This window comes from Acinetobacter sp. SK-43, assembly GCF_015351505.1.
GTDB lineage: Bacteria > Pseudomonadota > Gammaproteobacteria > Pseudomonadales > Moraxellaceae > Acinetobacter > Acinetobacter junii.
In genome coordinates this window covers 1-46,372 of the sequence record NZ_JADKPY010000048.1, presented here as the reverse complement: position 1 = coordinate 46,372, position 46,372 = coordinate 1, and the positions used below count along the sequence as shown (strand labels likewise).

The following is a 46,372-nucleotide window of genomic DNA, read 5'->3' as shown; positions in this document are numbered from 1 at the left end:
ATATATAAAAATTAAAAAAAAGAAATATATGCAATAATTTGATTATTATAAATATTTCCATATTTTCAACTCCTTATTTTTATCATATATTTACAGTTGTTAATTAAAAAAACAGTTAAATAAATAAAGCCATTTTTCCCTATGATAATTGACCAATACCATGTAAAATTCCTGCCAAAATTGCATAACAGGATGCAAAAACAATGCTCTGTGTGGCAATGAGCAAACTTGAGGCTATGTATGTCAAAAAAAGAAGATATTATTAACACTGCTTTAAAACTCTTTAATTCGCATAGCTATAATTCGATTGGGGTTGATCGTATTATTAGTGAATCTGGCGTAGCCAAAATGACATTCTATAAATACTTCCCATCAAAGGAAAAATTAATCGAAGAATGCCTACAGCAACGTAATATCAATTTGCAAACATCATTAAATGCCTCACTATCCGCTTGTGATCCAAATGATTACATGAGTCAACTCAAAACTATTTTTAAATGGTATGAAGCTTGGTTCAACAGTGAAGATTTTAATGGCTGTATGTTTCAGAAAGCTTTGGAAGAAGTGATTAAGATTTACCCATCAACATTAGAACCGGCAACAAAATACAAAATTTGGTTAACCACACTTATTCAAGGTTTGCTGACCAATATTGGTATCCGAAACCCATCTCATCTTGCGACATTAATCGTAAGTATCTTGGATGGGATGACCATTCAAGCACAAATTAATAGACATTCTGTTGATATGGATGAATATTGGATGCGAGTTGAGCATTTAATTGCTTTCGAAAAAGCGTTGCCTTAAGTCAGCGCTTTTTATAAAAATGAGTAAAAGAGAAGAAAAAAGTAAAGCGTGATTTATAGTTATTAGAATATCTCACGCTTGCGTCTGAGTCGGAAAGAATAATAAATATTATTACCCTCTGGCGGTCGTACAAATTGCACATCCCGATCCTTTTTATGCAGACAGATCATTCTGTCTTGTTTAAAAGTATACACCTATAAGTAACTTTCGCAATCTTTTTTTTAAATTTTTTATATTCTTTATTTAAATTAATTACATATTTTTATTGTTTAGTTTATTTAAAAGAAAATCAGTTTTTCCAATCACAATCAAAAAACAAGAAAAGTAAACTAAATCTCTTTTTCCGTAAAATTACCAACTCGCGATTAAAATTGAGTTCACTTATCATTTTTTCTTATATACATCTTCACTAAAAACCATTGCATTTATCCACTTTTACTACATTTTTACCTTTTAGCCATTTTATACTAAACTTTAGTGCAGTTAGATGAGGTGAATATGCAAACAAGTCTTGAGATTGAAGCAATGAGAGAATCAGCAAGTTCAATAGTAAATGTGCTTAAATCTCTAGCTAACACAGATCGTCTAATTATTTTGTGCCATTTAGCTAAACAAGAGTTAAATGTATCTCAGATTGAAGAACAAACTCAGATTTTCCAGCCGACCTTATCTCAGCAGCTGATGATGCTAAGAAAAAGCAAAGTTGTCTCAACACGTCGTGAAGGAAAGCAAATTTTCTACTCCATTAGTGATCCTAAGTTACAAGTTGTGTTAACAACATTGTATGAGAACTACTGTCCAAATATTTAACGTTCATAAAGTTAGATTTAAATTTTAAGCTATTGGCTTTTCCTGCATAATATCGTTATAACGATATAAACTTTGATATGCATGAAAAAAATAGATTTGAGTATAAGCACTCTTTTTCCAGCTTTTAAATGGCTAAAAACGTATCAAATATCGAGCTTTAAATCCGATTTGATTGCTGCTTTTATCGTTCTCGCAATGTTAGTACCACAAGGTATGGCTTATGCGATGCTTGCTGGTTTGCCACCTGTTATGGGTATTTATGCAAGCATATTGCCGATGATTGTTTATGCTTTCACTGGCAGCAGCACTACGCTATCGATTGGTCCTGTTGCAATCATTTCGATGATGGTCTTTGCAACACTAAATCCATTATTCCCTGTCGGTAGTCAGCAATACATCGAAGCGGTTTATCTATTGAGCATGATGGTAGGAGTAATCTCGCTAGTTCTAGGATTATTGCGCTTTGGTTTTTTAATACAATTGATTAGCCATCCAGTTATTCAAAGTTTTATCATTGCTTCTGCATTACTGATTGCTCTCGGGCAACTTAAGTTTTTATTAGACATACCTCTTCAGTCAAATAATATTCCTGAATTTATTTCTAGCTTAGTCAAACATATACAAGAACTTAGCTTAATCAGTTTGATTTTCAGTTGTGCCGCCATATTAATTTTAGTGTTTTTACCAAAATTTGTGCACTCAGTTTTCCTGGCTCGAATTATCCCATTAATCGTTGTTATCTCATCGATCATTATCGTTGCAATATTTGATCTGGAACAAAATAGTTTAAAAACCGTCGGCACTATCCCGAGTGGTTTACCACATTTTTATTTTCCGTCATGGGGTTCTGAGCTTGCTTTTAAGCTCTTACCTAGCGCGTTTATGATTGCCATGATCAGCTTTGTAGAATCTCTTGCAATCGCTCAGGCCACTGCTCTACAGAAACGTGATGACTTAAATAGTAGTCAAGAACTCATTGCTTTAGGATTCGCAAACATCGCAGCAAGTATTAATAATGGCTTTGCGGTTTCAGGTAGCTTGTCACGCACTGTGGTAAATAGTGATGCAGGTGCAAAAACACCGATTTCAGGCATCCTCTCCTCTCTCACTATGATTTTAGTCTGCTTGTATTTTACAGGTATCTTTGAAACTCTTCCCCTAACAGTATTAGCCGCTACCATTTTAGTCTCCATTTGGAAACTCATCACTATCGCTCCCTTTATCGAAACATGGAAATATTCAAAGGCAGATGGTTTTGCGATGTTAATAACCTTCCTCGGTGTAACATTTATTGATATTTCTACAGGTCTGATTATTGGTATTGGTCTTACTTTTATCATGTTGCTATGGCGTGTCAGCCGTCCACATATAGCTGTGATCGGTCTGATAGAAGGAACTCAACACTTTAGAAATGTATCACGCTATGATGTCATTACTGTTCCGACTATTGCCTCTTTTCGTATTGATGAAAACCTAAGCTTCTTAAATGCACACGTATTAAAAGGCTATGTGATTACTGAACTTAGTCAAAATGCAGAAATCCGACATGTGATTATAAATTGCTCAAGCATCAGCAACATCGATCTTAGTGCATTAGAAATGTTGGAAGAGTTAAATAAGGAACTCGCGCGTCTTAATATTAAACTACACCTGTCTGAAGTGAAGAGTCCTGTGATGGATCGTTTAAGAAGATCAAAGCTTGTGGATGAACTAACAGGTGAAATTTTTCTTTCGCATTATCAGGCAGTTCAAAGCATATCTCCTATTGAAAAAAATTAAGAGGACAGTAATAAATGCTGTTTTTTTATGCAAAAAGATAAAATGCTTTCTGATAAAACATTTGCAAAAACATTATGTTAATTTTTACGCAATTTTTTAAGTAATTCATCATCAAAAAAAATTTTATTATTCAGGGTGCTTAGGTATAGAATACGGCGCTTGTTTAACCTTAAACCGCACATGGGTTTGTAAGGCCTTTATATGTTTAGTGTACTGTCTCGCTTAAGTTTAGTTACCAAAATTATTATCGCTATTTTTTTAGGAATTGGCGTGGCAATGCTGTTTCCTAACGTTACACCTTATTTAAGTTTATTGGGTGAATTGTTTATTAAAGCTTTGAAGTCTGTTGCACCCATTTTAGTTTTCGTGCTTGTGTTATCTTCAATTGCGAATTTTAAAGTTGGACAGCATTCAAACTTAAAACCTGTCATGACCCTCTATGTAGTCGGTATGCTACTCGCTGCATTTAGTGCAGTGATTGCAAGTATTGTTTTCCCGAGTCAGTTGTTTCTTCATCTAACTACACAATCAGAACTACAAGCACCTGGTAGTTTAGCTGAAATCTTAAAAAATCTTCTTTTAAGCTTTATTGCAAACCCAGTACAAGCAATTAGTGAAGCAAACTTCATTGGAATTTTAGCTTGGGCAATTGGTTTAGGCATCGCATTGCGTCATAGTTCTGATACAACCAAAAAAGTACTTACAGATGTTGCAGATGCGGTCAATAAAATCATTCATGTTGTTATTGGATTCGCTCCAATCGGTATTTTCGGTTTAGTCGCTGTTACTTTTGCTGATGCAGGTTTGGCTACTCTTTCAAGTTATGCCCATTTACTTATGGTACTTCTTGGTACGATGTTCTTCGTTGCTCTTGTAATTAATCCAATTCTTGTTGGAATTACAATGCGCTCGAATCCTTATCCATTAGTTTTCAAATGTTTGAAAGAAAGTGGTATTACTGCTTTTTTCACGCGCAGCTCAGCAGCGAATATTCCTGTGAATTTAGATTTAGCTCATCGTTTGGGTGTCAATGAAGCAACTGCGAGTGTTTCGATTCCTTTAGGCGCTACTGTAAATATGGCGGGTGCAGCTGTAACCATCACTGTATTAACATTAGCTGCAGTACATACGTTGGGTATTCACGTTGATTTAAGCACAATGCTTATTTTATCAGTTGTTGCCACAGTATCTGCTTGTGGTGCATCTGGTGTTGCTGGTGGTTCTTTATTGCTAATCCCTGTTGCATGTAGTCTATTTGGTATATCATCAGAAGTCGCAATGCAAGTGGTTGCTATTGGTATGATTATTAGTGTTTTGCAGGACTCAACTGAAACTGCATTAAACTCATCGACTGATGTTTTATTCACTGCTGCAGTAGATTTTCGTAACCGTCAATAATCGTAGGTTATTATGCCTTTACAACGTTTACCAAACTGGATTCAAATCGGTGCTTTTTTATTGGCATTGAATGCAGGAATGGTAAACGTTTTAGGTTTATTTACCGTTCTTCATCAATCTGTTTCTCATATGACTGGAAATGTCAGTATGCTTGCAATGAGCTTACTGGACTGGCAACCTGACCACTTTATTTACTTAGCTTTAGTCGTTATTTGTTTCGTTATTGGTTCCTTTTATAGTGGACTGATTTTAGGAAATAGTAATGTGACTTTTGGTCACCATTATGGATTTCCGCTCAGTCTTGTTGCTATATTTTTATTCCTCACATGGCTGCTCCTCCCTTACTTTCCTCGTTATGGTCTTCTTTGGGCTTGCGTTGCAATGGGTGTTCAAAATGCAATGGTTAGCCATTACAAAGGAGCAATCATTCGCACCACACATCTGTCTGGAGTTTTGACAGATATTGGTTTGACAATTGGCTACAAAGTTCGAGGTTTAAAAATTGAAAATAGGCGTATTTTTTTACATTTTCTAATTTTTACGGGTTTTTTAGTGGGTGGATTGATTGCCAGTTTGCTTTATCCTTATTTAAAATTACAAACTTTTCTCATACCTGCAGGACTGAGTCTTGTATTAAGTATGACTTATTGGATCGTTTATTTTCGCTCTTCATCACACTCAGATTTGGATTGAATTATGGTAAAAAATGCATTACAAGCTCAATTGCTTAAAGCGGGCTTAGTTGATAATAAAAAAGCGAAGAAACTAACCAAACAAGCTCAGCACGAACAGCGCACTGGACAAAATGATGATGCTGAATTAAAAGCTGAAATTGATCGTGCAAAACAAGAGAAATTAGCAAAAGATCAGGCATTAAATTTAGAAAAGCAAAAAATTCTTGAAGAAAAAGCGTTGAAAGCCTCGATCATTCAAATGATCAAACAACATAAAGTTGAAAATACAGAGGGTGATATTGCTTATCAATTTATTGATGAGAACAAGATCAAAAAAGTTTACATCAATCAACAAATTTATAATGCGCTGGTATCAGGTTCTCTTGTTGTCGCAAAAAATCAGGAACAATACGCTTATCTACCAAAGGCTTTAGCCGAGAAAATTGATCAAAAAATGCAAGGCTTCATTTTGGTTAATAATAAAGATGAGAAAAATGACCAAACTACAGATGAAGAAGATCCTTACGCAGCATATGTGATACCTGATGATCTGATGTGGTAATTGAATGTAATAACACCTTACAGTTCGTATATAAACTGTCAGCAAATTATCAGAATTCGATTCAACACCTTACAATTCTCGCATTAAAGAATTTTAAGGTGTTTTTATTTTGAATTATTTTAATTTTATTAGCGATATTCGAACTGAATTGAGCCAATACCCTTGGCTAGAAATGTTAGTCGCATTATCTATTCTGATTTTCTTTGCCGCTTTGGCAAACTTTATTGCTAAAAGAATTATCGTTCGTGGTATTAGACATTTAATCACCAAATTAAAATCACCAAATCAATCAATCTTTGCGCAACACAGTATTACTCGTCGCTTTGCAAATATCGTCCCTGCTATTGTGATTATGAATGGTATTACGACCATTCCGCATCTCCCAGCCAAAGTGATTACATTTGTACAAATGGGTGCTCAGGCATTTATTTTCCTGACTCTAGCCTTAACGGTTAGTGAAGCACTCAATATTTTTAACTTACTTTATCAACGTAACCCAAAATCCAGAAACAAACCCATCAAAGGTTATCTTCAACTCATCAAGTTAATCCTATTTGTCGTTTGTGGTCTGATGATCCTAGGCACCTTCCTCAAAAAAGATGTATTTACTTTATTGGCTGGATTTGGTGCGATGGCAGCGGTGTTAATGTTAGTTTTCCAAAACACGATTCTGTCATTAGTTGCTAGTATTCAAATATCTTCTTATGACATGGTGCGCATTGGTGACTGGATTGAAATGCCATCACTAAACGCTGATGGTGACGTAATTGATATGTCATTACATACTGTGACGGTACAAAACTTTGATAAAACGTTTACTACCATCCCAACCAACAAACTTGTGACTGATACATTTAGAAACTGGCGCGGGATGAGTAACTCAGGTTGCCGCCGCATAAAACGTTCAATTTTTCTTGATCAAAGCACTGTTCACTTTATGACAGATACAGAACAACAGAAGTTAAAAGAGTTTTTATTATTAGATCAATATTTAGATGCAAAACAGTCTGAAATTGATGAGTTTAACAAACAACTCAGCAATCAATCGCAATACAACAAGCGACGTTTGACAAATGTTGGTACATTTAGAGCATATGTTGAATTTTACTTACGTCAACATCAAGGTATCGCACAGCATCAAACTATTCTGGTGCGTCAGTTACAACCTACAAGCGAAGGACTACCTTTAGAAATTTATGCATTCACCAATACAATTGCATGGGCTTCTTATGAGGCAATCCAATCTGATATTTTTGATCACTTAATTGCAATTATCCCAGAGTTTGGACTGAGAATTTATCAAGCTCCATCAGGACATGATTTTCAAGCTTTGAATCATCAAAATACAAATAACGTTGAGCAAATAGTTTAAGGTACCCATATAAAAATAACCTGAAAGGTGTAGTAACTATACCTCTCGGGCTATTAAGTATTTTAAAGTCAGTTTAAGCTCTTTTAAACTAAGACAAATTTAACTCTTCATCTTTAGTAAGCGTAATTGCTGTGAGCATAGGTATACCTAAAATTACAGGAACGACAATAATCCATAAATCCGTAACGATTTTCTCGGAAAAGAAAAAGTGAATTGAAAGTGCTGTAATAATTAAGACTGAAAATAAAACAGCGACAAATCGAACCGTAAACTTTAACAACATATTCTTTATCCTATTCAGTTTTTGTATTTCACTCTCAGTATATACCCCTCTGATGAATCAATTTTGGTTTTTTATCGCATAGTTTTAATAAAACAAAAGTTAGATTCAATAAAATCTTGATTTTGAGTTGATCCATCTACTTGGCTGCCTATTTTTATCATTAGACACTAGGAAATGATGCTTATTCGTCCTCAAAGCACATGGAATGCAACTTGATGCAATGCTAAAAATGATGCATCAAAATAATTCGTAATTTCATTTGGGTGACATATATGATTTTAGAAAGCCACCAAATCAAAGCAAGAAAAGTGCATTTCGACTTCTCAGAATCTTCAGTGTGCTGGATGAAAAACGATCCACTTTGTTCTCATGTGGCAAATGGAATCAACATGCTTTTACCTGCTGGTGAATTTTGGTTTTGTCGCGTATTTAATAAAACCATCCCTCTCATAACAGATGAAAAATTAAAAGAAGATGTTATTGGATTTATTCGCCAAGAAGCTACTCATGCTCGCGCTCATGAAAATGTACAAGATTTTTTAAGGGAAAATGGCTACGACGTTCAAGATCAACTAAATCGTGCCCACTTCTTATTTAATATACTTTTAGGTGATAAGCATTTGGGACTTCCAATACTTAGAAATAAAGCACTTGAAGAATATTGGTTATTATTCCGTGTTGGTATTATCGCTGCGATTGAACATTTCACTGGAACTATTGGTCAATGGACACTAGAAAGTAAGTCTTGGGATTCAGCAGACCCAGCGATGGCTGATTTGTTTCGTTGGCATCTAGCTGAAGAAGTAGAACATCGTTGTGTAGCCTATGATTTATTTGAGCATCTTGTAAAAAATAAATTTGGCTTCTATCTATCTCGTCAAGCGATCATGATGGTGATCTTTCCTCTGTTCATTTATCTACTTGCTGATTTTGCCCGTGGTTTAGCAACTCAAGATTTAGAGAATGAGAAAATGCAAAAGCTCGTTCGCCAAAGTTTCTTTAATTTCATTCGCGAGTTTGAAAAAACTGCGACTCAAACAGACCATCTTCCTACGATTAAATATTTGTGGAAAGCAACGCTACGCTGGGTTTCTCCGAAGTTTAATCCTGTCGATGAAGGCAATACAGAACAAGCATTGGCATATATGGCTCAATCTCCTGCCGTCAAGTTCTTTGAGCAACAAGACCATCGCTCAAAAGTCAGTTAAGGTTTAAGTTTAGATCAAAACAAAAAAGATAATTTAAAGTAGACTTTAAATTATCTTTCCTCCCTTGCAATGGTAAATTTAGTTTCACTTAATTACGGGCTATAACTTTATCAATTTTACCATTCGTTATCATTTTTGCCTTTTGTGATTTTCTATACATTTTTTCTGATATGCTACAGGTTGAAGTTGAGTTAGTACTTTGGGTCAAGGGGAAAGTTTAGATGTTGCAATGGTTTGAGAAATTAGTTGATCCTTATCCAACAAAAGACTTAAACAAACCATTACCAACCACTTTTTTTGCCTTTGTTTGGCAAGCCACTGAGGGCGTTCGACCTTTTTTATTTTTACTGATTTTATGTGCTGCAGCTGCTGCTTGTTTTGAAGCTTTATTTTTTTCATATATCGGAAAACTGGTTGATTGGCTCAGTAAAAGCCAACCAGATACCTTTCTAGCAACAAATCAACAGAATCTGACTATCCTTATTAGCATTTTATTTGCGAATATATTTTTTGTAAGTATTCAATCAATTATTAAACATCAGGTTTTATTTAGTAATTTCCCAATGCGTATGCGTTGGCGCTTTCACAATTTACTCTTACAACAAAGTTTAGATTTCTTCCATACGGATTTTGCAGGTCGACTCTCTGCCAAAGTTATGCAAACAGCTTTAGCTGTGCGTGAATTTTGGATGATTTTAGGCGACATGTTGGTCTATGTACTTATCTATTTCATTACGATTAGTCTTGTACTTGGCTCAATTTCGCCTGTACTTATTGTTCCATTACTTTTATGGTTGGCATTGTTTATCGGTATCGCGAGCTACTTTATTCCTCGACTAGGTCGCGTCTCTCAAGAGCAAGCCGATGCACGAGCTGTGATGACAGGACGTGTTACTGATGCATACACCAATATTCAAACAGTGAAATTGTTTGCACATGCTGGTCGTGAAAGCCAATATGCAAAAGAATCCATGAAAGAATTCATGGTGACTGTTTATAAGCAAATGCGATTGGCTGTCAAATATCAAATCTGTATTCGTCTTCTTAGCGCATTTCTCTTTATTAGTGTTATTGGTACATCAGTTTGGCTTTGGACCGAAGGCCAAGCTGCACTAGGCGTAATCGCGGCCACAACCGCAATGGTACTTAAACTTGATAGCTTAGCTGAGTTTATCATGTGGCATGTCACCATGCTTTTTGAGAACGTAGGTACGATTCAAGATGGTATGAAAACATTAGGTAAGCCAATCGAGATTCAAGATAAACCAGATGCGACTGAACTCAAAGTCCCTCATGGTGAAATTAGTTTTGAAAATGTCAGTTTTGCTTATAACGAGAAAAACGTTATTGATCACTTTAATCTAACCATCAAACCTGGTGAGAAAATTGGCATTGTAGGTCGATCAGGAGCAGGAAAATCAACGTTAATCCAACTGCTTCTACATTTTTATTCGATTCATCAGGGTCGTATTCTTATCGATAGTCAAGATATCCATCAAGTGACTCAAGATAGTCTCCGTGCAAATATTGCACTGGTCACCCAAGACACCTCTCTACTACATCGCACTGTTGCGGAAAATATTAAATATGGTCGACCAAACGCTACCCTTGATGAAGTATATCAAGCAGTTAAAAAAGCAAAGGCTGATGAGTTTATTCCTCAACTAAGTGATCAAAAAGGTCGTGTAGGCTTCGATGCATATGTGGGTGAACGTGGTGTCAAACTATCAGGTGGACAACGCCAACGTATTGCAATATCGAGAGTTTTCCTCAAAGACGCCCCTATTTTGATACTTGATGAAGCAACCAGTGCTTTAGATTCTGAAGTTGAAGCCGCAATTCAAAGCAGTTTAAATGACTTGATGGTAGGCAAAACGGTTATTGCAATTGCACACCGATTATCTACTATTGCACAAATGGATCGTCTCATTGTTCTTGATCAAGGCAAAATTGTCGAGCAAGGCACACATGAGCAACTCATTGCAAATGATGGCTTGTATGCCCAACTATGGAAACGTCAAACAGGCGGTTTTCTTGTTGAGCAACGAGTAACTCAGCAGGATAAAGAATAATGTTGTATTTAGAAGATTTGAAAATTGGAGATCGTTTCATCAGTCGTGAGTATGAAATGACACTTGAAGAAGTTAAACAGTTTGCAAGTCAATACGACCCTCAACCCTTTCATCTCGATGAACAAGCAGCAGCTCAACATCCAATTTTTCAAGGCTTAGCTGCAAGTGGTTGGCATACATCAGCCGTAACGATGCGTCTTTGGACTGAGTGTTTCCCTATTGCAGGCGGTTTACTGGGTTCAGAGTCAAGTTTACGTTGGCCAAGGCCAACACGGGTTGGCGATAAAATCCATGTGGAAGTTGAAATTACTGCAATTGTGCCATCAAAAACCAAAAATGATCGTGGTATCGTCAGCTACGTAACACAGGCTTTGAACCAACACGGTGATGTGTTATTAATATCTACTACCAAAATTATGGTTTTTAGAAAACCTTCTTGATTTTTGAACATTTGGTGACTCTCTTGTCCAACAATTTTTATGATTCAATCTTTTATTTCATGCAAATATGTTCGAGACCTAGATGTTTAAAAGATATGGGCAAAAATTGATGAGCGCCACGGAAAGCACATGAAAACAACCTCAACTCGTCAAGATCAAGGAATACCAGGCGTTTACGGCTTATTGCTATTAGATGTCGTTTCACGTTGGGGATACAACGATGAAACTTTATTTGCTCCATTTCATTTGACTAGCGAACTTCTAGCAGATCCTAACTATAGAATTCCAACACCTGTAGCAAACGAATTAGTAAAACATGCATTACGCCTGACAGGTGAAAGTACACTTGGCTTTCACTTAGGCACACAGATGCGTATTTCAATTCACGGTTTTATTGGCTATGCCATTATGACCGCACATGAAATTACTGATGCGATAGCCCTTGCGAGTCGTTTCATCCAATTACGCTTACCTTTTTTACAACTTTATTTCTCGACTTTTGGTCCCAAAGCCACCCTACAACTGCAATGTGATATTGATTTAGAGCCACTCAGAACGGAGATTATTCTAGGGCTGACGATTGGCATCATGACCATGGCAAAGGCATTAACTGGTATTGAAGATCTTCAAAGTGAAGTGGATCTAGATTTTCCAGAACCCGAAGGTTTTGATAAATATAAAGACAAGTTGAATAGTACGATCCGTTTTAACCAGCCACATTTAATATCGAGTTTTGATAAAAAATATCTTGGTTTAAAAATGGTGAATGCTGATCCAATCGCAAGCCAAATCGCAATTAACCAATGTGAATCTGAATTATCAGCATTGGGTGAGCGTCGTCGTCTAGCGATGCGTGTTCGTGATATTTTAACCAATTCTGAGCAACACTATTTAAGTATTGAGAGTGTTGCAGAACGCCTTCATATGTCTGACCGTACCCTCAAACGACAATTAGCTGCTGAAGGAACATCTTTTTCAACACTAGTCGATGAAGTTCGATATCGTCATGCGACTTCTCTGCTCTCCCGAACAGATTACAGTTTGGAACAAATTGCAGATGAATTAGGTTATTCTGATGTCGCTAACTTCAGTCGTGCATTCAAACGCTGGAGTGGTCGTAGTCCGAGTAACTGGCGCAAAGACCCATATTTGTAATATTTTCAGTGCATCATTTATTGATGCTTTTGTTTTTATTGAAAAACCTGTATAAAGCCAAACAAAAATGATGAGACAGATTTTTAAGGAGTTGTCATGAATCATCCAGAAGATTTGAAATATGCGCGCACGCATGAATGGGTAAGAATCGAGGGTGACCTTGTTGTTACAGGTATTACTGATCACGCTCAAGATGAGTTAGGTGATTTAGTATATGTAGAAACTCCAGAAGTTGGCAGCCAAGTTACGGCTACTGAACAAGCTGGAATTGTTGAATCTGTAAAAACAGCTTCTGACATCCATGCTCCTATTTCAGGAACTGTGGTTGAAGTAAATACTGCACTTGAAGATGATCCTGACTTTGTCAATGAAGAACCATATGGAAAAGGTTGGATTTACAAAATCAAACCAGACAATATGGCTGATGTTGAAAAATTACTTTCAAATACAGAGTATGAATCAGGTTTGTAATTTTCGATTATATTTAAAAAAACCCAGTGTTTGATCACTGGGTTTTTTATTAGATAGTTATAAAAAGTTTGATGAGGTTAAGCCCATTTACTAAAGCTAACAACTGGTGAACAAGTATTGTTCTAAAACAACTATAAATAGCCGAGTTATCGCAAGCAAAACCATGATGTTTAGCATCTAAAACTTTATAAAAACTTTTGCATAAGCATTTTGATTATCTTAAAAACTCAGAATATTAGTCATAAACTTTAATTTATAGTTCAAAATATAAGCATTTTGAGATAATAAACTGCAAAACTTCGACTTAAATCAGCTACTCAAGCCGATGCTTCTCGTATATTTTTTTAATTTTAAAAGTAAATGTTTCAACTTTGTAACAGATGTGAATACTTTGAATATTTTTCAGCCAAATAAAATACATTTGTTATGATAAAAAAGTCTAATTTATTTAATAAAGAAATTAAAATTCATACACTTAATTTAAATTACACAAACAATACAGTTCATATACACAATTATAACAGTTTTTTAAAAATCATTCGTGATTGAATCTGTGACCTTATCAGTCTTATTAGAATAGTAAATCATTTTTGGCTATTCAGATGTGATTGCAAAATTATGGATATGTAAGGACAAGCATCCATTATGAATTTTTCTAATCCCACCGTTGTTGTGTTCGTGGTATATATTCTTGCCATGCTCGGTATAGGTTTATACGCCTATTTCTCCACCAAAAACCTAGATGATTATATTCTCGGAGGACGTAGTCTAGGTAGTTTTGTCACCGCTTTATCTGCTGGTGCATCGGATATGAGTGGTTGGTTACTCATGGGTTTACCTGGTGCCATTTACTTGACTGGATTATCAGAATCATGGATTGCGATCGGGCTAATCATCGGTGCATGGCTTAACTGGTATTTGGTTGCTGGACGTCTACGCGTTCATACCGAAGTACAGAATAATGCACTAACATTACCAGATTATTTCACTGGTCGTTTTGATGATCAGAAGAAAATTTTGCGTGTCACATCTGCGTTGATCATTCTGGTTTTCTTTGCAATTTACTGTGCTTCAGGCATGGTTGCTGGTGCTCGATTGTTTGAAACACTATTCCATATGCCTTATGAAACTGCCTTATGGTTAGGTGCTTTTGCAACAATTGGCTATGTGTGTGTTGGTGGCTTCTTAGCAATCAGCTGGACGGATACTTTCCAAGCAGGTTTAATGATCTTCGCTTTATTGCTTCTTCCAATTGTGACATACATGTCATTAGGAATTGGCGCAGAAGAATTTACTGCTTTGGTAGAAACTGCTCGCCCACATGCTTACGACTTTGTCTCGAATCTAAGTTTTGTTGCGATCCTCTCAGCAGCAGCATGGGGCTTAGGCTATTTTGGTCAACCTCACATTCTGGTACGCTTCATGGCAGCTGACTCAGTAAAATCTATTCCAGCAGCTCGTCGCATCGGTATGACTTGGATGATTCTATGTTTAGCTGGTGCTGTTGGTTCAGGTTTCGTTGGTATCGCTTACTTCCAGCAACACCCAGAACTTGCTGCCGCGGTAGCAGGTAACCATGAAACAGTATTCATGGAACTCACAAAAATCTTATTCAACCCTTGGGTTGTAGGTGTAATCTTAGCTGCAATTCTATCTGCAATTATGAGTACGCTAAGCTGTCAGTTACTGGTATGTTCAAGTGCTTTGACTGAAGATTTGTACAAAGGCTTTATCCGTAAAAATGCGTCTCAAAAAGAACTCGTTTGGATTGGTCGTGCAATGGTACTTGCAGTTGCATTACTTGCGCTGGTGTTAGCTCAAAACCCTGACAGTAAAGTTTTAGGTTTGGTTGCTTATGCTTGGGCTGGTTTCGGTGCAGCATTCGGTCCTTTGATTATTCTTTCATTGTTCTGGAAGCGTATGACATTGAACGGTGCACTTGTGGGTATGGTTGTCGGTGCAGTTACCGTGATTGTTTGGAAAAACTTCTTCGGTGAAACAGGCATCTACGAGATTATTCCAGGTTTCGCATTCGCATTTGTCAGCATCGTGGTTGTAAGTTTGCTTGGTAAAGCACCAAATGCAAATGTTACTAGCCGCTTTGAACAAGCTGAAGAAATCTATGCTAGAGACATGAAATAATTCTTCAAAAAATTTAAGGGGCTTTAAAGCCCCTTTTTTTGATTCAAAATTTTGTCCTCGATTTGATTTTTATCTTCGAGCTATCCTTCACAACCTGCATCACGGGATAACTCCGTGTTTCTTTGACACCAGGTAACTGCCACAAAATCTGCCCTGCAATGCGGCGAAACTCCTCCATCCCGGCACTGCGCAATTTGATTAGAAAATCAAAGCCTCCACTCACCATATGGCATTCCACGATTTCAGAGTATTGCGTTACTGCATCAATAAAATCATCAAGTACGTTTGGGGTCGTTTTATCTAACAGTACCTCAACAAATACTAAAAAATTCGCATTAAGCTTCGCTGGATTAAGCTTTGCTTCATAGCCTAGAATAAATTCATCCTTTGTAAGCTTCTGCACACGAGCCATGACGGCTGTAGGAGATAGGTTCACTAATTCAGCTAATTTGCTGTTAGAAATTCTTCCATCTGTTTGAAGAATATCCAGAATTTTTAGATCTGTTCGATCTAATGTAGAAATAGGGCCATTCAACTGAATTTTCCTCTAAAAAATGGACTAAATATAGTGAGTTACTCGGGTTTTATTCTGTAATCATAAATTATCTAAACCTCTCTACTCAATATGTTCTAGAGATTGTTATTGGAATTTAGTATGAATACTTTGGATACTCCCGCACAAATGGACACAGCTCACAACGACGGTGGTTATATCACCGAATTTAAAGAAAAAAGTGAGTTTGAGCAACGCATTAATACAGCTTGGCGACGTGCTGAACCTGAAGCTGTCGCTGAACTTGCTGAAGCCGCAAATATCTCACCAGATCCCGATCAAAAAATTTATGAACTTGCATTTGATCTAGCGAATAATCTACGTGAACGCAAAAGTTCTGCTGGTAAAGCAGGTATCGTGCAAGGTTTACTTCAGGAGTTCTCACTTTCTTCTCAAGAAGGTGTGGCACTCATGTGTTTAGCAGAAGCATTGCTTCGTATTCCAGATACTGCGACACGTGATCTTTTGATTCGTGACAAAATCAACCAAGGCAACTGGAAAGAGCACGTAGGTCAAAGTAGCCTCATGTTCGTAAACGCTGCTGCTTGGGGTTTGATGTTAACTGGTAAGTTAATGGAAACTCCAAAACAAACAAGTTTATCGAGTGTATTAACGGGCTTATTGGCACGTAGTGGTCGCGGTATTATTCGTAAAGCGGTTGACGTCGCTATGCGTATGATGGGTGAACAGTTTGTTACTGGTGAAACTATTGAAGAAGCACTTGAACATGCTAAGCCACTTGAACATAAAGGTTTCCGTTACTCTTATGACATGTTAGGTGAAGCTGCACTCACAGATCACGATGCTGAACGCTATTACAACGACTATACCCAAGCGATTCATGCGATTGGTAAAGCATCTAATGGTCGTGGCGTCTATGATGGTCCTGGTATTTCTATCAAGCTTTCAGCATTGCATCCTCGTTACCAACGCTCGCAAATCAGTCGTGTTCACCATGAACTTTATAACAAAGTTTTCGAACTCGCATGTTTAGCTAAGCATTATGATATTGGTTTAAACATCGATGCTGAAGAATCGGAACGTTTAGAAATTTCTTTGGAAATGTTAGAGCGTCTATGCTTCGAACCTAAACTTGCAAACTGGAAAGGCATTGGCTTTGTTATCCAAGCCTACCAAAAACGTTGTTTCTTCGTTGTCGATTACATCATTGATCTCGCAAAACGCAGCAACAAACGTCTCATGATTCGCCTAGTGAAAGGTGCGTATTGGGATAGCGAAATCAAAAAAGCTCAAATTGAAGGTATGACTGACTACCCTGTGTTCACACGTAAAGTACATACAGATTTGTCATACATTGCTTGTGCGAAGAAACTTCTAGCTGCACCTGATCAAGTGTATCCGCAATTTGCAACACACAATGCACAGTCACTTGCAACCATCTACAATCTAGCTAATCCAAGCAAATACTATCCTGGTCAATATGAATTCCAATGCTTGCATGGCATGGGTGAACCACTGTATGAACAAGTTGTGGGTTCAAAAGAAGACGGTAAACTTGGTATTCCATGTCGCGTGTATGCGCCAGTTGGTAACCATGAAACCCTATTGGCTTACTTAGTTCGTCGTTTACTTGAAAATGGTGCAAACACTTCATTTGTAAACCGCATTGCAGATAAAACATTGAAAGTAGATGATTTAATTCAATCACCTATCAAAGATATTCAAACTGCTGCAAAAGAAGAAGGTCAACTTGGTTTAAAACATCCTGCTATTCCTCTTCCGCATGATTTATATCCGTTGCGTCCAAACTCAAATGGTTTCGATTTAAACAATGACACACCGCTTGCAGACTTAGATGCTACAGCCCAAAAGCTTCGTAATCACGTGTGGAAAAGCGTGCCATTACTTGGATTTGAATCAACAGTCCATGATCAAAGTAATGCTCTTGCAATTACAAACCCTGCACAAAATAGTGAAATCGTAGGTTATGTAAACGAGGCAACCAGCGCTGATGTACAACTTGCACTAGAAGCAGCAGTACAAGCAGAGCAAAGTTGGGCTGCAACAAATAAAACTGAACGAGCTGCTTGCTTAAAACGCGCTGCGGATTTGATGGAAGCTCGCATCCAAGAATTGATGGTATTACTTTGCCGTGAAAGTGGTAAAACCTATGCCAATGCGATTGCAGAAGTACGTGAAGCAGTAGACTTCTTACGTTACTACGCAACTCAAATTGAAAACTTACCTGCAAATGCACAAGTGAAGCCATTAGGTACAGTTTTGTGTATCAGCCCATGGAACTTCCCTCTTGCGATTTTCTCGGGTCAGATTGCAGCTGCGTTAGTAAGCGGCAACTGTGTGATTGCAAAACCAGCTGAGCAAACTCCATTGATTGCAGCTCAAGCAGTTCAAATGCTTTGGGAAGCTGGTGTACCACGTGGTGCGGTTCAACTTCTACCTGGTCGCGGTGAAACAGTTGGCGCGCAATTGAGCCAAGATGATCGTATCCAAGGCATCATGTTTACAGGTTCTACAGAGGTTGCAAAAATCTTGCAAAAAACTGTGGCAAAACGCTTGTCACCGAATGGTCAACCAATTCCGTTAATCGCGGAAACAGGTGGTCAAAATGCCATGATCGTTGATTCTTCTGCTTTAACCGAACAAGTCGTATTGGATGTAGTAAGTTCTGCATTTGATAGTGCAGGTCAACGTTGTTCTGCTCTTCGTATCTTATGTGTTCAAGAAGATAGTGCTGCAACAGTTGTGAAAATGTTGAAAGGTGCAATGAAACAGTTGATCGTAGGTAATCCTGCTATCTTAAAAACTGATATTGGACCAGTAATTGATACTGAAGCAAAACAAACCATTGATAATCACATTCAAAAGATGAAATCAAAGGGCTACCCTGTTCATCAATTGATGTTTAACGATGCTGTAAGCCAACAAGCACTTCCTCAAGGCACATTTGTTCCACCAACTGCGATCGAATTACCAAACCTTGATGATTTAGAGCGTGAAGTATTTGGTCCTGTATTGCATATCATCACATATAAGTATGGTGAACTTGAGCAATTGATCGATCGCATCAATGCAAAAGGTTACGGCTTAACGATGGGTCTACACACACGTATTGATGAAACGATTAATACTGTCATCCAACGCGCAGAAGTAGGCAACTTATATATCAACCGTAATATCGTTGGTGCAGTTGTTGGCGTGCAACCATTTGGTGGTCAAGGCTTATCTGGTACAGGTCCTAAAGCAGGCGGTCCATTATATATGTATCGTTTGATGGAACATTGTTCTGAAAAAGTCTTAGCAACACCATTTGCTGTTAAATCAGAAGTTTCAACTTTTGAAGCAGTTTCAAATGTTGCTTACCAAAACTTATTAACTTGGGCTAAGCAAAATATGCCTCAAGCAATTCCAACGATTCCTGCATTTGGCGTTGGTAAATTCTATGAGTTGCAAGGTCCTACTGGTGAAAGTAACCAATACATTATCTTACCTCGTCATCGTGTGCTTTCTATCGCAAATGATGAAGCGAGCCAGTTACAGCAGTTACTAGCGATTTTCGCAGTAAGCAGTACTGCTGCTGTTACTAAAGATAATGCTTTCTTGGCTAAGCATCAGAAATCTTTACCAAAAGATGTGTTAGCAGCAATTAAAGTGATTTCAGACATCGAAAAAGATGCTTTTGATGCTGTTTTACATCATGGTTCAGTTGAACAATTAACTGAACTGCAAACGAAAATTGCGAACCGTTCTGGAGCAATCGTGGGCATTACTCATCTCAAGACATATGAGCAAATTCCTCTAGAACGTCTAGTCATTGAACGAGCTATAAGTGTAAATACCGCTGCTGCCGGCGGTAATGCGAGTTTAATGACTTTATCTGAAGACTAATTTAAGTCTTCAAATCTCCCTGCCCGAACCATGTTCTACATGGTTCGGGTTTTTATTTTCTAATTTTAAGACAAATGGTTTTTACAAAAATTTCCACACCATCATGTAATGAAACCAATTCGTTTAAATCAGGGATAATCATAATTTCCCTGCACCTTTTACTGCTTTTTTTGATACCATTCCCCTTTAGTTTTTACCTACAGTTTTCTTTTTTATGACCGTATCTTACCAACAGCAACTTCAAGAGAAAGTTGAACGAATCACCGCACAATTTGCACCGTTCAATCCCCCTGCTTTAGAAGTATTTCAATCACCTGAGCAACATTTTCGTATGCGTGCAGAATTCCGTATTTGGCACACTGAAGATGATTTGTTTTATGCCATGTTTGAACGTGCTGAAGATGGTAAGCAAAAAGCTGTTATTCGTATCGATGATTTCCCGATTGCTGATAGCAGTATCAATAATTTAATGCCACGACTACTAGAAGAATTAAAAGCAACTCCGATTCTTTCGCAACGTATTTTTGAAGCAGATTTCCTATCCACTTTAAGTGGCGAAATGTTGGTAACGCTGATTTACCATCGCCGTTTGGATGCAGAATGGGAAAGTGCAGCAAAAGCACTTGCTGATAAATTAAATATTAAAATTATGGGACGTAGCCGCGGTCAAAAGGTCATTATTGGAGATGATTACGTTGTTGAACAACTTAATGTTCATGGACGTACTTTCAAATACAAACAAATTGAAAGCAGCTTTACCCAGCCTAATGCTCAAGTCTGCCAACATATGCTTGAATGGGCTTGTGATGCTGCGGAAGGTGCTCAAAAAGATTTACTAGAACTGTATTGCGGTAATGGTAACTTTACTCTACCACTGTCTCTGAAATTTAAACGCGTTCTTGCAACTGAACTTGCTAAATCATCAGTTCATGCAGCGCAATGGAATATTGAACAGAATCAAATTGATAATATTCAAGTAGCACGTTTATCAGCTGAAGAATTTACCCAAGCCTATCAAGGTGAACGTACATTTAGACGTTTATTAGAAGCTGAAATTGATATTCAAAGCTATGACTTTGACACTGTATTTGTTGATCCACCACGCGCAGGCATTGATGACGAAACGCTCAAGCTGTTACAAGGTTTTGAACATGTTATCTACATATCTTGCAACCCAGACACGCTACACGATAACTTAAAAATATTGACACAAACACACCGCATTCAGAAGTTTGCTATGTTTGATCAATTCCCTTTTACACATCATGTTGAGTCTGGTGTATTACTTGAAAAAATTTAAACAAACTATTTCAATGTAAGCATTTTTAATAGAGAGTTTTTATAACTCTCTATTTTTTATTTGAGTTTTTTATAAAAAACTTTGAAATATCAACGGTCAAGTCATTAAGTTGTCATAATTTCGTTAATAACATTAAAAATCATCGAAAAAATTGAAGTTCAACTGCTGCTTTTATCACTTATGCTGACTTGTATTTTATTTTAAAGTGACTATATTTCGATCTATGTTAGGTTGTATATGAAGGCTCTATGAGTTTTTGGCAAAAATTGTTGAATGCTGATCAACAATATAACGAACACAAGAATCAAACCTCATGTGTTGAAAATGATTGCTCTTGCAAATCAAATGAACAACTTCTTGATGCTTTAGTAAAAGCTACAGATGAAGATGTGATCAAAGGCATCAAAAAAGTCCTGATTTCTCGTGGTTATAGTCGTAAAGAATTACTTGCGATGATCAACCCACCAATCCAATAAAAATAATACCCTAATCTTTTCTGAACGAGAGGATTAGGGTTCTATAACTTACAATTGATCTGATGTGTTAATCCAAAGATTGGTCCTAAATTATATTTTCTATCATTACGTTGAATGTCTTTTAAATACAAGCTAGAAATCGATCCATCTAAATACAAAGCTTCATCTACTCTCAACTGCTGTTTAAAGAACTTTGCAAACTGATAAAAATTTATACGCTGTTCTGAAATCACGAAATATAAATGATCATCCCGTACCCCAACACCATTACGAATTTTTAAAGAATTTGAATCCTTTATAAATTGAGAATTTATTAGTCCTTTATGCACCAACATTGGTCCTGATTGTGTCGCGAAATTTGCTGTAAAGTTTGCTCTCTTATAGTCTGCTGTTGAATGAATGACAGCACCATGATCATTCCACGCTACTACACCATTTGGTTGCATAAAAAAATTACCAAAACCAGTTGATTCATTTAATTCAGAAAGCTTTTTCTTTTTTTCTATATACAACCCCACAGGCTCAAAGTTGGGATGATACATCCCAGCATTCATCGCAAAACGTAATTCTTTACATGCAGCTAAGTCGCTTTGAATATTCGAAAACTTTTGATAGAAATCACCTGTTCGAGGATTTTTTAAAAATAATTGCAAATCCTTTAAGTCATCGACCTTTATCACTTCAAATTGAACATCCTCGAATTTCATACTTTGATATTCAAATGCAAAAACTGTGGTAGCTTGAAATACCATACTTGATAGTAATAGACATCGATTCAACAACAATTTCAAATTCCTCACCATCACAAAAGTACCTACGCTAGAATATAACCTCGATTTAAATGCAAGATACAAACTCAACACATATTCACATGATTGATTGATGAAATATGCTCGATAGATTCATCTTTTTTCACTAAAATAGCTAGGTAAAATGCAATATTCTTGAATAGGCATGCAGCAGAAACATCAACGTTTTTATCTTGGCGCTCATCTCATCGTCAAACACTTTGGTTATAGCCATCATGGCATCTATGCAGGTCGTGGAAGAGTTATTCACTACTCAGGCTTTGCACATATTTTCAGAAAACATCCTATTGAAATAACGACACTAGAACGTTTTGCTCGTGATAAGCCTATTCATATTCGTTATTATGAATCACCGAAATATAAAGCTAAGGCAGTTGTACGTCGCATGCGATCACGTATGCATGAAAATCACTACCATTTGATTATCAATAATTGTGAACACCTTTGCACATGGGCGATTACAGGTATTGAATCCAGTACGCAAGTTGAAAGGATGCAACGGCGTATTGCTACGATTGGTTATGTTAGCTCTTTAATGAGTTATATGAATAGCCTGATGCTTACAATTGCTACAGCCTGCTTTGCGATCGTTTTATACATAAAAATCATGATTCGCCGTCAAGCGAAAAAATCTCTTCCCGCATACTTACTTTTAAAAGAAAAGCATGCAAAAAAGTAATATAGATTTTCAATAAGTTACTAATCTAAAAGTAACTCTTCGCAATCCAATCTACTGTTGTCTTTGCCAAATTGCATACAAATCTGAGCAGTGATTCGATTTTAATTGAGTAAACTCTAAACCCTCTTGAAATTGAGGTTCAACTCTCAATAATTCGGCAATTTTCGCAGTTGATAAACCAAATGGTTCAGCATCTGTATTGGAAAATGCAAAAAATACTTTTGAAATTCCAGCCATTCTTATTGCAGCTAGACACATTGGACAAGGTTGCCCACTTGCATAAACCGTACAATCTTCTAAATTTGGAGTAGATAATAAACGACCTGCTTCTCGTAATGCGAGCAGTTCAGCATGTGCTGTCGGATCATTCGTCAACTTAATCTGATTTACACCTGTTGAAATGATCTCATTATTTTTTACAACCAAAGCAGCAAATGGTCGACCGCCTCGTTTTACATTTTCTAGTGCTAAATCGACGGCCTGCTGTATGAATTTCTGATTATCCATCCTATCCTTCCTTGAAAATAATATTTGTGCTGTGCATTCAAATATTGGAAATACATCGATACTTGCATCTTAAGTTAATCTTAAAAATAAGGCTATACACCTTAACTCTCGCATCCAAAACACAGTATATTTCACATAATATTTTACTTTTTATATCACAAGCTATATATTGATTAGCAAATTTCATATCCAATCTACATTGAGGATTTTATGTTGGAGATAGCAGTAATCTGATAACCATATTTCAATGAAAATTTGAAATGGGTTATCAACGCGAATTTTCAGGCTTCATGCCTATCTTTGCTTTTGATTACTTAATATCTGGATTCCAACATGAACCTATCCAAGTCTGAACAAAGGACTTTACACGTCTTAGCAAAAGGCGGAAAAATCGTAAAACTCAAAAATGAATCAGGACAACTCATTGCTGTAGAATGTTATAGCCGTGAAGGTTTTGTATTATCTGATTGCACACTCGATGTTTTTCGAAAACTTAAGAAGAAAAGATTGATCAAATCACAGGAAGGTCAACCCTATCAAATCAATTTGAATGGGCTTAGAAACGTACGGCCTCAACTCGATAATCAATAAACATCCTTAATCATCATCTGATGAAGCAATAACATGATTTTGCTTCATCAGTGATTTAAAAAAATACTAGGTAACTAAAATGAACATTCGAATCCGTAATGAACAGAACACTGACATCCAAGCCATTTTTGATTTAACACAATCAGCATTCTCACATGTTGAATATTCAAGCCACACTGAACAATTCATTGTAAATGCGCTGAGAGAAAATAATCAGTTAACCCTTTCTTTAATCGCTGAAATTAACAATCAAGTTGTTGGGCATATTGCCTTTTCACCAGTCTCTATTTCAGATCGTACGACAGATTGGTATGGTTTAGGCCCAATTTCAGTTCTACCTGAATATCAATCAAATGGTATAGGCTCTCAACTTATCAAAGAAGGTTTGAATAAGATCAAGGCACTAAATGCAAAAGGATGCGTATTACTCGGTGATCCTAATTATTATGGAAAATTTGGCTTTAAGGCTGATGCTAGATTGATCTTAGAAAATGTTCCAGCAGACTATTTTCAAATTCTTGCTTTTACCGATCACATACCAAGTGGTTATGTGACTTATTCAGAAGCATTTAATGCTACCGCATAGTCATTTTCTCTAGATAATGAGCAAATAAAAAAGCTCACGGCTATTGAGCGTGAGCTTTTTTGAAGTTTGAGTACTTCGATATTACTTAGCAGCAGTTGCTTCAGTTGTAATATTTACAGTGATCTTATCCCCTACATTCGGAACATAGTTTCCGATACCAAATGCAGAACGATCAAATGAAGTCGTTGCATTAAATCCAATTGCAGGTACTTTAGCCATTGGATGCTCACCTTGTTTATTCAGCACAGCATCTAAAACCACAGGCTTTGTCACACCTTTAACGGTTAAGTTACCCGTAATTTTGAAATGTTTCTTGTCTTTAGTTTCTACTTTAGTACTTTTAAAAGTGATATTCGGATATTTAGCTGCGTTAAACCAAGCTTCTTCTTGGAACTCTTTATCCAAAGCAGGAACATTTGTATTCACACTGCTGATTGGAATAATCACATCTACAGAAGAGTTTGATGGTTTAGCATTATCAACTTTAATCACACCTTGAATATCAGTGAAATTCGCGCTCGGAGTTGAAAAACCAAAGTGATTCCAGCTAAACACTGTTGCTGTATGTGTTGGATCAATTTTATAGTCTACTGGTGCAGCTAAAGTTACAGAACTTGCGATGGCAACGGCTAAACCTAAGCTTAATGTTTTAAATTGCATTTTTCGTATCCTTGTTTGATATAGTGATTAGTGTATACATCAAGTATTTTTAATCATTATTCTTTATAAAACGATATGTTTCATCAGTGCAACAATAAAAGGGTTACAGCGCATATTAAACTCAATATGATTATACAGATTCGATACTAGACAATTGGATAGTTCATTCGTATTCTCGATTGATCTATGATTTTTTTAATTTAAAAAGATTCACAACAAGGTAAATCATGACTTATTCTACCCAAGCACTCAGCACATCAACTCCCTATCGCGTTACACTGACGAACTCTTCTGGGCACACTTGGTATTCTGATGAACCTGCAGATAAAGGCGGTCAAGATACTGCACCAAATCCAATACAATTATTATTATCTGCTCTGGGCGCGTGTACGACGATCACCTTAGAAATGTACGCCAATCACAAAGGAATTAAACTTGAACACGTTCAAGTAGATCTTTCATTGAATCCAAATGGTCAACCAGAGTCTGGTCAAAATAACATTGAGCGTAAGATCATGCTTAAAGGTGAATTTACCGAAGATCAGCACAAACGCTTGTTAAAGGTAGCAGAAAGCTGCCCTGTTCATAAATTATTGACTTCTAATATTTCGATTCAAACTGAACTTAGCATTTAATTTCAATCACAAAAAAAGCGCCCTAATCAGGACGCTTTTTAACTCTTAATTCAATTAAGCAGTCAATTCTTTAACAGCAGCGACAACTGCTTCCGTCGTGATACCAAAGAATTGGAACAAATCTTTCGCTGGTGCAGATTCGCCATAAGTGGTCATACCAATCACTTTGCCATCTAAACCAACAAATTTCCACCAGTAATCCACATGGGCAGCTTCAACCGCTACACGTGCACGGATATGCGCAGGCAGTACCGCTTCACGATACGCCGCATCTTGCTTCATAAACTCTTCAGCACATGGCATAGATACAACACGCACACCTTCAAGCTGTGCATATGCTTCCATCGCCAATGAAACTTCTGAACCAGTCGCAATGATGATTGCTTTCAACTCGCCTTTTTCTTCAGCAAGCACATAACCACCTTTTGCAACGTTTTGAATTTGAGCTTCATTACGTGCTTGGAATGGCAAGTTTTGACGAGAGAAGATTAATGCTGTTGGACCTTCTTTACGCTGAAGAGCAGATTTCCAAGAAACAGCCGCTTCAACCGTATCACATGGACGCCATGTATTTAAATTAGGCGTACCACGTAATGATGCAATTTGCTCAATTGGCTGATGTGTTGGACCATCTTCACCTAAACCGATTGAATCATGTGTATATATATGAATCACGCGTTGTTTCATTAATGCAGACATACGTACCGCATTACGCGCATACTCCATAAACATTAAGAATGTTGCAACGTAAGGAACAAAACCACCGTGTAAAGCTACACCGTTTGCAATTGCGGTCATACCGAATTCACGAACGCCGTAATAAACGTAGTTACCCGCAGGATTATCTTGTAAGCCTTGGCAACCTTTCCAAAGTGTTAAGTTAGAACCAGCCAAGTCAGCCGAACCACCTAATAATTCAGGCAGTAATGGACCAAACGCTTGTAACGTATTTTGGCTTGCTTTACGAGTTGCAATTGTTTCAGCTTTTGCATTTGTTTCAGCAATGAATGCATCGGCTTGTGCAGCAAATTCTGCAGGTAAGTCACCGTTGATGCGACGTAACAATTCAGCTGCTTCAGTTGGATATTTTGCTTGGTATTGTGCAAACAATTCATTCCAAGCGGCTTCAGAAGTTTGACCCTTAGCTTTTGCATCCCAAGCTGCATATACATCTTCTGGAATAACAAACGCTTCTTCTTTCCAACCTAATGCTTCACGTGTTAAAGCGATTTCATCTTTACCAAGTGGCGCGCCGTGGCAGTCTTCTTTACCTTGTTTATTCGGAGAACCTAAACCAATAATCGTTTTACAGATAATGATCGTTGGTTTATTGCTTTCAGCTTTCGCTTCAACAGTTGCTTGACGAATCGCATCAGCGTCATGCCCGTCTACACGAAGCACTTGCCAGCCATAAGCTTTGAAACGTTGCTCAGTATCATCACTAAACCAACCTTCCACTTCACCATCAATTGAAATCCCGTTGTCATCGTAGTAAGCAATCAACTTACCAAGACCTAAAGTACCTGCAAGTGAACATACTTCGTGCGAAATACCTTCCATCAAGCAGCCATCACCAAGGAAACAGTAAGTGAAGTGATCAACAACATTTAAACCGTCTTTGTTGAACTGAGCAGCTAACGTTTTTTCAGCTAAAGCAAAACCTACTGCATTCGCAATACCCTGACCTAATGGGCCAGTTGTTGTTTCAATACCTGGTGCATAACCATATTCAGGATGACCAGGAGTTTTAGAGTGTAATTGGCGGAATTGCTTTAAATCTTCAATAGACAAATCATAACCAGTCAAATGCAATAATGCATATTGCAACATTGAGCCATGACCATTAGACAATACAAAACGGTCACGGTTCGCCCATTGTGGGTTTGTTGGGTTATGATTTAAAAATTCGCGCCAAACTACGTCAGCGATATCTGCCATCCCCATTGGAGCACCAGGATGCCCTGAGTTTGCTTGTTGCACAGCATCCATAGCCAAGACACGAATTGCATTTGCAATACGACGTTCATTTAAAGGGGTTGTCATAAGTCAGAATCCGATTAAATCAATAAGATGAGAGAAGATGAGAAATCATCTTTCAAAAACTGCGACTATTGTCTTAAAAAAACAAGATGGGGTAAAGTGCAATACACGATATTTCTTATATTTTGATCATTCAAATACAATTCTTTATGTAAATGTTCACCGTGTAAACAACATGTAAAATACAATCATTCAAATATGAAAATTTACAATTCAGAAAAACTTTATTAATTAAAGCATTAATATTAGTTTTACTTATACACATATCAATAAAAACATGATGAAAATGAAATAATTTCATGCTTTTTAGTCAGCTTGTGCTAGTCCTATACGCCAAGTCGATGTAACATACTCTGTCTTTTTGAAAATAACCATGATAGGACGTTCATGCGCGAGTATGCTGTTTTTACTTCAGAATCTGTAAGCGAAGGTCATCCAGACAAAATGGCTGACCAAATTAGTGATGCTATTTTAGATGCAATCCTAAAAGAAGACCCGTATGCGCGTGTCGCTTGTGAAACATTAGTAAAAACAGGCGCTGTTGTTCTTGCTGGTGAAATTACGACTACAGCAAACGTGGACTTTGAAGCGATTGTACGTCAAACAGTTAACGGAATCGGTTATCATCATTCTGATTTAGGTTTTGATGGCTCTACATGTGCTGTCATCAACATGATTGGTAAGCAGTCACCTGAGATTGCTCAAGGTGTTGACCGTCAAAAACCAGAAGATCAAGGTGCTGGCGACCAAGGCTTGATGTTCGGTTACGCAAGCCGTGAGACAGATGTTCTTATGCCTGCGCCTATTTCATACGCTCATCGCCTCATGGAACGTCAAGCAGAATTACGTCGTTCAGGTGCTTTACCTTGGTTACGTCCAGATGCAAAAAGCCAAGTTACATTTGCTTATGAAAATGGTATGCCAGTTCGTTTAGATGCAGTTGTATTATCAACTCAGCACGATCCTGAAATCACCCAAGCTCAGTTAAAAGAAGCAATTATCGAAGAAATTATTAAACCAATTATTCCTGCTGAAATGTTTCATGCTGAAACCAAGTTCCACATCAATCCTACAGGTATGTTTGTGATTGGTGGTCCTGTAGGTGACTGTGGTTTAACTGGTCGTAAAATTATTGTTGATACATACGGTGGGATGGCCCGTCATGGTGGTGGTGCTTTCTCTGGCAAAGACCCATCAAAAGTAGACCGCTCTGCAGCTTATGCTGGACGTTATGTCGCGAAAAATATCGTTGCTGCAGGTCTTGCTGACAAATGTGAAATCCAAGTCAGTTATGCAATTGGTGTTGCAGAACCTACTTCTATTTCAATTAATACATTTAATACAGGCAAAGTATCAGATGAGCTTATTGTTCAGCTAGTACGTGAACATTTTGACTTACGTCCGTATGGTATTACGCGTATGTTGAATCTAATTCAACCGATGTATAAACAAACTGCAGCATATGGTCACTTCGGTCGCGAAGGTTCTGACACTGCATTTACATGGGAAAAGACAGATAAAGTTCAGATCCTTAAGGATGCTGCTGGACTTTAAACCCACACATAAAAAAGCTCGCATGATGCGAGCTTTTTTTATTCCCCAACTTTTAATTTCCCGAATTCATATTGTCTTGCTTTAAAACTTCAAAAATAGATGTATTTTGAACAGGCTGTTCTTCTTGATGATGTTGCGAATACATATGCGCAAGCTTCACAATAACAACTACAGCCAAACATGCTGCCACACAAAACATCCAAAGCCCATACGGACTCCTAATGTGTTGCGAACCGCAATGTGGACACTCTTTATCAGTTGAAGCAACAACCTTGTCACAGCATGCACAATGATATTGATATAACATCATTTTTCCTCCCGATTGTTATTTTTTATTTTCTTTTTACAACAATTTTTACCGTCGCACTTTTATCCTATGAGAAATAAATCAAGATTTCAATCTTGATTTATGACCTTACCAGCTCATTTAACAAAAATAATATGTCATTTTTATGAAATCATTACAATCGAGGTAAATTCAGTAATTAGGTATTATTTTGATCTTTCACATAATTTTGCTAAAATATTTGGCTATGATCAAAGAGTAAATATCATGACTCAATTAATTAATAAAGGTGGATTTCGCGAACGAGCAAATCGCAGTAGAAAATACAAACAATCAGAAAATGAAGTTACGACATTAACTCCAACACAATATAAAAAGAGTGCTGAAACACAAAACCTATCTGAAAATTTAGAACAAAGCACAGATACAGATACAAGCAAACAAAAATAAAAAAGCACGCTTTAGAAGAGCGTGCTTTTTTTAAAAAATTACAACTTAGTTTACATCTTTAAATTCGATTTTCTTTTGATCTGATTTCACTTCTCTCGCTTCACCATCAATAATGGTTGAATCGCGGTATTGACCACCGCCCTGTTGATTTTGCATTTCTTGCATTTGGCGCATCAAATCAGCAAAAGGATTTTGTCCAGCAGCTCCGCCGCCTCCCATACCACCCATCATTTGATCCATCATCGCTTGCTGACGTTTGGCCATTGTTTTCATCAAAGCATTACGAAAAGCTGTTTGTACAGAAGGAATCAACACCAATAAAGCAAGTACATCAGAAATTAATCCTGGAATCATTAAAAAGAAACCAGACATTGCTAATGCAAGTTTCTTAGTAACAGCAGGATCTGCGCCTAATTGCCCTGTCATTTGCATCTGCTGCAATTGAGGCATGATATTAGCAGTGCTAGAGCGAACAAGGTTTAAACCAATAAAGAAAGCAAGCACAAACCAGAAGAAGACATACCACATACTTCCAACGAGGTCACCCACGCCAATCCATACTAAAACCTCAGCAATAGTACCTAAAACCACGATAAGAAGTAGATTCATCTCAAATCTCAAAAAATAAAAAACTTGTGTCAGCTCAATTGATCATTCTTATATATTAATCAATACGAACTCAATAAATTAAGATATGGGTACAATTTCGAATTTATCAAGTTTTGCGGCTTACCCTATTTTCAGAAACACTCTCATCTGAAGACATTCAAGATGAGAGCTTATAATTTTTATAAATGTTAGCCACAGCTCGCATTTAAGATTTTCTTAGAGCTTGGGTCTATCGTAACAGTAACTCGATTTTCACGATAATCCATTGTTACGGGCTGATTTGGTGCAACTGTGCGAACAATTTCTGATTGAGTTTTTTGTTTAATTTGTTGATCACTTAACCCAGACTGACCAATTAATTTTTGAGCCTCTTCCGCATCGCATTTAGGTTGATTTGCTCTAAAAAGCTCCCACTCTTCTACAACTTTACCATTCGGTAATTTACAGTATCCGACCTGACCATTCGCTTCATTTCTAATTTCTAATTGCCCGCCTTGCTCTATACAATATTGGCTGGCTGGATTAGGCATACCAATTTTAGGAGGAGACACATCTTTATTTGGAGTAGATGAGCATGCTGATATTGAAAGGAATACCGTACTGATGATGAATAACTTTTTCATGAAATTAAATTCTTATGTGTAAAAAATTAAAGATATCAAAAAAATTTAGAAATTATGTCGATGATTTGAAACAGAAAAATAATTTGAATATTTGTAGAATGTTAGCTTAACAATACAACTTATTAAAAAAATATACTTTAGATGTATTTATGATCTATGCCATTCAAAGATCATTCTTATCAGGCTAAAGTTTCTAAATTATCTCTACTGGATAATGATGTATTCAAGCCTAATCGCTCGGTCAACCAAATAATGCGTTTTTATTTTATAAAAAAAAGGCCGAGTATTAATCCACTCATCCATCTCTAGAAGTGCAAGTGTGTAACCAGCAATAGCAGAAAAATCTTTTGTTTCTATGGCATCCATAGGCTTATCCTTTTTTATTAAGCCTATCACATAGCAAACACGGTCAGGAAGATAAAATTTTCCCTCAACAGTCACTTTGATAACGCATAAAAAAACACCCTTAGGTGCTTTTTAATTACAAACTTGTTACTAGCAAGACAACAAAGCTAAATAACAATGTCCCTAATGATCTTTTACACTGCACGTGAACTTCATGTTCAAACCCTTGAGTGTATTGCTCTATGTTATCCATAACCGCATGCTCATCAAATGTACGCTGATCTTTAATCTGCCGAAATAATCGTCGAATTGAAATTAGCAAAAAGTCGTAGAGCATGCAATACTTTTTTAACATTGGGTTTAAACAATTAATTTAGCAGAAGAAGAAATTTGATAGATTTATGGTTTTTTTACCATAAAAAAAGCCCACCAAAGTGAGCTTTTTTCTGCGGTATACTATTAGTTTTGAGCAACTACAGTAATACCAGTTGCTTGTGGGCCTTTTTTGCCTTGAGCAACAGTAAATGACACGCGTTGTCCTTCATGAAGAACTTTGAAACCATTGCTTTGGATTTCGCTAAAATGAGCAAAAACATCTTGTCCAGAATCAGCATGGATAAAACCAAAACCTTTAGTTTCGTTGAACCATTTAACTGTACCAGTCGCAGTGTTAGACATATCTTTAACCTATTTAAAAAATTCGGGATGCTTAGCAGCAAATAACTTGGAGTAATAAAACTTTGAGACTAAAATCTGATAAAACGAGAGGTTTAACTAAACTACGAAATTAAAGATTTGCTGAATCAACAGTGTTATTCTTCTAGTTAAGAACCACTATACACGAGTTTGCTTTTTACAAGCAATAAATATCTGCTTATTTATATAGATAATTTTCAATTATTATTTAGGAAATTAGATTTTTTATATTTAATTATTGAATTATAAGGATTTTATATTGATAAAAAAGCTAAAAAAACAATTATAACTAAGAGAATAATCCAATAAAGCCCAACCTAAAAATGTAACAATATTTCTATGTTAGGCGCAAATATGACTAATTTAGTCGATACAACTGGTTTGGTGATGTATAAAAACTTCTACCATCAAGATTAAATTCAATTTCTTGACCAGATTGTAAAAGGATTTTTTTTCCTACCTCAACCCATTTAAAGCCATTAAGCGTGCTTTGCTGACGTTTGAGGGGAATAATTTGTACATTGATTTCATTGCCATTTGTGGCTGTGGCAATATGCCATTCATTGATAATTTTCAAAACTTAAATACTCATGACTGAGCTCAAGTGACAACTTGGATTTACTACAACACTAGGTAAGGAAACAGAGCATAACTAGGATTTAATAATAATTTTAGCTTTTTAGGTTTATTTCAGCTAACTCGTTACTGTTTAAGAAAACAACAACGTTTTTATAGATCACAGAGCAAAATAAATTGGATGCGGGGGTTGGATTTGAACCAACGACCTTCGGGTTATGAGCCCGACGAGCTACCAGACTGCTCCACCCCGCATCAGCGAGTTAGCTTTATACGCCCTTAGCTAATTTAATGCAAACTTTTTCTCCATAAATCTTTAAAAACTAAAATACTTGCTCATATTTAATACAAAAAAGGAAATTCTTTACGTCATTCAAATAATTCAAACAAATTTTTTAAATCACACTCCTACTAGTCAAAATCTTTTAAATCGACTCTTTAAATGACTGAAATTTTTACCAACAAAAAATTGTACAAGGCAAAAGGCTATATGTAACAATATCAACATTCTTTTATTTTTATAGTGCTGCATGTCACTCATTATTGGTATTGATCCTGGTTCACGCTTAACAGGTTACGGGATTATCGAAAAGGATGGTAATAAGCTACGCTTTGTCGATGCGGGTACCATTCGTACAGAAACACAAGAAATGCCTGTGCGTTTAAAAAGAATTTTCGCAGGTATTGAGCGTATCGTTAAATTTCACGGTCCTACCGAAGCTGCTGTTGAACAAGTATTTATGGCTCAAAATCCTGATTCAGCACTCAAATTAGGGCAAGCTCGTGGCGCTGCGATTGCTGCCTTGGTGAATTTAGACTTACAAGTAGCTGAATACACAGCACGTCAGATTAAACAGTCTGTGGTTGGTTATGGTGCAGCCGAAAAAGAACAAGTGCAAATGATGGTGATGAAATTACTTAATCTTACTATTCAACCACAAGCCGATGCAGCCGATGCTCTAGCTGCTGCAATTTGCCATGCCCACGCTTCGGGAAGTATGAGCAAAATGGCTGTTTTAAATGCATTAGGCGGGATGGCTCGTGGACGCAGTCGTTCGAGTAGTAGAAGACGTTAAGATTTACTGATTTACAACTTGATAAATTGCCTTCCCCATTTCATGTGCTTGCAAGCCTCTAATCCCTTGTTCAGCGAGTAAATCCCCTGCTTGTGCATGTAAGCTGACAATTTCATGTAATGCGACTTGCTCATGAAATTGCGCTTTTAGACTCGCAATCATGCCTGCCAGTACATCCCCCATTCCACCCGTTCCCATTCCCGCATTACCTTGAGTGCAAATCCATAATCGATCATCCAAAGTCAGACTCCCTGCACCTTTAAGCACCCATTCTCCTGCATATTTTTGTTGTAGCTGATAAATCGCGGCAATCCGATCTTGTTCTATATCTGCTGCTTTACAACCCAACAAAGTTGCTGCCTCACCTGAATGTGGAGTTGCATAAACATGAGCACTTAATTGCTGCGGATATCGAGCCAAAAACCATAATCCATCAGCATCCAATACAACTTCTAAATGTGAATTTTTATTAAGTAAATCAAACCATAATTGATAGATCTTTTCAGCCCATTCATCTCGTCCTAACCCCATTCCAAAACAGACTGCGTCGACCTGTGTTAATAAATGTTGAATAAGCTCTTGATCAATTGCATTAATATCTCTCACCATAATATTAGGTGAACGCGCTAGAATTGCTTGATGATGTTTAGAATGGCAAACCACTGTAACTTTGCCAGCACCAGCATGAAAAGCAGCTTCAGCAGACATAATGACTGCACCCCCCATATCGGCGTGTCCACCGACGACTAGCACATGTCCATAACTTCCTTTATGACCAAAGGCTTTGCGCTTCGGTAAAGCAATTCGTTCAGGAGATAAATAAGCAAGTGGTTTTAATTCTGCATCAATTGGGATCAAGCTGACTAAATGCAGTTTTCCCACATACTCCTTGCCTTGACCTGTAAACAATCCAGCTTTATATCCCAATAGGGTAAAAGTTTGATCTGCTTCTGTTGAACAAGGTAAAGCCTGACCAGTATCAGCATGAATTCCACTAGGAATATCAACTGACACTTTGAAACCTGTTTGCAGATTATAGAGGTGAATAATATTTTGCCATTTTTGATCCAGCATTCGATTTAATCCGATCCCAAATAAAGCATCTATATGACAATCGAATATGGGTAAGTCTTGGTTTATCTCATGTTCAGACAATAAATAGTCAATTGTTTGTGTATCAACTTGTTGGCTTTGTGCGTAATGAAATGCCTGTTGTAAATCCTCAGAATGACCTAGCTCTGTAGCAAACACGGTTACTTTAAATCCCTGCTGCTTTAAAAATGCAGCTATATAATAGCCATCACCTGCATTATTGCCCTGACCACACCAGACCGCGATATGGTTAATTTTTTTAGCTAGAAATTGTTTATTTAAGTTTTGCGCTATTGTCCAAGCTGCTTGCTGCATTAAACCTAAAGAGGAATTCTGTTGAGCAAACCATCGACGCTCCCATGCTTGTATACTTTGACTATCATAAACTTGGCTATGGTAAACTGATCGTTGCATGATTTTCTCCTTATTATTGGTTTATGGCTTCCACTTCCTCATCTCACAACACTTCTCAAAAGATTGAGATTCAGCAGCTTGATCCTCAAGAACTTAAAACATGGATAAAAGCACAAGCTTTGGAATTGGGTTTTTCTGATTGTGTCATTGCCAAACCAGATGCTCAAGATCAAATGCCGAGATTTAAAGAATATTTAAAACGCGGCTATCATGCTGACATGCACTATTTAGAGGAAAACCTAGATAAACGAGCCGACCCAACTTTGCTCGTGCCAGGCACAAAAAGTATTATCTGTGTGCGTATGAACTATCTTGTAGCATCGCCAAAGCCCCGTTATGTACCATTTGAACCAAATTCAGCCATTATCGCACGTTATGCACGTGGTCGCGATTATCACAAAGTTATGCGTGGTCGACTTAAAACTTTAGCTACACGCATCAAAGAAAAAGTTGGAGATTTCGAATCACGTCCATTTGCTGATTCCGCACCAATTTTTGAAAAATCGCTTGCTGAAAGTGCAGGTATGGGTTGGACAGGGAAACATACTTTACTTATTCATAAAAAATCAGGTTCCTTTTTTGTTTTAGGTGAGTTATTTACTTCGCTTGATCTACCTTTTGATCAACCTGCAACAGCTCATTGTGGCTCATGTACAGCGTGTATTGATATCTGCCCTACACAAGCGATTGTTGAACCTTATATGTTAGATGCTCGAAAATGTATTGCATATCTAACCATTGAATATAAAGGCATTATCCCAGAAGAATACCGCGCTGGAATTGGTAATCGAATTTTTGGTTGTGATGATTGTCAGTTAATTTGCCCTTGGAATGGCTTTGCTAAAACAGCCACAATTCCTGATTTTGATCCAAGACATAGTTTAGACAATATTAGCTTGCTCGATATTTGGCAGTGGGATGAAGCTACATTTTTAGCCAATACTGAAGGCAGCCCGATACGTCGCACAGGGTATCAATCATTTAAACGTAATATTGCAATCGGACTTGGAAATGCGCCATACTCGAATGAAATCGTTGCTAAGTTGCAAGAAGCAAAACCTTGGCACGATGAGATTGTAAACGTACATATTGATTGGGCAATTCAACAACAATTGCGACAACTAATTGTCCATCACATAGAAAAATGATGTTTTTTGCCCTTTGGCTTTAGCATGATTTCTGTATGATTAATCTCAATCTTTGTAATCAATCATCATGGATATAACAATGACCCTACGTAATGACTGGACTCGTGATGAAATCCAAGCCTTATATGATCAACCTTTTTTAGATTTAGTATTTGAAGCACAACGCGTTCATCGTCAACATTTCCAAGCAAATACCATTCAAGTAAGCACACTACTTTCAATCAAAACAGGTAAATGTCCTGAAGACTGTAAGTATTGCTCTCAATCTGCTCATTACGATTCTAAATTAGAAGCGGAAAAACGCATTGCTGTTGATAAAGTTATTCGTGAAGCTATTTCAGCAAAAGAATCTGGTTCTTCACGTTTTTGTATGGGTGCTGCTTGGCGTAATCCACATGAACGTGATATGCCTTATGTTCTCGAAATGGTTCGTGAAGTAAAAGCATTAGGTTTAGAAACTTGCATGACTTTGGGGATGCTAAACCAATCTCAAGCAGAACGCTTAAAAGATGCTGGTTTAGATTACTACAACCACAACCTTGATACTTCTCGTGAATATTATTCACACATCATCAGTACTCGTAGTTTTGATGACCGTTTAAATACACTTGATCACGTGCGTCAGGCTGGGATGAAAGTTTGTAGTGGTGGGATTGTTGGTCTAGGTGAAACTCGTAATGACCGTATTGGTTTATTACATGAACTTTCTACTATGCCCGTTCACCCTGAATCCGTACCAATTAACATGCTTGTTCCAATTGAAGGTACTCCGCTTGCAGATGTAGAAAAGTTAGATGTTACTGAATGGATTCGTACTATTGCTGTTGCACGTATTATTATGCCTCACAGTTATATCCGTTTATCTGCTGGACGTGAATCCCTCAGTGATTCTGATCAAGCCTTAGCATTTATGGCTGGAGCAAACTCTTTGTTCTCTGGTGATAAATTACTAACAACACCAAACGCTGGTGAAGGTAAAGATCAAGTCTTATTTGCTAAATTAGGTTTAACTGCTGAAAAACCTAAACCAACGGTGGCAGAACTATCTATAGATGCAATGAGTGCATAAAATATAAAAACCTTGTCAATCGACAAGGTTTTTTCTGTACTGTTGAGATTAGATCGAAGTAACTAAAATTCCATATTTTGCATTTAGAAACATACCTTGACGAATAATGTCTACGCCAGCAGCATGTGTTACGGATAATTCCTGTGTATGTACATCAAAATGAAATGAATCAAAAATATCTTGATGTTGCATAAGCCAAAAAATAGTATTGGCAATATTTTCATCAACCGTATAAGTGTCAGAATTGAAGTCTTTATTCATGAGATTCAATATTTTGAACTAAATTAAAAATATCATAACGAATAAATTTACTTAAAACAGCTATATAAAAAAACACTTAACCAAAGGAGATTCGTGGTTAAGTGTATCAAGAGGAATTTCTAGATTATGCAGCTTGAGGACTAATAAGACTTTGTCCTGACTTCAAGCTGATCATCGCTTTAGCATTAAACTCTAAGGTTAAAACATGGTTATCAAGATGAACATGATATGCGTGAATTAATGGCTGCTGCCCTTCATCTGTCTCAAGCATGTATTCATCGGCGATATTTAAAATACCTTCAAGATTTGTTGTACTCGAAGCTCGGTCATGACTGAACAAGTCGTAGATCGTTTGCAAGTTAAAGCTTGTGATCAATTCTTGAGGATGATTTTTAATATAACTTTCAAGAAATAAAACAAATTTATGAGCAAAAAAATAGTAGTTCGGTTTATGAGTATAAAGCATATTCATTGAAAACTCCTTAGCTGATTTTTTCATCTAATCATGACTAAAACACTAAGAATTGAATCTTAAAAAATTCTTAAAACAAGTTAGGTGTTTTTGTAATCTATGTAATTTTCCCCACCTATATTTAGATTTTTTAAAAATAAGCTGAACTGATTTTTTATAGTTATTGATAAGAAAAAATGAACACCTTGATCAAAAAACAACTAAATGATTTGATTTTAATCACAAAACTTAACAGTCACCCTGAGATTATTTAAATAAAATTCACTTAATAACGAAAGTTTATTAATAAAAACTAATAAATAAACAATAGGTTATTCAAATTATAACAATTGATAAATTTAAGTATTAAATTTATGTGACGAAGTTTGCATTTTTTATAATGAATTGTATATTTCGCGCATTACTTGTTCAGCGCAAGAATTTAACTGGAAAAGTAATCTAATTCAAACTTTTAGCTGATGTATTAGAGAAATCATTATGAAAAAACTTGCTTTGATCGCTGCACTTTCAGTTGTAGGCATCGCAAACGCTCAAGCTGCTGACGGCACAATTACAATCAATGGTCTAGTAACTGACAAAACTTGTACTATCAATACTCCTGCTGGTAAAGACTTTACTGTTACACTTCCAACAGTTTCTAGACAAACTTTAGCAAATGCTGGCGATGTTGCAGGTCGTACTCCATTCCAAATCAACTTAAAAGATTGTTCAGAAGGTAAAGTTGCAACTTACTTCGAACCAGGTGCAACTGTTGACTTCAACACTGGTCGCTTAATCAACCAAGCTACTGCTGGTGCTCAAAATGTTGATGTTCAATTATTAGGTAGCAACAACCAAGTGATTCCAGTTTTAGCTGCTGGTGCTAGCGGTTCTCAAGCTAACTCTCAATGGGTTGATGTTGTTGATGGCGGTACTGCCGACTTGAACTACTATGCTGAATACTACGCAACTGGTGCATCTACAGCTGGTGAAGTAACTACAAACGTTCAATATACAATTATTTATCAATAATTATTGATCGCTGAGTTTCTATGTTTCAGAACATAGAAACTCTTTCATTTTTATAATCTTCCGCTTTATCAGAGAATGTAAAACATGTCATTTCACGGTTGTAATTTTTTGTCTGGCTTAGCACTCTGTTCGATGATTGCCACAGCTTCGCACGCAGAAATTGTTATTCATGGTACACGTGTCATTTATCCTTCTGATGCCCGTGAAGTAACATTACAACTTAGTAACAATGGCTCTAAACCTGCTCTGGTCCAAGCTTGGATTGATGAAGGTGATCCTAAAAGTACTCCTGATCAATCAAAAGTACCTTTCATGATTACACCACCTATTTCACGTGTTGAAGCGACAAAAAGTCAGACGCTCAGAATTACAGCTCTGCCAAATGCCTCTACGTTAAATCAACAACAAGAATCTGTACTCTGGTTAAACGTACTAGACATCCCACCAAAGCCAACGGCTAAAGGTGGAGAAACAGTACCTGATAATTTTTTACAACTCGCAATTCGTTCTCGAATTAAATTCTTTTATCGCCCTTCAACGATCAAAGAAGATGCCAATTTAGCTGCAGATAAATTGCAATGGCAAAAGTCTGGGCAAAGTCTTGTGATTAAAAATCCGACTCCATTCCACATTACGATGACTTCTATTTTCCAAGTGAATGACGATAAAAAAGTCGATTTATTGCCTCAAGGCTTAATGTTAAAACCTTTTTCAGAAGATCGTGTTCAATTAAAAATGTCATCTACTGAAAAAATGAGTTTTATCAATGTTAATGATTACGGTGGACGCGTCGAAAGACCAATCAAACTCCAATAATCATTCATTATTTCTTATAACCAATAATTTTAAGTACCTATACCATATAGGCGAATTTTATTATGTCAAAACGGCACGCACCATACAGATTATTAAAGCGTCATATTTGTTTTTACCTTACATCAGGCATAATCAGTATGACTATGCCAGTCATGGTTTACGCGGATGAATCTGCTCCTAATAATGCCACGGAGGCTGAGTTTGACTCATCCTTCTTGATTGGTGATGCTCAGAAAATTGATATTTCACGCTTTAAATATGGTAACCCTGTTCTACCAGGTGAATACAACGTTGATGTCTACGTGAACGGTCAATGGTTCGGTAAACGCCGTATGATGTTCAAAGCTATTGATCCTAAGCAAAATGCAACAACATGCTTCAATACAAGCACGTTACTCGAATACGGTGTTAAACAAGAAATTTTGAAACAGACTCAATCTATTCAATCAGCTAATAGCTGTATGAAAATTGAAGAATGGGTTGACGATGCATTTTATGAATTTGATACTTCAAAATTACGTGTAGATATTTCAATCCCACAAGTTGCATTACAAAAAAATGCTCAAGGCTATGTAGATCCAAGTATCTGGGATCGTGGTATCAATGCTGGTTTTCTATCATATAGCGGCAGTGCTTATAAAACATTCAACAACAATAGTGATAATAAAGAAACAACTAATGCATTTATGGCTTTAACAGCTGGTGCAAACATTGCTGGCTGGCAATTACGCCATAATGGTCAATGGCGCTGGCAAGATCGCCCGACCGATAATGAAAGTAAATCAGACTATCAAGCGACAAGCACCTACTTACAACGTGCTTTTCCTAAATATCGTGGCGTATTTACCTTAGGTGATAGTTTCACAAATGGTGAAATCTTTGACTCTTTCGGATATCGTGGTGTAGATTTTTCAAGTGATGACCGAATGTTGCCGAATAGCATGCTCGGCTATGCCCCTCGTATTCGCGGAAATGCAAAAACCAATGCTAAAGTTGAAGTACGTCAACAAGGTCAACTGATTTACCAAACCACAGTTTCACCAGGAAGTTTTGAAGTTAATGACCTCTACCCAACAGGTTTTGGCGGTGAGTTAGAAGTATCGATTATTGAATCAAATGGTGAAATACAAAAATTCGCGATTCCTTATGCATCTTTAGTGCAAATGTTGCGCCCTGGTATGAGTCGCTACTCTGTTACTGCAGGTGAATTTAGAGATAATGATATTAATCTCGACCCTTGGGTTGTACAAGGTAAATACCAAAGAGGTATCAATAATTACCTCACTGGTTATACAGGTTTTCAAGCAACTGAAAAATATGCTTCAGTATTGGCTGGTGCAGCATTTGCAACGCCAATCGGAGCAATTTCATTAGACGTCACCCACTCTGATGCTGATTTTGAAAGAAAAAAATCACAAACGGGGCAAAGTTATCGACTGAGCTACAGCAAGTTGATTACACCAACGAATACAAACCTCACACTCGCGGCCTATCGTTATTCGACAGAGAATTACTACAAATTACGTGATGCAATTTTAATTCGTGATTTGGAAGATCGCGGTTTGAATAGTTACGCTGTGGGTAAACAGCGTAGTGAATTTCAAATCACCTTAAACCAAGGCTTACCTGATGGTTGGGGTAATGTCTATATGGTCGGCTCATGGGTGGATTATTGGAATCGCAACGAAAGTAGTAAGCAATACCAAATTGGTTATAGTAATAATTACCAAGGATTAACCTATGGTATCTCAGCGATAAACCGCCAAGTAGATTATGGATCTAGTAATCAAACAACTGATACAGAATACTTGATGACACTGTCCTTCCCATTAAGTTTCAAAAAACATTCAATGAATGTGAATGCAAATGCATCAGAAGATTCCAGAACTGTAGGCGTGAGTGGAACTGTAGGTGATCGTTTCAGTTATGGATCATCAGTCACACATCAAGATCGTAGCAATCCAACGCTTAATGTAAATGGCCGGTATAAAACCAACTACGCAACAGTGGGTGGATCTTATAGTGTTGCAGATTCATATGAACAAGCCATGGTTAGCGTTTCAGGTAATATTGTTGCACACAAAGATGGCGTATTATTTGGGTCAGAACAGGGTCAAACGATGGTTCTTGTCTATGCCCCTGATGCAACAGGTGCTAAGGTTAATAATACGACTGGATTAAGTATTAACAAGAAAGGTTATGCCGTAATACCTTATGTGACACCTTACCGCTTAAATGACATCACTTTAGATCCTCAAGAAATGTCGACCAATGTTGAGTTAGAAGAGTCTAGCCAACGAATAGCACCATTTGCAGGAGCTATTTCAAAGGTTAATTTCGCAACCAAAACGGGATATGCAATTTATATTGCGACTAAAACAGCTAAAGGTGGAAACCTACCATTTGCAGCTCAAGTTTTTGATCAAAATAATGAGTCTGTTGGAATAGTTGCACAAGGTAGTATGGTTTATCTTCGCACACAAAAAGCAACTGATCGTCTCGTTGTAAAATGGGGTGACGATAGTACTGAACAATGTGAAATAACTTACGATGTTTCATCTCAATTAGAGAAAGATCAAAACAACTTAATTATGACTGAGGCGGTTTGTAAATGAAGAAAATACTAATCACTGGTGCTTTGTTGACAACAGGTCTTGGTTTTACAAGTTTAGCAAATGCAGCTTGTGCACCTACAGCTGGCTTCACAACAAAAATAATCAGTATGGCTGTGGGACGTGTTGTTGTTCGTCCTAGCGATGAAGTTGGCAAGATCCTACGTAAAGCAACTTTTGCAATTGATCCAAATAATTCGACAATTAATTGCACCCGATATTCAAGTGGAACTGTTCGAGCAGGTTTAACTCAAAGTTATCAAGTCAGTCCGCTTGGCAATAATATTTATAGTACAAATATTCCTGGTATTGGAATTCGTTTATATCGTGAAGCACAAAATAACTCAAATTTTTCTGGATATTATCCTTATTCGAGAAATATCAGTGGTGGTTCTTCTAGGGGAGGCACTAATTATTCATTAGATACTGGATATTTTGTTGTTGAAATCGTCAAGACAGCTTCACAAACTGGTTCTGGAGCATTAGTCCCTGGTCAATACAGTCGATATTACCTAACCTCACACCCCAATCAACCGATTTTAACTAGTCATGTTTATGGTGATGCTATTACAATTGCATCTTCTTCATGTGAATTACAAGGAGACATTAATAAAGTTGTTACCTTACCGACAGTTACAAAATCCGGCTTTTCTGGGGTAGGTTCAACACAAGGCGCTCAGAGTTTTAATGTAAACATTCTTTGTAACGGTGGGCAAAACCCAACTGGATATGAAGAAAAAAACCTAATTAGTCTAAGCTATGATTTCACTCAAGATGGCTCAAATAATCAAGTTTTAAGTAATATCGCACCAGCATCTACAAAAGCAAATGGTGTAGGTGTGCAGTTACTTTGGAACTATAACAATAAAAATCAAATCATTAAGAAAGGCGACAAACTTGAATTGGGAACGGTGAACTCAAATCAAACATTTCAATACAATGTTCCTATGACTGCACAATATTATCAAACTGCCACTAACGTCACTGCTGGGACTGTACGTGCAATGGCGACTGTTACCATTGAGTATGATTAATTTAGATTGATCTAAAGTTTCCATTCACCTCAAATTATGTAAATTTAATTTGAGGTTTTTTTATTTTTTAATTACTACATCACAGATTAATTAAAATAAGAAAAATAACGCACAATAAATTAAAATTTGAATTAAAAAACAATTCAGAATTAAAAATGCTAAATACAACACACTTTTAAAATCAAATTAATCAAACAGTTAAATTAATATTACCTAAATTATATTTTTTATGATATTTAATAATTAATACATTAAATAAAGGCATAAAAGATGTATAAAATAATATATAAATTTAGCTTAATAATAGCTTTCTTAGGATTAGGTTCAATTGCGAATGCAGCAAATACGATTCAATTCAAAGGAAACATTATTGAGGAAACGTGTTCAATTTCACAAAAAACAAAAGATTGTGAAGGATTAAGCAATATTAAAGACAATATTAAAGTAAATACTCATAATTTATCAAGTCTAATAAATGAATCACAAAAAAATGAAACTGTTGAAATTAATTTAGTGAAGGAAAAAGACCAAAACAAAGCTGTATTAATGGTGAGTTATTATTAATTTATTTTTTTCAATAAAAAAAAGCTCATCAAGCGATGAGCTTTTTTAGTATTTAGGTCTTTGTGCCCTTACATACAATATCCGCTATTTTTCCAGCAGATTCATTAAAAATATAAATTAGATTTGGATCTGTAACACATACTGATGCCTGAAATAAGTCTCTCACAAATATCCAAATATTAAATTGAGTATCTTGCTGTGAACTACTACGTTGAGTTTGAGCATATTGGTTCGCTGCATTCGTGAAAATGCTACTCCATTTTTGGCCAAATCCCTCAAGTTGCGCTTCCGAGTACCCTCTGAGATCAATTACTTGATCAACACGAGTAGAGTTAGGACTGTAAATAACAATAAATGGTCCATTTGAATACGCAATACTAGGATGTAGCTTGCTTAACTCACTTGCGGCAAGTGCATAATCATAGACCTTTAAAATCTGATTACAATCTGTCGTATCCTGAGGAATCTCTTGAGATACTGGTACTTTGGTAACGACTTGCTCCTCAATTGTCGCATTATAATAGTTAGATACGTCCTCGGTTGTCTCTAGCTGTACAAAGCCTTTACACAATGCCATGTTCAACTTTTTGGCATTTACACTATTTCTAAAGAAAATAGCTGCTGAAGGACGAATACTATTCGCAACTGGAGGTAAATCCGCTAAAGTTGTGGTGAATTGACGAGACATGTAATCACTGGAACTAATAGGCGCTGCTGGAGCAATCACCATAGCTGGTGGTGGAGGTGCTGGCGCTGCAACGGGATGGTTAGTAACAGTATGAACTTTTTCGATAGTATTAACTTTACATCTACTACCAGACTCAAATTCGATTTCAGTTAGACCATTCAGTTTTGTTTTCTTAATATCTTGATCAACACCTAAAAACTTAACTTTGTAAGTAGTACTATTATCAGACACAAATTTCTGACACTCTGGAGACTTGATATAAGCAATTCTTTCTTCTGTTATGAAAAATAAATCCTCTCCATCTTTCTCGAGAGTACCAGACACCTCTGCAAAACTTGAACTTGTAACAGTTGCAAGAAGCACACCTAGCCATATCCTTTTATGTATTAGCATTACACCATCCAAAAATAAATTTACATTTTGTAGCTAATTTAATACATAAGCGTTGTTATTGAAATTAGAACGATGAGTTTTTTTGAATTATTAGTAATCATTTTTATTAATAAAAACATTAAAACTAAATTATCAGATCAATAATTTATTCTTATTACTTTCATAGTGCTTACATGAAAACCAGATATTAAAAAAACCCCCTAGGATTAGTACACCTAAGTGGTTGTCTTATATGGTGGGCCCACCGTGACTTGAACACGGGACCAACGGATTATGAGTCCGCTGCTCTAACCAACTGAGCTATAGGCCCTAAAACGTTAAAATGATTGAATACAATAATTTAACTTGTGGCAGATTCTACATAATTCAGTTTTGCAATGCAATAATTTTTGTGCAGACGTTTAGCTCTATTGTACATTAATACATCATTTTACTTGATCAGGATCATTCACAATGATACTGGCAAGAACAAAGCCTAGAAAATCCTTAGATTATTATTCAACCAAAATATCTTCATGGAGAATCGTAAAACCAAATCTGCTTCTCTTCAATACATAGTAAAAGTATACATTAATATTTTTTATTTAAATGGTTCAAAACTCATAAGCATTAAAATCAACAAATTATATAATCGATTGCTCTAATAAATTGGAAGACTTTAAAACATGAAGCTTTTAATTCTATTTATAATTTAAAGATCGTAAAAT

General features: G+C 36.7%; 46 protein-coding genes and 2 tRNA genes. 30 read left to right on the top strand and 18 right to left on the bottom strand.

Features of this window, described 5'->3' with window-relative positions; genetic code table 11:
- Positions 1-240: 240 nt before the first annotated feature.
- The 7 genes from IRT38_RS10100 to IRT38_RS10070 all read left to right on the top strand — a co-directional run bounded on the left by IRT38_RS10100 (position 241) and on the right by IRT38_RS10070 (position 7,402).
- Positions 241-807 carry a TetR/AcrR family transcriptional regulator gene (locus IRT38_RS10100; protein WP_112987636.1) on the top strand — a complete coding sequence of 189 codons (567 nt, stop codon included), beginning with the start codon at positions 241-243 and terminating at the stop codon, positions 805-807.
- 498 nt (positions 808-1,305) lie between these two features.
- Entirely contained in the window at positions 1,306-1,617 is a 312-nt protein-coding gene (locus IRT38_RS10095; RefSeq protein ID WP_004915442.1) for an ArsR/SmtB family transcription factor, read from the top strand.
- A gap of 81 nt (positions 1,618-1,698) precedes the next feature.
- On the top strand, positions 1,699-3,396 hold the full coding sequence (locus IRT38_RS10090) for a SulP family inorganic anion transporter (protein WP_194597607.1): 1,698 nt from the start codon (positions 1,699-1,701) through the stop codon (positions 3,394-3,396).
- 201 nt (positions 3,397-3,597) lie between these two features.
- Positions 3,598-4,794 carry a serine/threonine transporter SstT gene (gene sstT, locus IRT38_RS10085; RefSeq protein ID WP_194597606.1) on the top strand — a complete coding sequence of 399 codons (1,197 nt, stop codon included), beginning with the start codon at positions 3,598-3,600 and terminating at the stop codon, positions 4,792-4,794.
- 12 nt (positions 4,795-4,806) lie between these two features.
- The gene (locus IRT38_RS10080) at positions 4,807-5,487 is read left to right on the top strand and encodes a YoaK family protein (protein WP_004954688.1); all 681 of its coding nucleotides are present in this window, start codon (positions 4,807-4,809) and stop codon (positions 5,485-5,487) included.
- Positions 5,488-5,490: 3 nt separating this feature from the next.
- Positions 5,491-6,030: a DUF2058 domain-containing protein gene (locus IRT38_RS10075; protein ID WP_194597605.1), complete on the top strand. Its 540-nt coding sequence runs from the start codon at positions 5,491-5,493 to the stop codon at positions 6,028-6,030.
- Between the two features lie 109 nt (positions 6,031-6,139).
- Positions 6,140-7,402, top strand: coding sequence for a mechanosensitive ion channel family protein (locus IRT38_RS10070; RefSeq protein ID WP_194597604.1), 1,263 nt, complete (start codon positions 6,140-6,142; stop codon positions 7,400-7,402).
- Between the two features lie 88 nt (positions 7,403-7,490).
- On the opposite strand, the gene IRT38_RS10065 is transcribed toward IRT38_RS10070, so the two are convergent.
- Positions 7,491-7,685: a hypothetical protein gene (locus tag IRT38_RS10065; protein ID WP_005402717.1), complete on the bottom strand. Its 195-nt coding sequence runs from the start codon at positions 7,683-7,685 to the stop codon at positions 7,491-7,493.
- Positions 7,686-7,957: 272 nt separating this feature from the next.
- On the opposite strand from IRT38_RS10065, the gene IRT38_RS10060 reads away from it, so the two are divergent.
- From IRT38_RS10060 to putP, 6 genes are all read left to right on the top strand, one after another.
- Positions 7,958-8,893, top strand: a complete 936-nt coding sequence (locus tag IRT38_RS10060; protein WP_194597603.1) for a metal-dependent hydrolase — start codon at positions 7,958-7,960, stop codon at positions 8,891-8,893.
- Between the two features lie 221 nt (positions 8,894-9,114).
- Complete coding sequence (locus IRT38_RS10055; RefSeq protein ID WP_194597602.1) at positions 9,115-10,965, top strand: ABC transporter ATP-binding protein; 1,851 nt, start codon at positions 9,115-9,117, stop codon at positions 10,963-10,965.
- Positions 10,965-11,405, top strand: a complete 441-nt coding sequence (locus IRT38_RS10050; RefSeq protein ID WP_004954698.1) for a MaoC family dehydratase — start codon at positions 10,965-10,967, stop codon at positions 11,403-11,405. The genes IRT38_RS10055 and IRT38_RS10050 overlap by 1 nt, the downstream gene beginning before the upstream one ends.
- A gap of 129 nt (positions 11,406-11,534) precedes the next feature.
- A complete protein-coding gene (locus tag IRT38_RS10045; RefSeq protein ID WP_194597601.1) occupies positions 11,535-12,560 on the top strand; it encodes an AraC family transcriptional regulator in 1,026 nt (341 codons plus the stop codon).
- Positions 12,561-12,656: 96 nt separating this feature from the next.
- Entirely contained in the window at positions 12,657-13,031 is a 375-nt protein-coding gene (gcvH, locus tag IRT38_RS10040; protein ID WP_004915409.1) for a glycine cleavage system protein GcvH, read from the top strand.
- 645 nt (positions 13,032-13,676) lie between these two features.
- Positions 13,677-15,173, top strand: coding sequence for a sodium/proline symporter PutP (gene putP / locus IRT38_RS10035; protein WP_004954704.1), 1,497 nt, complete (start codon positions 13,677-13,679; stop codon positions 15,171-15,173).
- A gap of 43 nt (positions 15,174-15,216) precedes the next feature.
- On the opposite strand, the gene IRT38_RS10030 is transcribed toward putP, so the two are convergent.
- Positions 15,217-15,708: an Lrp/AsnC ligand binding domain-containing protein gene (locus tag IRT38_RS10030; protein WP_194597600.1), complete on the bottom strand. Its 492-nt coding sequence runs from the start codon at positions 15,706-15,708 to the stop codon at positions 15,217-15,219.
- A gap of 120 nt (positions 15,709-15,828) precedes the next feature.
- Between IRT38_RS10030 and putA the strand changes: the two genes are divergently transcribed.
- From putA to IRT38_RS10015, 3 genes are all read left to right on the top strand, one after another.
- A complete protein-coding gene (gene putA / locus IRT38_RS10025) occupies positions 15,829-19,593 on the top strand; it encodes a trifunctional transcriptional regulator/proline dehydrogenase/L-glutamate gamma-semialdehyde dehydrogenase (protein WP_194597599.1) in 3,765 nt (1,254 codons plus the stop codon).
- 214 nt (positions 19,594-19,807) lie between these two features.
- Positions 19,808-20,893 carry a tRNA (uridine(54)-C5)-methyltransferase TrmA gene (gene trmA / locus IRT38_RS10020; RefSeq protein ID WP_194597598.1) on the top strand — a complete coding sequence of 362 codons (1,086 nt, stop codon included), beginning with the start codon at positions 19,808-19,810 and terminating at the stop codon, positions 20,891-20,893.
- Positions 20,894-21,141: 248 nt separating this feature from the next.
- Positions 21,142-21,369, top strand: a complete 228-nt coding sequence (locus IRT38_RS10015) for a hypothetical protein (RefSeq protein ID WP_004915394.1) — start codon at positions 21,142-21,144, stop codon at positions 21,367-21,369.
- Between the two features lie 41 nt (positions 21,370-21,410).
- Here the strand turns inward: IRT38_RS10015 and IRT38_RS10010 are convergent, their stop codons facing one another.
- Positions 21,411-22,172, bottom strand: a complete 762-nt coding sequence (locus IRT38_RS10010; RefSeq protein WP_194597597.1) for a phosphodiester glycosidase family protein — start codon at positions 22,170-22,172, stop codon at positions 21,411-21,413.
- Between the two features lie 151 nt (positions 22,173-22,323).
- On the opposite strand from IRT38_RS10010, the gene IRT38_RS10005 reads away from it, so the two are divergent.
- Positions 22,324-22,857, top strand: a complete 534-nt coding sequence (locus tag IRT38_RS10005) for a lecithin retinol acyltransferase family protein (RefSeq protein ID WP_194597596.1) — start codon at positions 22,324-22,326, stop codon at positions 22,855-22,857.
- 51 nt (positions 22,858-22,908) lie between these two features.
- Here the strand turns inward: IRT38_RS10005 and IRT38_RS10000 are convergent, their stop codons facing one another.
- Positions 22,909-23,364, bottom strand: a complete 456-nt coding sequence (locus IRT38_RS10000) for a nucleoside deaminase (protein ID WP_004961526.1) — start codon at positions 23,362-23,364, stop codon at positions 22,909-22,911.
- Positions 23,365-23,697: 333 nt separating this feature from the next.
- On the opposite strand from IRT38_RS10000, the gene IRT38_RS09995 reads away from it, so the two are divergent.
- Positions 23,698-23,955 (top strand): YjhX family toxin, encoded by a 258-nt coding sequence (locus tag IRT38_RS09995; RefSeq protein ID WP_004915387.1) that lies wholly within the window; start codon positions 23,698-23,700, stop codon positions 23,953-23,955.
- Between the two features lie 79 nt (positions 23,956-24,034).
- Positions 24,035-24,541, top strand: a complete 507-nt coding sequence (locus IRT38_RS09990; protein WP_194597595.1) for a GNAT family N-acetyltransferase — start codon at positions 24,035-24,037, stop codon at positions 24,539-24,541.
- A gap of 81 nt (positions 24,542-24,622) precedes the next feature.
- Here the strand turns inward: IRT38_RS09990 and IRT38_RS09985 are convergent, their stop codons facing one another.
- Positions 24,623-25,201 (bottom strand): YceI family protein, encoded by a 579-nt coding sequence (locus IRT38_RS09985; protein WP_039046957.1) that lies wholly within the window; start codon positions 25,199-25,201, stop codon positions 24,623-24,625.
- A gap of 227 nt (positions 25,202-25,428) precedes the next feature.
- Here IRT38_RS09985 and IRT38_RS09980 point away from each other — a divergent pair, with 227 nt between their 5' ends.
- Positions 25,429-25,836, top strand: coding sequence for an OsmC family protein (locus IRT38_RS09980; protein WP_039046958.1), 408 nt, complete (start codon positions 25,429-25,431; stop codon positions 25,834-25,836).
- A gap of 54 nt (positions 25,837-25,890) precedes the next feature.
- Here IRT38_RS09980 and tkt read toward each other — a convergent pair whose 3' ends face one another.
- Positions 25,891-27,879 (bottom strand): transketolase, encoded by a 1,989-nt coding sequence (tkt, locus tag IRT38_RS09975; RefSeq protein WP_194597594.1) that lies wholly within the window; start codon positions 27,877-27,879, stop codon positions 25,891-25,893.
- Positions 27,880-28,263: 384 nt separating this feature from the next.
- On the opposite strand from tkt, the gene metK reads away from it, so the two are divergent.
- Positions 28,264-29,430, top strand: a complete 1,167-nt coding sequence (gene metK, locus IRT38_RS09970) for a methionine adenosyltransferase (RefSeq protein ID WP_194597593.1) — start codon at positions 28,264-28,266, stop codon at positions 29,428-29,430.
- Between the two features lie 52 nt (positions 29,431-29,482).
- On the opposite strand, the gene IRT38_RS09965 is transcribed toward metK, so the two are convergent.
- A complete protein-coding gene (locus tag IRT38_RS09965) occupies positions 29,483-29,740 on the bottom strand; it encodes a hypothetical protein (protein WP_004915370.1) in 258 nt (85 codons plus the stop codon).
- Between the two features lie 243 nt (positions 29,741-29,983).
- On the opposite strand from IRT38_RS09965, the gene IRT38_RS09960 reads away from it, so the two are divergent.
- A complete protein-coding gene (locus tag IRT38_RS09960; protein WP_005402728.1) occupies positions 29,984-30,166 on the top strand; it encodes a hypothetical protein in 183 nt (60 codons plus the stop codon).
- Between the two features lie 45 nt (positions 30,167-30,211).
- Here IRT38_RS09960 and IRT38_RS09955 read toward each other — a convergent pair whose 3' ends face one another.
- The 6 genes from IRT38_RS09955 to IRT38_RS09930 form a co-directional block, all read right to left on the bottom strand.
- Positions 30,212-30,775: an FxsA family protein gene (locus IRT38_RS09955; protein ID WP_194597592.1), complete on the bottom strand. Its 564-nt coding sequence runs from the start codon at positions 30,773-30,775 to the stop codon at positions 30,212-30,214.
- A 188-nt stretch (positions 30,776-30,963) separates the two neighbouring features.
- The gene (locus IRT38_RS09950) at positions 30,964-31,398 is read right to left on the bottom strand and encodes an I78 family peptidase inhibitor (protein WP_039046962.1); all 435 of its coding nucleotides are present in this window, start codon (positions 31,396-31,398) and stop codon (positions 30,964-30,966) included.
- A gap of 204 nt (positions 31,399-31,602) precedes the next feature.
- A complete protein-coding gene (locus IRT38_RS09945) occupies positions 31,603-31,764 on the bottom strand; it encodes a hypothetical protein (protein ID WP_194597591.1) in 162 nt (53 codons plus the stop codon).
- 438 nt (positions 31,765-32,202) lie between these two features.
- Complete coding sequence (locus IRT38_RS09940) at positions 32,203-32,421, bottom strand: cold-shock protein (protein ID WP_004915353.1); 219 nt, start codon at positions 32,419-32,421, stop codon at positions 32,203-32,205.
- Between the two features lie 376 nt (positions 32,422-32,797).
- Positions 32,798-33,016, bottom strand: a complete 219-nt coding sequence (locus IRT38_RS09935) for a hypothetical protein (protein ID WP_004961495.1) — start codon at positions 33,014-33,016, stop codon at positions 32,798-32,800.
- 177 nt (positions 33,017-33,193) lie between these two features.
- Positions 33,194-33,270 (bottom strand) — tRNA-Met (locus IRT38_RS09930).
- A gap of 275 nt (positions 33,271-33,545) precedes the next feature.
- On the opposite strand from IRT38_RS09930, the gene ruvC reads away from it, so the two are divergent.
- Positions 33,546-34,091 (top strand): crossover junction endodeoxyribonuclease RuvC, encoded by a 546-nt coding sequence (ruvC, locus tag IRT38_RS09925; RefSeq protein ID WP_194597590.1) that lies wholly within the window; start codon positions 33,546-33,548, stop codon positions 34,089-34,091.
- Between the two features lie 3 nt (positions 34,092-34,094).
- On the opposite strand, the gene IRT38_RS09920 is transcribed toward ruvC, so the two are convergent.
- Positions 34,095-35,597, bottom strand: coding sequence for an NAD(P)H-hydrate dehydratase (locus IRT38_RS09920; protein WP_194597589.1), 1,503 nt, complete (start codon positions 35,595-35,597; stop codon positions 34,095-34,097).
- Positions 35,598-35,620: 23 nt separating this feature from the next.
- Here IRT38_RS09920 and queG point away from each other — a divergent pair, with 23 nt between their 5' ends.
- Together queG and bioB are read left to right on the top strand one after the other, a co-directional pair.
- Positions 35,621-36,745, top strand: coding sequence for a tRNA epoxyqueuosine(34) reductase QueG (gene queG / locus IRT38_RS09915; protein WP_227592156.1), 1,125 nt, complete (start codon positions 35,621-35,623; stop codon positions 36,743-36,745).
- 79 nt (positions 36,746-36,824) lie between these two features.
- Positions 36,825-37,814, top strand: coding sequence for a biotin synthase BioB (bioB, locus tag IRT38_RS09910; protein ID WP_004961484.1), 990 nt, complete (start codon positions 36,825-36,827; stop codon positions 37,812-37,814).
- A 48-nt stretch (positions 37,815-37,862) separates the two neighbouring features.
- On the opposite strand, the gene IRT38_RS09905 is transcribed toward bioB, so the two are convergent.
- A complete protein-coding gene (locus IRT38_RS09905) occupies positions 37,863-38,075 on the bottom strand; it encodes a hypothetical protein (RefSeq protein ID WP_004915346.1) in 213 nt (70 codons plus the stop codon).
- A gap of 124 nt (positions 38,076-38,199) precedes the next feature.
- Positions 38,200-38,547, bottom strand: a complete 348-nt coding sequence (locus IRT38_RS09900) for a hypothetical protein (RefSeq protein ID WP_004954754.1) — start codon at positions 38,545-38,547, stop codon at positions 38,200-38,202.
- 477 nt (positions 38,548-39,024) lie between these two features.
- On the opposite strand from IRT38_RS09900, the gene IRT38_RS09895 reads away from it, so the two are divergent.
- The 5 genes from IRT38_RS09895 (at position 39,025) to IRT38_RS09875 (ending at position 44,584) form a co-directional block, all read left to right on the top strand.
- The gene (locus IRT38_RS09895) at positions 39,025-39,558 is read left to right on the top strand and encodes a fimbrial protein (protein WP_004915340.1); all 534 of its coding nucleotides are present in this window, start codon (positions 39,025-39,027) and stop codon (positions 39,556-39,558) included.
- An 84-nt stretch (positions 39,559-39,642) separates the two neighbouring features.
- Positions 39,643-40,374 carry a molecular chaperone gene (locus tag IRT38_RS09890; RefSeq protein WP_164978096.1) on the top strand — a complete coding sequence of 244 codons (732 nt, stop codon included), beginning with the start codon at positions 39,643-39,645 and terminating at the stop codon, positions 40,372-40,374.
- Positions 40,375-40,436: 62 nt separating this feature from the next.
- Positions 40,437-42,989, top strand: coding sequence for a fimbria/pilus outer membrane usher protein (locus IRT38_RS09885; RefSeq protein WP_194597588.1), 2,553 nt, complete (start codon positions 40,437-40,439; stop codon positions 42,987-42,989).
- Positions 42,986-44,020 carry a fimbrial protein gene (locus IRT38_RS09880; RefSeq protein ID WP_194597587.1) on the top strand — a complete coding sequence of 345 codons (1,035 nt, stop codon included), beginning with the start codon at positions 42,986-42,988 and terminating at the stop codon, positions 44,018-44,020. Before IRT38_RS09885 ends, IRT38_RS09880 begins: the two co-directional genes overlap by 4 nt.
- A gap of 270 nt (positions 44,021-44,290) precedes the next feature.
- On the top strand, positions 44,291-44,584 hold the full coding sequence (locus tag IRT38_RS09875; protein WP_129263016.1) for a type 1 fimbrial protein: 294 nt from the start codon (positions 44,291-44,293) through the stop codon (positions 44,582-44,584).
- 52 nt (positions 44,585-44,636) lie between these two features.
- Here IRT38_RS09875 and IRT38_RS09870 read toward each other — a convergent pair whose 3' ends face one another.
- Complete coding sequence (locus tag IRT38_RS09870; protein WP_194597586.1) at positions 44,637-45,665, bottom strand: hypothetical protein; 1,029 nt, start codon at positions 45,663-45,665, stop codon at positions 44,637-44,639.
- Between the two features lie 233 nt (positions 45,666-45,898).
- Positions 45,899-45,975 (bottom strand) — tRNA-Ile (locus IRT38_RS09865).
- Between the last annotated feature and the right edge of the window lie 397 nt (positions 45,976-46,372).

Coding starts and splice junctions, on each gene's coding strand:
- IRT38_RS09995 (WP_004915387.1), top strand. CDS start 23,698: ATGAACCTATCCAAGTCTGAACAAAGGACTTTACACGTCTTAGCAAAA.
- IRT38_RS09885 (WP_194597588.1), top strand. CDS start 40,437: ATGTCAAAACGGCACGCACCATACAGATTATTAAAGCGTCATATTTGT.
- IRT38_RS09945 (WP_194597591.1), bottom strand. CDS start 31,764: ATGGATGCCATAGAAACAAAAGATTTTTCTGCTATTGCTGGTTACACA.
- IRT38_RS10055 (WP_194597602.1), top strand. CDS start 9,115: ATGTTGCAATGGTTTGAGAAATTAGTTGATCCTTATCCAACAAAAGAC.
- IRT38_RS09965 (WP_004915370.1), bottom strand. CDS start 29,740: ATGATGTTATATCAATATCATTGTGCATGCTGTGACAAGGTTGTTGCT.
- bioB (WP_004961484.1), top strand. CDS start 36,825: ATGACCCTACGTAATGACTGGACTCGTGATGAAATCCAAGCCTTATAT.
- IRT38_RS09940 (WP_004915353.1), bottom strand. CDS start 32,421: ATGTCTAACACTGCGACTGGTACAGTTAAATGGTTCAACGAAACTAAA.
- IRT38_RS10100 (WP_112987636.1), top strand. CDS start 241: ATGTCAAAAAAAGAAGATATTATTAACACTGCTTTAAAACTCTTTAAT.
- IRT38_RS10065 (WP_005402717.1), bottom strand. CDS start 7,685: ATGTTGTTAAAGTTTACGGTTCGATTTGTCGCTGTTTTATTTTCAGTC.
- IRT38_RS09955 (WP_194597592.1), bottom strand. CDS start 30,775: ATGAATCTACTTCTTATCGTGGTTTTAGGTACTATTGCTGAGGTTTTA.
- IRT38_RS09905 (WP_004915346.1), bottom strand. CDS start 38,075: ATGAATAAAGACTTCAATTCTGACACTTATACGGTTGATGAAAATATT.
- IRT38_RS10050 (WP_004954698.1), top strand. CDS start 10,965: ATGTTGTATTTAGAAGATTTGAAAATTGGAGATCGTTTCATCAGTCGT.
- IRT38_RS09960 (WP_005402728.1), top strand. CDS start 29,984: ATGACTCAATTAATTAATAAAGGTGGATTTCGCGAACGAGCAAATCGC.
- IRT38_RS09870 (WP_194597586.1), bottom strand. CDS start 45,665: ATGCTAATACATAAAAGGATATGGCTAGGTGTGCTTCTTGCAACTGTT.
- putA (WP_194597599.1), top strand. CDS start 15,829: ATGAATACTTTGGATACTCCCGCACAAATGGACACAGCTCACAACGAC.
- metK (WP_194597593.1), top strand. CDS start 28,264: ATGCGCGAGTATGCTGTTTTTACTTCAGAATCTGTAAGCGAAGGTCAT.
- IRT38_RS10080 (WP_004954688.1), top strand. CDS start 4,807: ATGCCTTTACAACGTTTACCAAACTGGATTCAAATCGGTGCTTTTTTA.
- IRT38_RS09950 (WP_039046962.1), bottom strand. CDS start 31,398: ATGAAAAAGTTATTCATCATCAGTACGGTATTCCTTTCAATATCAGCA.
- IRT38_RS09880 (WP_194597587.1), top strand. CDS start 42,986: ATGAAGAAAATACTAATCACTGGTGCTTTGTTGACAACAGGTCTTGGT.
- IRT38_RS10015 (WP_004915394.1), top strand. CDS start 21,142: ATGAGTTTTTGGCAAAAATTGTTGAATGCTGATCAACAATATAACGAA.
- IRT38_RS10010 (WP_194597597.1), bottom strand. CDS start 22,172: ATGGTGAGGAATTTGAAATTGTTGTTGAATCGATGTCTATTACTATCA.
- IRT38_RS09920 (WP_194597589.1), bottom strand. CDS start 35,597: ATGCAACGATCAGTTTACCATAGCCAAGTTTATGATAGTCAAAGTATA.
- IRT38_RS10090 (WP_194597607.1), top strand. CDS start 1,699: ATGAAAAAAATAGATTTGAGTATAAGCACTCTTTTTCCAGCTTTTAAA.
- IRT38_RS10045 (WP_194597601.1), top strand. CDS start 11,535: ATGAAAACAACCTCAACTCGTCAAGATCAAGGAATACCAGGCGTTTAC.
- IRT38_RS10000 (WP_004961526.1), bottom strand. CDS start 23,364: ATGGATAATCAGAAATTCATACAGCAGGCCGTCGATTTAGCACTAGAA.
- IRT38_RS10005 (WP_194597596.1), top strand. CDS start 22,324: ATGCAGCAGAAACATCAACGTTTTTATCTTGGCGCTCATCTCATCGTC.
- putP (WP_004954704.1), top strand. CDS start 13,677: ATGAATTTTTCTAATCCCACCGTTGTTGTGTTCGTGGTATATATTCTT.
- IRT38_RS09990 (WP_194597595.1), top strand. CDS start 24,035: ATGAACATTCGAATCCGTAATGAACAGAACACTGACATCCAAGCCATT.
- IRT38_RS09875 (WP_129263016.1), top strand. CDS start 44,291: ATGTATAAAATAATATATAAATTTAGCTTAATAATAGCTTTCTTAGGA.
- IRT38_RS10060 (WP_194597603.1), top strand. CDS start 7,958: ATGATTTTAGAAAGCCACCAAATCAAAGCAAGAAAAGTGCATTTCGAC.
- sstT (WP_194597606.1), top strand. CDS start 3,598: ATGTTTAGTGTACTGTCTCGCTTAAGTTTAGTTACCAAAATTATTATC.
- tkt (WP_194597594.1), bottom strand. CDS start 27,879: ATGACAACCCCTTTAAATGAACGTCGTATTGCAAATGCAATTCGTGTC.
- IRT38_RS10075 (WP_194597605.1), top strand. CDS start 5,491: ATGGTAAAAAATGCATTACAAGCTCAATTGCTTAAAGCGGGCTTAGTT.
- IRT38_RS09980 (WP_039046958.1), top strand. CDS start 25,429: ATGACTTATTCTACCCAAGCACTCAGCACATCAACTCCCTATCGCGTT.
- IRT38_RS09890 (WP_164978096.1), top strand. CDS start 39,643: ATGTCATTTCACGGTTGTAATTTTTTGTCTGGCTTAGCACTCTGTTCG.
- trmA (WP_194597598.1), top strand. CDS start 19,808: ATGACCGTATCTTACCAACAGCAACTTCAAGAGAAAGTTGAACGAATC.
- IRT38_RS09895 (WP_004915340.1), top strand. CDS start 39,025: ATGAAAAAACTTGCTTTGATCGCTGCACTTTCAGTTGTAGGCATCGCA.
- queG (WP_227592156.1), top strand. CDS start 35,621: ATGGCTTCCACTTCCTCATCTCACAACACTTCTCAAAAGATTGAGATT.
- IRT38_RS09985 (WP_039046957.1), bottom strand. CDS start 25,201: ATGCAATTTAAAACATTAAGCTTAGGTTTAGCCGTTGCCATCGCAAGT.
- ruvC (WP_194597590.1), top strand. CDS start 33,546: ATGTCACTCATTATTGGTATTGATCCTGGTTCACGCTTAACAGGTTAC.
- IRT38_RS10095 (WP_004915442.1), top strand. CDS start 1,306: ATGCAAACAAGTCTTGAGATTGAAGCAATGAGAGAATCAGCAAGTTCA.
- IRT38_RS09900 (WP_004954754.1), bottom strand. CDS start 38,547: ATGAATATGCTTTATACTCATAAACCGAACTACTATTTTTTTGCTCAT.
- gcvH (WP_004915409.1), top strand. CDS start 12,657: ATGAATCATCCAGAAGATTTGAAATATGCGCGCACGCATGAATGGGTA.